The organism is Pseudomonas sp. RIT357 (genome assembly GCF_000632245.1).
Classification (GTDB): Bacteria; Pseudomonadota; Gammaproteobacteria; order Pseudomonadales; family Pseudomonadaceae; genus Aquipseudomonas; species Aquipseudomonas sivasensis.
The window spans coordinates 56,647-113,430 of sequence record NZ_JFYX01000004.1; the positions used below are offsets into that span (position 1 = coordinate 56,647).

Annotated in this window: 55 protein-coding genes (1 of these 55 only partly in view); 24 read left to right on the forward strand and 31 right to left on the reverse strand. The window is 59.7% G+C overall.

Features of this window, described 5'->3' with window-relative positions; genetic code table 11:
- Window positions 1-75: 75 nt before the first annotated feature.
- The gene (gene ctaD / locus BW43_RS21855; protein WP_032885076.1) at window positions 76-1,665 is read right to left on the reverse strand and encodes a cytochrome c oxidase subunit I; all 1,590 of its coding nucleotides are present in this window, start codon (window positions 1,663-1,665) and stop codon (window positions 76-78) included.
- A gap of 58 nt (window positions 1,666-1,723) precedes the next feature.
- Window positions 1,724-2,851, reverse strand: a complete 1,128-nt coding sequence (gene coxB, locus BW43_RS21850) for a cytochrome c oxidase subunit II (RefSeq protein ID WP_032885077.1) — start codon at window positions 2,849-2,851, stop codon at window positions 1,724-1,726.
- Window positions 2,852-3,219: 368 nt separating this feature from the next.
- Here coxB and BW43_RS21845 point away from each other — a divergent pair, with 368 nt between their 5' ends.
- Window positions 3,220-3,867 carry a hypothetical protein gene (locus tag BW43_RS21845; protein WP_032885079.1) on the forward strand — a complete coding sequence of 216 codons (648 nt, stop codon included), beginning with the start codon at window positions 3,220-3,222 and terminating at the stop codon, window positions 3,865-3,867.
- A gap of 129 nt (window positions 3,868-3,996) precedes the next feature.
- On the opposite strand, the gene BW43_RS21840 is transcribed toward BW43_RS21845, so the two are convergent.
- From BW43_RS21840 to prlC, 8 genes are all read right to left on the reverse strand, one after another.
- A complete protein-coding gene (locus tag BW43_RS21840) occupies window positions 3,997-5,544 on the reverse strand; it encodes a SulP family inorganic anion transporter (protein WP_032885081.1) in 1,548 nt (515 codons plus the stop codon).
- 85 nt (window positions 5,545-5,629) lie between these two features.
- Window positions 5,630-6,361: a carbonic anhydrase gene (locus BW43_RS21835; protein ID WP_032885083.1), complete on the reverse strand. Its 732-nt coding sequence runs from the start codon at window positions 6,359-6,361 to the stop codon at window positions 5,630-5,632.
- Between the two features lie 228 nt (window positions 6,362-6,589).
- On the reverse strand, window positions 6,590-7,648 hold the full coding sequence (locus BW43_RS21830) for a PA0069 family radical SAM protein (RefSeq protein ID WP_032885085.1): 1,059 nt from the start codon (window positions 7,646-7,648) through the stop codon (window positions 6,590-6,592).
- Window positions 7,649-7,718: 70 nt separating this feature from the next.
- Window positions 7,719-9,017 (reverse strand): cytochrome c, encoded by a 1,299-nt coding sequence (locus BW43_RS21825; protein WP_032885086.1) that lies wholly within the window; start codon window positions 9,015-9,017, stop codon window positions 7,719-7,721.
- 12 nt (window positions 9,018-9,029) lie between these two features.
- Window positions 9,030-10,814, reverse strand: coding sequence for a GMC family oxidoreductase (locus BW43_RS21820; RefSeq protein ID WP_032885087.1), 1,785 nt, complete (start codon window positions 10,812-10,814; stop codon window positions 9,030-9,032).
- 2 nt (window positions 10,815-10,816) lie between these two features.
- A complete protein-coding gene (locus tag BW43_RS21815; RefSeq protein ID WP_032885088.1) occupies window positions 10,817-11,569 on the reverse strand; it encodes a gluconate 2-dehydrogenase subunit 3 family protein in 753 nt (250 codons plus the stop codon).
- A gap of 261 nt (window positions 11,570-11,830) precedes the next feature.
- Window positions 11,831-12,106 (reverse strand): YheV family putative zinc ribbon protein, encoded by a 276-nt coding sequence (locus BW43_RS21810; protein WP_032885090.1) that lies wholly within the window; start codon window positions 12,104-12,106, stop codon window positions 11,831-11,833.
- The gene (gene prlC / locus BW43_RS21805; RefSeq protein ID WP_032885092.1) at window positions 12,103-14,154 is read right to left on the reverse strand and encodes an oligopeptidase A; all 2,052 of its coding nucleotides are present in this window, start codon (window positions 14,152-14,154) and stop codon (window positions 12,103-12,105) included. Before prlC ends, BW43_RS21810 begins: the two co-directional genes overlap by 4 nt.
- A 102-nt stretch (window positions 14,155-14,256) precedes the next feature.
- Between prlC and BW43_RS21800 the strand changes: the two genes are divergently transcribed.
- Together BW43_RS21800 and BW43_RS21795 are read left to right on the forward strand one after the other, a co-directional pair.
- Window positions 14,257-14,799 (forward strand): gamma carbonic anhydrase family protein, encoded by a 543-nt coding sequence (locus BW43_RS21800; protein ID WP_032885094.1) that lies wholly within the window; start codon window positions 14,257-14,259, stop codon window positions 14,797-14,799.
- Window positions 14,796-15,455: an HAD family hydrolase gene (locus BW43_RS21795; RefSeq protein WP_032885096.1), complete on the forward strand. Its 660-nt coding sequence runs from the start codon at window positions 14,796-14,798 to the stop codon at window positions 15,453-15,455. Before BW43_RS21800 ends, BW43_RS21795 begins: the two co-directional genes overlap by 4 nt.
- A 76-nt stretch (window positions 15,456-15,531) precedes the next feature.
- Here BW43_RS21795 and BW43_RS21790 read toward each other — a convergent pair whose 3' ends face one another.
- Window positions 15,532-16,569 carry an aminopeptidase gene (locus BW43_RS21790; protein ID WP_032885097.1) on the reverse strand — a complete coding sequence of 346 codons (1,038 nt, stop codon included), beginning with the start codon at window positions 16,567-16,569 and terminating at the stop codon, window positions 15,532-15,534.
- A gap of 74 nt (window positions 16,570-16,643) precedes the next feature.
- Between BW43_RS21790 and BW43_RS21785 the strand changes: the two genes are divergently transcribed.
- On the forward strand, window positions 16,644-17,066 hold the full coding sequence (locus tag BW43_RS21785; protein WP_032885099.1) for a lipoprotein: 423 nt from the start codon (window positions 16,644-16,646) through the stop codon (window positions 17,064-17,066).
- Here BW43_RS21785 and BW43_RS21780 read toward each other — a convergent pair whose 3' ends face one another.
- Both BW43_RS21780 and BW43_RS21775 read right to left on the reverse strand, forming a co-directional pair.
- Window positions 17,067-17,306: a DUF1161 domain-containing protein gene (locus BW43_RS21780; protein ID WP_032885100.1), complete on the reverse strand. Its 240-nt coding sequence runs from the start codon at window positions 17,304-17,306 to the stop codon at window positions 17,067-17,069.
- Between the two features lie 208 nt (window positions 17,307-17,514).
- A complete protein-coding gene (locus BW43_RS21775; RefSeq protein ID WP_010207768.1) occupies window positions 17,515-17,946 on the reverse strand; it encodes an OsmC family protein in 432 nt (143 codons plus the stop codon).
- Between the two features lie 218 nt (window positions 17,947-18,164).
- Between BW43_RS21775 and BW43_RS21770 the strand changes: the two genes are divergently transcribed.
- On the forward strand, window positions 18,165-19,166 hold the full coding sequence (locus BW43_RS21770; protein ID WP_032885102.1) for an LLM class flavin-dependent oxidoreductase: 1,002 nt from the start codon (window positions 18,165-18,167) through the stop codon (window positions 19,164-19,166).
- Window positions 19,167-19,225: 59 nt separating this feature from the next.
- On the opposite strand, the gene BW43_RS21765 is transcribed toward BW43_RS21770, so the two are convergent.
- Window positions 19,226-19,450: a DUF1161 domain-containing protein gene (locus tag BW43_RS21765; RefSeq protein ID WP_032885104.1), complete on the reverse strand. Its 225-nt coding sequence runs from the start codon at window positions 19,448-19,450 to the stop codon at window positions 19,226-19,228.
- A gap of 116 nt (window positions 19,451-19,566) precedes the next feature.
- Window positions 19,567-19,782: a dodecin gene (locus BW43_RS21760; protein WP_032885105.1), complete on the reverse strand. Its 216-nt coding sequence runs from the start codon at window positions 19,780-19,782 to the stop codon at window positions 19,567-19,569.
- A 156-nt stretch (window positions 19,783-19,938) separates the two neighbouring features.
- Between BW43_RS21760 and BW43_RS21755 the strand changes: the two genes are divergently transcribed.
- A complete protein-coding gene (locus tag BW43_RS21755) occupies window positions 19,939-20,265 on the forward strand; it encodes a YqjD family protein (protein WP_032885107.1) in 327 nt (108 codons plus the stop codon).
- Between the two features lie 8 nt (window positions 20,266-20,273).
- Here the strand turns inward: BW43_RS21755 and BW43_RS21750 are convergent, their stop codons facing one another.
- On the reverse strand, window positions 20,274-21,170 hold the full coding sequence (locus BW43_RS21750) for a LysR family transcriptional regulator (RefSeq protein ID WP_032885109.1): 897 nt from the start codon (window positions 21,168-21,170) through the stop codon (window positions 20,274-20,276).
- Between the two features lie 110 nt (window positions 21,171-21,280).
- Between BW43_RS21750 and trpB the strand changes: the two genes are divergently transcribed.
- The 4 genes from trpB to BW43_RS21730 all read left to right on the forward strand — a co-directional run bounded on the left by trpB (window position 21,281) and on the right by BW43_RS21730 (window position 25,725).
- Window positions 21,281-22,507 carry a tryptophan synthase subunit beta gene (gene trpB / locus BW43_RS21745; protein WP_032885111.1) on the forward strand — a complete coding sequence of 409 codons (1,227 nt, stop codon included), beginning with the start codon at window positions 21,281-21,283 and terminating at the stop codon, window positions 22,505-22,507.
- Entirely contained in the window at window positions 22,507-23,316 is an 810-nt protein-coding gene (trpA, locus tag BW43_RS21740; RefSeq protein WP_032885112.1) for a tryptophan synthase subunit alpha, read from the forward strand. Before trpB ends, trpA begins: the two co-directional genes overlap by 1 nt.
- A gap of 135 nt (window positions 23,317-23,451) precedes the next feature.
- A complete protein-coding gene (locus BW43_RS21735; protein WP_032885113.1) occupies window positions 23,452-23,892 on the forward strand; it encodes an anti-virulence regulator CigR family protein in 441 nt (146 codons plus the stop codon).
- A 180-nt stretch (window positions 23,893-24,072) separates the two neighbouring features.
- Complete coding sequence (locus BW43_RS21730; protein WP_032885114.1) at window positions 24,073-25,725, forward strand: FAD-binding protein; 1,653 nt, start codon at window positions 24,073-24,075, stop codon at window positions 25,723-25,725.
- Between the two features lie 36 nt (window positions 25,726-25,761).
- On the opposite strand, the gene BW43_RS21725 is transcribed toward BW43_RS21730, so the two are convergent.
- The 6 genes from BW43_RS21725 to BW43_RS21700 all read right to left on the reverse strand — a co-directional run bounded on the left by BW43_RS21725 (window position 25,762) and on the right by BW43_RS21700 (window position 31,529).
- On the reverse strand, window positions 25,762-27,072 hold the full coding sequence (locus tag BW43_RS21725) for an MFS transporter (protein ID WP_032885115.1): 1,311 nt from the start codon (window positions 27,070-27,072) through the stop codon (window positions 25,762-25,764).
- A gap of 187 nt (window positions 27,073-27,259) precedes the next feature.
- The gene (gene dgoD, locus BW43_RS21720) at window positions 27,260-28,408 is read right to left on the reverse strand and encodes a galactonate dehydratase (protein WP_003170741.1); all 1,149 of its coding nucleotides are present in this window, start codon (window positions 28,406-28,408) and stop codon (window positions 27,260-27,262) included.
- Between the two features lie 47 nt (window positions 28,409-28,455).
- Window positions 28,456-29,076, reverse strand: a complete 621-nt coding sequence (locus BW43_RS21715; RefSeq protein WP_032885116.1) for a 2-dehydro-3-deoxy-6-phosphogalactonate aldolase — start codon at window positions 29,074-29,076, stop codon at window positions 28,456-28,458.
- Between the two features lies 1 nt (window position 29,077).
- Window positions 29,078-30,043, reverse strand: a complete 966-nt coding sequence (locus BW43_RS21710; protein ID WP_032885118.1) for a 2-dehydro-3-deoxygalactonokinase — start codon at window positions 30,041-30,043, stop codon at window positions 29,078-29,080.
- A 177-nt stretch (window positions 30,044-30,220) separates the two neighbouring features.
- Complete coding sequence (locus BW43_RS21705; RefSeq protein ID WP_032885120.1) at window positions 30,221-30,547, reverse strand: DOPA 4,5-dioxygenase family protein; 327 nt, start codon at window positions 30,545-30,547, stop codon at window positions 30,221-30,223.
- A 31-nt stretch (window positions 30,548-30,578) separates the two neighbouring features.
- A complete protein-coding gene (locus BW43_RS21700; RefSeq protein WP_032885121.1) occupies window positions 30,579-31,529 on the reverse strand; it encodes a LysR family transcriptional regulator in 951 nt (316 codons plus the stop codon).
- Between the two features lie 103 nt (window positions 31,530-31,632).
- Between BW43_RS21700 and betC the strand changes: the two genes are divergently transcribed.
- The 3 genes from betC (at window position 31,633) to BW43_RS21685 (ending at window position 35,806) form a co-directional block, all read left to right on the forward strand.
- Window positions 31,633-33,147 carry a choline-sulfatase gene (gene betC / locus BW43_RS21695; protein ID WP_032885122.1) on the forward strand — a complete coding sequence of 505 codons (1,515 nt, stop codon included), beginning with the start codon at window positions 31,633-31,635 and terminating at the stop codon, window positions 33,145-33,147.
- Window positions 33,148-33,163: 16 nt separating this feature from the next.
- Window positions 33,164-34,078, forward strand: coding sequence for a choline ABC transporter substrate-binding protein (gene choX, locus BW43_RS21690; protein WP_032885123.1), 915 nt, complete (start codon window positions 33,164-33,166; stop codon window positions 34,076-34,078).
- Window positions 34,079-34,237: 159 nt separating this feature from the next.
- Window positions 34,238-35,806 carry a SulP family inorganic anion transporter gene (locus BW43_RS21685; protein ID WP_032885124.1) on the forward strand — a complete coding sequence of 523 codons (1,569 nt, stop codon included), beginning with the start codon at window positions 34,238-34,240 and terminating at the stop codon, window positions 35,804-35,806.
- On the opposite strand, the gene aroE is transcribed toward BW43_RS21685, so the two are convergent.
- Window positions 35,807-36,628, reverse strand: coding sequence for a shikimate dehydrogenase (gene aroE, locus BW43_RS21680; protein ID WP_032885125.1), 822 nt, complete (start codon window positions 36,626-36,628; stop codon window positions 35,807-35,809).
- Window positions 36,628-37,560 carry an oxygen-dependent coproporphyrinogen oxidase gene (gene hemF, locus BW43_RS21675; protein WP_032885127.1) on the reverse strand — a complete coding sequence of 311 codons (933 nt, stop codon included), beginning with the start codon at window positions 37,558-37,560 and terminating at the stop codon, window positions 36,628-36,630. Before hemF ends, aroE begins: the two co-directional genes overlap by 1 nt.
- 160 nt (window positions 37,561-37,720) lie before the next feature.
- Between hemF and BW43_RS21670 the strand changes: the two genes are divergently transcribed.
- On the forward strand, window positions 37,721-38,698 hold the full coding sequence (locus BW43_RS21670) for a quinone oxidoreductase (protein WP_032885128.1): 978 nt from the start codon (window positions 37,721-37,723) through the stop codon (window positions 38,696-38,698).
- An 80-nt stretch (window positions 38,699-38,778) separates the two neighbouring features.
- On the opposite strand, the gene BW43_RS21665 is transcribed toward BW43_RS21670, so the two are convergent.
- The 3 genes from BW43_RS21665 to BW43_RS21655 all read right to left on the reverse strand — a co-directional run bounded on the left by BW43_RS21665 (window position 38,779) and on the right by BW43_RS21655 (window position 41,346).
- Entirely contained in the window at window positions 38,779-39,336 is a 558-nt protein-coding gene (locus BW43_RS21665) for an L-threonylcarbamoyladenylate synthase (protein WP_032885130.1), read from the reverse strand.
- A 75-nt stretch (window positions 39,337-39,411) separates the two neighbouring features.
- Window positions 39,412-40,515, reverse strand: a complete 1,104-nt coding sequence (gene dprA / locus BW43_RS21660) for a DNA-processing protein DprA (protein WP_032885131.1) — start codon at window positions 40,513-40,515, stop codon at window positions 39,412-39,414.
- 63 nt (window positions 40,516-40,578) lie between these two features.
- Window positions 40,579-41,346, reverse strand: coding sequence for a hypothetical protein (locus BW43_RS21655; RefSeq protein WP_032885133.1), 768 nt, complete (start codon window positions 41,344-41,346; stop codon window positions 40,579-40,581).
- 135 nt (window positions 41,347-41,481) lie between these two features.
- Here BW43_RS21655 and def point away from each other — a divergent pair, with 135 nt between their 5' ends.
- The 5 genes from def (at window position 41,482) to BW43_RS21630 (ending at window position 46,045) form a co-directional block, all read left to right on the forward strand.
- Complete coding sequence (gene def, locus BW43_RS21650; protein WP_032885135.1) at window positions 41,482-41,988, forward strand: peptide deformylase; 507 nt, start codon at window positions 41,482-41,484, stop codon at window positions 41,986-41,988.
- Between the two features lie 69 nt (window positions 41,989-42,057).
- Window positions 42,058-43,011, forward strand: a complete 954-nt coding sequence (gene fmt, locus BW43_RS21645; protein WP_032885137.1) for a methionyl-tRNA formyltransferase — start codon at window positions 42,058-42,060, stop codon at window positions 43,009-43,011.
- The gene (gene rsmB / locus BW43_RS21640; RefSeq protein ID WP_032885139.1) at window positions 43,008-44,318 is read left to right on the forward strand and encodes a 16S rRNA (cytosine(967)-C(5))-methyltransferase RsmB; all 1,311 of its coding nucleotides are present in this window, start codon (window positions 43,008-43,010) and stop codon (window positions 44,316-44,318) included. Before fmt ends, rsmB begins: the two co-directional genes overlap by 4 nt.
- 23 nt (window positions 44,319-44,341) lie before the next feature.
- Complete coding sequence (trkA, locus tag BW43_RS21635; protein WP_032885140.1) at window positions 44,342-45,715, forward strand: Trk system potassium transporter TrkA; 1,374 nt, start codon at window positions 44,342-44,344, stop codon at window positions 45,713-45,715.
- Between the two features lie 18 nt (window positions 45,716-45,733).
- Entirely contained in the window at window positions 45,734-46,045 is a 312-nt protein-coding gene (locus tag BW43_RS21630) for a lipopolysaccharide assembly protein LapB (protein WP_032885141.1), read from the forward strand.
- A 77-nt stretch (window positions 46,046-46,122) separates the two neighbouring features.
- Here BW43_RS21630 and BW43_RS21625 read toward each other — a convergent pair whose 3' ends face one another.
- Together BW43_RS21625 and BW43_RS21620 are read right to left on the reverse strand one after the other, a co-directional pair.
- Window positions 46,123-47,010, reverse strand: coding sequence for a lysophospholipid acyltransferase (locus tag BW43_RS21625; RefSeq protein WP_032885142.1), 888 nt, complete (start codon window positions 47,008-47,010; stop codon window positions 46,123-46,125).
- Window positions 47,011-47,050: 40 nt separating this feature from the next.
- Window positions 47,051-47,608, reverse strand: coding sequence for a DNA-3-methyladenine glycosylase I (locus tag BW43_RS21620; protein ID WP_032885143.1), 558 nt, complete (start codon window positions 47,606-47,608; stop codon window positions 47,051-47,053).
- 81 nt (window positions 47,609-47,689) lie between these two features.
- Here BW43_RS21620 and glyQ point away from each other — a divergent pair, with 81 nt between their 5' ends.
- The 4 genes from glyQ (at window position 47,690) to BW43_RS21600 (ending at window position 52,086) form a co-directional block, all read left to right on the forward strand.
- Window positions 47,690-48,643 (forward strand): glycine--tRNA ligase subunit alpha, encoded by a 954-nt coding sequence (glyQ, locus tag BW43_RS21615; RefSeq protein WP_003213601.1) that lies wholly within the window; start codon window positions 47,690-47,692, stop codon window positions 48,641-48,643.
- Window positions 48,640-50,694, forward strand: a complete 2,055-nt coding sequence (gene glyS, locus BW43_RS21610) for a glycine--tRNA ligase subunit beta (RefSeq protein WP_032885144.1) — start codon at window positions 48,640-48,642, stop codon at window positions 50,692-50,694. The genes glyQ and glyS overlap by 4 nt, the downstream gene beginning before the upstream one ends.
- Window positions 50,695-50,696: 2 nt before the next feature.
- Entirely contained in the window at window positions 50,697-51,233 is a 537-nt protein-coding gene (gmhB, locus tag BW43_RS21605) for a D-glycero-beta-D-manno-heptose 1,7-bisphosphate 7-phosphatase (RefSeq protein WP_012721458.1), read from the forward strand.
- A gap of 82 nt (window positions 51,234-51,315) precedes the next feature.
- A complete protein-coding gene (locus BW43_RS21600; RefSeq protein ID WP_032885145.1) occupies window positions 51,316-52,086 on the forward strand; it encodes a 1-acyl-sn-glycerol-3-phosphate acyltransferase in 771 nt (256 codons plus the stop codon).
- Between the two features lie 178 nt (window positions 52,087-52,264).
- Here BW43_RS21600 and BW43_RS21595 read toward each other — a convergent pair whose 3' ends face one another.
- Window positions 52,265-54,547 (reverse strand): CHASE2 domain-containing protein, encoded by a 2,283-nt coding sequence (locus BW43_RS21595; protein ID WP_032885146.1) that lies wholly within the window; start codon window positions 54,545-54,547, stop codon window positions 52,265-52,267.
- A gap of 379 nt (window positions 54,548-54,926) precedes the next feature.
- Between BW43_RS21595 and BW43_RS21590 the strand changes: the two genes are divergently transcribed.
- Entirely contained in the window at window positions 54,927-55,649 is a 723-nt protein-coding gene (locus BW43_RS21590) for a response regulator transcription factor (RefSeq protein WP_032885147.1), read from the forward strand.
- Between the two features lie 103 nt (window positions 55,650-55,752).
- Here the strand turns inward: BW43_RS21590 and gyrB are convergent, their stop codons facing one another.
- Window positions 55,753-56,784 carry the 3' portion of a DNA topoisomerase (ATP-hydrolyzing) subunit B gene (gene gyrB / locus BW43_RS21585; protein WP_032885149.1) on the reverse strand. 1,386 nt of this gene lie beyond the right edge of the window, so only the last 1,032 of its 2,418 coding nucleotides appear in the window; the start codon falls outside the window, past its right edge — the gene reads right to left on this strand; its stop codon occupies window positions 55,753-55,755.

Sequence of the window (56,784 nt, forward strand, 5' to 3'; positions counted from 1 at the left end):
GACACACCCCTGAAGCGAATGCGATCAATGCGTGAGGGGGCTTGCCGCCCTCACCGTTGCTGTGTGGCAACCGGTTCATTTGACCTCCGGCGGCGTGGTGAACGTGTGGTACGGCGCAGGCGAAGGAATGCTCCACTCCAGGCCTTCAGCGCCATCCCACGGCTTGGCCGGAGCCGGCGGGCCACCTCTAATGCACTTGATCACGATGAACAAAAAGAAGATCTGCGTGGCGCCAAACATAAACGCGCCAATCGACGAGACCATGTTGAAGTCGGCGAACTGCAGGTTGTAGTCCGGCACCCGACGCGGCATACCGGCCAGCCCCACAAAGTGCATCGGGAAGAACGCCATGTTCATGCCCACGAAAGACAGCCAGAAGTGCAGCTTGCCCAGGGTTTCGTCGTACATGTGGCCGGTCCATTTCGGCAACCAGTAGTAGGCCGACGCGAAGATCCCAAAGATCGCGCCGGGCACCAGTACGTAATGGAAGTGCGCCACCACAAAGTAGGTGTCGTGGTACTGGAAGTCAGCCGGAGCAATCGCCAGCATCAACCCGGAGAAGCCGCCGATGGTGAACAGGATCACGAAGGCCACCGCAAACAACATCGGCGTCTCGAACGTCAGCGAGCCTTGCCACATGGTGCTGACCCAGTTGAACACCTTTACCCCGGTCGGCACGGCGATCAGCAACGTGGCGTACATGAAGAACAGTTCGCCCACCAGCGGGATACCGACCACGAACATGTGGTGCGCCCACACGATAAACGACAGGAACGCGATGCTTGCCGTGGCGTAGACCATCGAGGTGTAGCCGAACAGCGGCTTGCGCGAGAAGGTCGGAATGATCGAACTGACGGCGCCGAAGGCCGGCAGGATCATGATGTACACCTCCGGATGACCAAAGAACCAGAACACGTGCTGGAACAGCACCGGATCACCACCGCCAGCCGCACTAAAGAAGCTCGTGCCGAAGTGAATGTCCATCAGCATCATGGTCACGCAACCAGCCAGCACCGGCATCACCGCAATCAGCAGGAAAGCGGTAATCAGCCAGGTCCACACGAACAGCGGCATCTTCATCAACGTCATGCCCGGCGCGCGCAGGTTGAGGATGGTAGCGACCACGTTGATCGCGCCCATGATCGAACTGATGCCCATCAGGTGGATGGCGAAAATGAAGAACGTCACGCTTTCCGGCGCGTAGGTAGTGGAGAGCGGGGCGTAGAAGGTCCAGCCGAAGTTCGGTCCGCCGCCAGGGGTGAACAGCGTCGAGACCAGCAACAGGAAAGCCGCTGGCAACAGCCAGAAGCTGAAGTTGTTCATGCGCGGCAAGGCCATGTCGGGCGCGCCGATCATCAGCGGGATCATCCAGTTGGCCAGGCCGACAAATGCCGGCATCACCGCGCCGAACACCATGATCAGGCCGTGCATGGTGGTCATCTGGTTGAAAAATGCCGGTTCGACGATCTGCAACCCGGGCTGGAACAGTTCGGCACGGATCACCATGGCGAACGAACCGCCCAGCAGGAACATCGTGAAGGCGAACCACAGGTACATCGTGCCGATGTCTTTGTGGTTGGTGGTCAGCACCCAACGCATCAACCCCTTGGCGGGGCCGTGGGCATGGTCACTGGTGTGTCCATGGTCATCGATCACAGCGCTCATGGCCGTTCTCCTGCAAACGAATGGGCGGGGCGGGGCGGCGCAAATGTAATGAGGGCTGTCATTTGCTTTCCGCCTGTTTGATGGCCAGCACGTCTTTTGGCGTGACCATGTCGCCTTTGTTGTTGCCCCAGGCGTTGCGCTCGTAGGTCACCACGGCGGCGATATCCACTTCCGAGAGCTGCTTGCCGAACGCGGCCATCGCAGTGCCCGGCTTGCCGTGATAGACGATGCTCAGGTGGTCCGCGGCCGGTCCGGTAGCGATTTTCGAGCCCTTGAGCGCCGGGAACATCGGCGGCAGGCCCTGGCCCTCGGCCTGGTGACAGGCCACGCAGGTGGTGTGATAAACCTTGTCACCACGGGCCACCAACTCTTCAAGGGTCCACTCTTTGGAGGTCAGTTCCTTGAGCTTGGCGGCCTCGGCCTTGCGTTCACCCAGCCAGGTTTCGTAGTCAGCCTTGGATTTGACCTCGACGACGATAGGCATGAAACCGTGGTCTTTACCGCACAATTCGGCGCACTGCCCACGGTAGATGCCGGGCTTCTCGACCCGAGTCCAGGCCTCGTTGACGAAGCCGGGAATAGCGTCGCGCTTGACCGCAAAAGCCGGCACCCACCAAGAGTGGATCACGTCAGCGGCGGTAACCAGAAAGCGCACTTTGGCGCCCACCGGCAGCACCAACGGCTGGTCGACTTCCAGCAGATAGTGCTCGCCCTTTGTGGCCTGGTTATGGATCTGCTCGGCGGGTGTGGCCAGGTTGCTGAAGAACTCCACATCCTGGCCCAGGTATTTGTAATGCCACTTCCACTGGTAGCCAGTGACCTGGATATCGATATCCGACTCACTGCTGTCGTAGATGTTGATCAAGGTCTTGGTTGCGGGAATAGCCATCGCGATCAGGATCAGCAAGGGCACGACGGTCCAGAGGATTTCCACGGTGGTGCTCTCGTGGAACTTGGCTGCGACCTGGCCGGTGGAGCGCCGGTGGACCATCATCGACCAAAACATGGCGCCAAACACGATGATGCCGATCACCACACAGATCCAGAAAATGGTCATGTGTAGATCGAACACAGCGTGACTGACTTCTGTTGCACCTGGCGCCATATTCGTTGTCCAGGCGGCGTGCGCCTGGCCGAATACTGACCACAACAGGAGGCCCATCCAAACGTGTGGATGTCGCATCATTGCGGGTTCCCCTTATCGTTCTTGTTATCCCGCCGGTTTGCACCTGCGTCGAAGGGAGCGGCTTCCATACTGCTTACAACCGCTTAGCCTTGCCTGCTTATGCAGTCTGGCGTCATCAGCTAATCGCGTACAAATCCGAGTATAGACAGGGTATGCAACCCCGCAATGTGTAGGGACAAATGAGGCAAAATGGCACGGCCGAAGCCAATGAAACCGGGAGCGGAATCGATTTTCCGACGAACGATGGCAATTCAATATAACGCCTGCGCATAACCATGAAATAATTATGACAAATGCGTCTTAGGCGCTCGTATAAACGAGCTAACTTAACCTCTCCCTTTTCCTACGCCTGCATCACTGGAGCCTTCATGAACACCGCCGCATTGCGCGAGCAGATTTCCCGTGCCCATCAACACGAAGCCACTACGGGCCAGCTTGCCCAGCAACTGGAAAAACAATTGCCGCACCTGCATTCGGCCATTGCTCTGGCTGAAGGTGATCGCAACGTTGTCATGGCGCGTTTTGTCACCGCCTACATCGACTTGGTCCCGGATTTGCTCGACGCGGCCAATGAAGTTGCCCGCGAGGCCGGTATCGAAAGCCAGATCAAGCCGGTGCTGAAGATTGCCGAGCATTTCTTCCTGCAACCGCCAGCTATTCTGGCAGGCCACGAAGGCCTGGACGGGCTGCTGGACGAGGCCTACCTGGCTCATCGTCTGGTGGAGGAAGTAAACGATCTGTATATCAAGCACTTCGGTCGGCCGTTGATTCCGGCGGATACCACCGTGGCTAACTTGATTGCCCATCAGTTGATCGGCGAAGCGTTTGCCAACCGACTGGATGAAGCCGTCCACCTGGCGGTGGATGAGATGCTCAACGAAGACAGCTTTGCGCTGGAGTCCGTCGAGGCGTACCGCGAGCAGTTGAAAAGCCCTGACACAGACGCCGCGTGGAAGCGCTGGCCGTGCCTGTCTCGGCAACTGGGCGTTGAATTGGCGCTGGATCAACCCGCCTGAATCCTGAGGTAGACGCAGAAAAAATGCGGGAGGGGGCTTGCTCCCGATAGCGGTGGCTCAGTCACATATGCTTAGACTGACACTCTGCTATCGGGAGCAAGCCCCCTCCCACATTTTGATCCGGCTTCATCAGCCGATTGATGGCGCCGAGCCGATTCCCGTCGTCGTCCTAACCCGGCCTTCGAGCCGGCGCTTCAACCCGCGCGCCTCAATCACCAACTTCGAGCCCTTCGCCGCATTCGCCCGACCCCATTCTTCCAGTAACTCCAGGCAGGAATGGTCGATATAGGTGAGGTTGTTGAGCGGCACATGCACCGTGGTCCCCGCAGGTACCGTCGACAGCACTTGGGTCAGCGCAGGCACTTTGAGAAAGGTCGCCGCACCGGTCAGCCGTAGCTCCATCTCACCGTCCTGAGGCAGGTCAATCAGGCTGACTTTCAGCCGGGACGCCTTGAGCGCCAGTTTGACCAACGTGAGGCCAAAGCCCACCAGCACACCCGTCAGCAGGTCAGTAAAGATGATCGCCAAGGCCGTGGCCGCATAGGTGAACATCGGCATCCGCCCGTAGCGCCCCAAGGCCTTGAACGCCTTGACGTCTACCAGCTTGATCCCGGTGTACACCAACACACCGGCCAGGCTTGCCACTGGAATGCTTTGCAGCACGCTCGACAACAGCAACACGAAACCCAGCAACCACACGCCATGGAACATGGCAGACAGACGAGTGGTTGCACCCGCCTGGACGTTGGCTGAGCTGCGTACGATCACGCCGGTCATCGGCAAAGCACCGACCAGGCCGCAGAGCATGTTGCCGACACCTTGGGCGGACAGCTCTTTGTCGAAATCGGAACGCTGGCCATTATGCATGCGGTCGACAGCCGCGGCGGAAAGCAGGGTTTCGGCGCTGGCGATAAACGCCACTGCGAAGGCAGCGATCAGCAGTTGAGGATCGGCCAGGTTCAGCAGGTCGCTGGGGCGCAGCCAGTCGATGGCGTCAGCCAGGTTTTCCGGGACTTCCACGCGTTTGACCTGCAACGCCAGCACCAGGCTGGTGACCGTAGCCAGGCCGACGCCAAGCAAAGCGCCCGGCACAAACCGCAGCGGTTGCGGGCGGAATTTATCCCACAGGTACATCACCAGCATCGTCGACAGCCCAAGCAAACCCGCTTGCCAGCCAAGCCCGCCGCCAAGGGTCGGTATGGCTTCAGCCAGTGCAGCCGGGAAACCCGCCAGGTTGTCCAGCCCCGAAGGCTTGGGCGCACCATCGAGCATCACATGAATCTGCGACAGCACAATCAACACGCCAATGCCCGCCAGCATGCCGTACACCACTGCGGGCGCTGTCACGCGGAACCAGCAGCCCAGGCGCAAACGTCCGGCCACCAGTTGCAGAAAGCCCGCCAGCAGCAGGATCGGGCCCAGCATCAACATGCCGTGCTGGCGCACCAATTCAAACACCAGCACAGCCAGACCCGCCGCCGGACCGCTGACCTGCAGCGGCGACCCCGCCAGCCACCCCACCACCAGGCCACCGATAATCCCGGTGATCAGGCCCTTGGCCGGCGGCATGCCGGACGCAATCGCGATCCCCATGCACAGCGGCAGGGCGACCAGAAACACAACCACCGAGGCGAGCAGCTCCCGTGGCAATACAGCTTTCAATTGAGCAGCACGCATGATGACTCTCCCGAGGCATTCGCCGGGCGCGGTAAAGCCTGGCTGCATCCATGGCAGCCACCGCATTACCCGGCAGGGAAGTGTTTTAGAAGCGCGCTTTAGGCGTCGCTGAAGGGATCGGCCCGTCACCGCCCAACGGTCTGAACGCCGACTGGTCGGCATCGTAGGCGCGGATTTCGCTGGTCTCGATGTTGTAGATCCAACCGTGGATGAACAGCTGACCGTTAGCCATGCGCGAAGCCACGGAAGGGTGGGTGCGCAAATGTTGCAACTGGGCGATGACGTTTTCTTCGGTGAGCACCTTCATGCTCTCGCCTTCGCTGGCGCAATCGCAGTTGTCATGGACCATGGTCTTGGCGACCTCGGCATGCCGCAACCAGGCTTTTACCGTCGGCATTTTTTCCAGGCTGTCGGGGTTGAGTACCGCCCGCATGGCGCCGCAATCGGAGTGTCCGCACACGATGATGTGCTGCACACCGAGGGCAAGTACCGCGTACTCGATGGCCGTGGAAACACCACCGTTCATTTGGCCGTAGGGCGGCACTACGTTGCCTACGTTACGGGTCACGAACAGGTCGCCAGGCGAGCTTTGGGTGATCAGCTCGGGGACGATGCGCGAGTCGGCGCAGGTGATGAACATCGCTCGCGGGCTCTGGGCCGTGGCGAGTTTCTTGAAGAGTTCTTCCTGCTGGGGGAAGACGTCGTGATGGAAATGCAAAAAACCGTCAACGATGTGCTTTAGCGCTGCATCGGCGGACTCCGCCACTTGAGAGGCTGAAGCCGACGCAGCCAACGGCTGTTTATCCTTATCACTCATGATTCATCCTCTTGATTAGTGCAGGGGGCGTGTTCAGGACAGTTCGACGCCCGACCAATGGAATAGTTGTAAAACTCCAATAACCCGGGTGTCGACTCATCAGTCACTCGCTGAGCAAGGTAACCGCCGAAACTTAACTCAAACTGAATGAACCGCTCTAGATCGCGGGTTTCAGTGATGTCAAAACGCGACTATTCCTACAAGAAAGGTGCGTTCTTCCTGATAAGTCTACAACAATGCCATCTGTCTGCCCGGCGGACAGAACGCCGTGCAATCCAGATTGAATCCTTCACGGCGATTGAGCCCCAGGCGTTTGATTGCCTTGCTGAAACGCTGGGCCAACAAATCAGCAAAAGGTCCTTCGCCCCGCATACGCACACCGAAGCGGCTGTCATACACCTCGCCACCTCGCACCTGCCGCACCAGACTCATTACGTGGGCCGCACGCTGCGGGTAATGCGCCGTCAGCCACTCTTCGAACAACGGCGCCACTTCCAGGGGCAGGCGCAGCATCATGTACGCCGCGCTCTGCGCACCGGCGGCGTGCGCCTCGGTCAGCAGGCTCTCCAACTCACTGTCGTTGATCATCGGAATCATCGGCGAGCACAGCACACCCACGGGAATCCCCGCCTCTCGCATCACACGGATCGCTCGCAACCGCGCCTTAGGCGCTGCCGTGCGCGGCTCCAGGATGCGCTTGAGCTCGTCGTCCAGACTGGTGAGGCTGATCATCACCGCCACCAGACGCTGGCTGGCCAACTCGGTGAGCAGGTCGAGGTCACGCAGGATCAGCGAACCTTTGGTAATGATGGTCACCGGATGTCGGTAGCGCAGCAGCACTTCGAGGGTCTGTCGCGTGATCTTGTATTCACGCTCGATGGGCTGGTACGGATCGGTGTTGGAACCCAGGTTGATCGGCGCACACACATAGCCCGGCTTGGACAGCTGCTGCTCCAGCACGTCGGCCGCATTGCTCTTGGCGATCAGCTTGGTCTCAAAATCCAGCCCCGGTGACATGTCCCAATAGGCGTGGCTGGGCCGCGCATAGCAGTAGATGCAGCCATGCTCGCAACCGCGATACGGGTTGATCGAGCGATCAAACGGCAGGTCCGGTGAGTTGTTGCGGGTGATGATGGTTTTAGCCGTCTCAATACGCACCTCGGTGCCTTGGGTCGGCGGTACTTCCTGATACCAGCCATCGTCCTCGGCCACGCTGACCGAGGGCGCAAAGCGGTTGTGCAGGTTAGTGGCCGTGCCCCGGCCACGGGGCGGCAACGGAGTAGACATGAATACGCCTCGACACTGTTTTTATATACAGTATCGAGGCGCGACGTTTCTGACCAGTGCCGTTTGGCGGTCAGTGTTTTTGTGTGACCTGCCCCAGGTCATCGCCCGAGGTGGTGCGCATATCGTTTTTACGCATATCAGCCACGTCGCTGGCTTTCACCGGCGCACCTTTATTGCCCCAACTGCCACGGATGAAACTGACTACGTCCGCCACTTCCTGGTCCGACAGGCGCCAGGCAAATGCCGGCATGGTGAAGGTCGATGGCGCCGCGTGAGTGGCCGGCAAGGTGCCGCCGTTCAACACGATGTTGATCAGCGAGGTGGCATCCGCCGTCTGCAATACCGGGTTGCCCGCCAGCGCCGGGAACACGCGTGTATAGCCATGGCCGTCGGTGCGGTGGCAGGCCGCACAGTTGTCGATGTACACCGACGCACCCGGCTGGCTGTCATCGCCTTTCCACAGCGCCTGCGCTACCTGCTTGTCGTACACATGCGGCTGGTCCTTGAGATCGACTGCAGGCAGGCTCTTGAGGTAACGGGCGATAGCGGTCAAATCGTCTTCCGACATGTACTGCATGCTGTGGACTACAACGTCGCTCATACCACCAAACACCGCGCTGCGATCACTGCGACCGGTCTTGAGGAATTGCACCAGTTGCTCCTCGCTCCAACTGCCAAGGCCGTCCTTGTGGTCGCCGCGCAGGCTCTTGGCGATCCAACCTTCCAACGGCGCGCTGCCGGACAGGAAGGCATCGCCGTCTGTGGCACTCAGGGCTTTTTCCTGCATGGTCAACGCACGGGGGGTGTGGCACGCGCCGCAGTGACCGAGGCCTTCCACTAGGTAAGCGCCACGACTTGTCACCGGGTCGGCACCCGCTACCACTGGTGTGTCAGCCACTTCAGGGGCAAACATCCAACGCCACGCCGCCAACGGCCAACGCATGCTCAAGGGCCAGGGAATGTCGCTGTCCTTATTTGCTTGGGCGACGGGCTCCACGCCCTTCATGAAGTACGCGTACAACGCCTGCATATCGCTGTCGCTGACACGCGCGTAAGACGGGTACGGCATCGCTGGGTAAAGCGTACTACCGCTCTTGGCGACGCCATGGCGCACGGCCTTGTCGAAGTCTTCGAAGCTATAGTCGCCAAGGCCGGTCTTGTCCGGAGTGATGTTGGTGGAATAGATCACGCCAATCGGGGTTTCCATCGGCAGCCCGCCTGCGAAGGGTTTGCCGCCCTTGGCGGTGTGGCAAGCCACGCAGTCACCGGCGCGGGCCAGGTATTCGCCCTGTCTGATCAGGTCGGTTTCGGCGGCGCTTATCGAGCAACTGCTGAGCAGCGCAAACGTGGCGATAACAAGTGCTTTCATGGTCATCGCTCCTTATGCCTGAACCAGTGGGCCGGGGTTTTTCAGGTACTGCTCACGGATCGCCCGTGCCGACCAGTAGGTCAGCGCCGCCACCAGGCCGGTAGGGTTGTAGCCCAGGCCCTGTGGGAAAGCGGACGCGCCAGGGACAAACACGTTGTGTACGTCCCAGCTCTGCAGGTAACGGTTCAACGCACTGGTTTTCGGGTCGGTGCCCATGATCGCGCCACCATTGAGGTGGGTGGTCTGGTAAGACGCAGTGTTGAAATGCTCACCGACTTTTTTACCAAGTACAGCGATGGCCTTGGGGTTCATCGCTTCGGCAACCTTGCCCATTTTCTCGACCATGAAACGGTTCATCTTGATGTCGTTCTCCTGCCAATCGAACGTCATACGCAGCAGCGGCAGGCCGTAGGCATCGCGGTACACCGGGTCCAGATCGAGGTAGTTGCCTCGGTAAGATTGATGGGCACCGTGGGCGTCCATCGACACCTGATGGGTGTAGTAATCGGCAGTGGCGCGCTTCCACGCACTGCCCCAGGCCGGGGTGCCGGGCGGGTTGGACGTACCCGCAATCGGCCGACTGCCGGCCTGGTTGACCCACATCGGCGAGCCGCCCACAAAGCCGTGTGGGCCGTGGTCGAAGTTGTCCGCATTGAAGTCGTCCATCGCCACGCCATTACCGCCCGCGCCGATGAAGTTGTTGGTGTGGGTGTCCTTATCGAAGAAGGCCTTGATGGTTGCCATGTTCTGGTAAGCGAAGTTCCGGCCCACCACGCCTTCATTGGTAATCGGGTCGTACGGCTTGCCGATGCCCGACAGCAGCATCAGGCGCACGTTGTGAAACTGGAACGCGCCGAGGATTACCAAGTCCGCCGGCTGCTCGATTTCACGGCCCTGGGCGTCGATATAGGTCACGCCGGTGGCTTTCTTCTTGGTGCTGTCTAGGTTGACCTTGAGCACGTGGGAATTGGGGCGCAGTTCGAAATTCGGCACCTGACGCAGCGCCGGCAGGATGTTCACATTCGGCGAGGCCTTGGAGTACATGTAGCACACGTAGCCACTGCAAAAGCCGCAGAAGTTGCACGGGCCCATCTGCGCGCCATAGGGGTTGGTGTAAGGCCCCGAGGTGTTGGCGGATGGCAAGTTGTAGGGTTTGTAACCCACATCGGCAGCCGCTTTCTGAAACAGCTGTGCGGAGACCGTATTTTTCTGCGCTTCCAACGGAAACGGGTTGGAACGATCCGGCGCGTAAGGGTTGCCGCCACGGCCTTCACCCACCAACTGACCTTTAACGGTCCAAGCTTGGCCGGAGGTGCCGAAGACTTTTTCCGCATAGTCGAAGAACGGCTCCAGTTCTTCATAGCTGACGCCGAAGTCCTGGATAGTCATGTCCTTGGGGATGAAGTTTTTCCCGTAGCGTTCTTCGTAGTGGCTGCGCATGCGCAACTCGATTGGGTCGACACGAAAGTGCACACCGGACCAGTGCAGGCCCGCGCCACCCACGCCATTGCCCGGCAAAAAAGCGCCGAGCTGACGGTTAGGTAGGGCGACATCATTCACGCTATGGCGAATGGTCACCGTCTCTTTGGAAATGTCCTGGAAGAGTTTCTTACGCACGCTGTAGGTCAATTCGTCGATGACCTGGGGATAGTTGCCGTCAGGGTACGTGTCCTGCATCGGGCCGCGCTCCAGCGCCAGCACGTTGAGGCCCGCTTCTGTCAGCTCCTTTGCCATGATCGCGCCGGTCCAGCCGAAGCCGACGATCACTGCATCCACTTTCTTCATGATGGTCGCCACGTTTATGCCCTCTCGCCACGGATGGAAACAGCCGGGAAGGGGTATTGCTCGTTGCGTTCCACCCAATCCATAAAGTCGGCGCGCGCGCCGGGGAAGCCGATCATGGTCCAGCCGACCATGCCCTTATTGCCACCGTGAATCGGGTCGCAGAAGAAGCCTTCCTTGGTGTTTTGCAGTAACAGGTTGAAGAAGATTTTCGGCGGTACGGCGTCGAAATGCGCCGCCACTTCGCCGCCACCAGCCTCCAGACGGCGCAGCATATCGTCTCGGGTAGCGCTGTCTTGCGCAGCAAAAGCTTTACCGTTGAAGGCTTTCGACCACGCATCCGTCGCAGCAATGCCCAGGCGATAAATTTCTTTGGGGACCAACTTGCTCTGCCAGCCCATCTCCGGCGGGGCGTCCGCGTTGAACGGACCTTGCATGTACCACAGCGCGCCGCTGGCGTACGGCGTGTTCATCTGACGGTCGATGTATTCCGGCACGCCGGCTTCCAGGGCTCCTGGGCCTTGAGCATCTGCGGGGATCAAACGCTCGACGGCGGCGTTGATGAACGCCCATTCCTCAGCGGTGAAATAGCTCGGCTCGTAGGCCTTGTCGTTCTTCGCAGGTTTGGCCGGCGCGGCGTGTGCAGGCTCAGGCGTGGCCATCAGTATCGAGCCACCAAGGCCGGTACTCGCAACCGTGACCACCGGGATCAAGGTCAAGGATTTGCGCAAAAAATCACGCCGGGGGTTGTCTTGATCTTGATCAGACATGGGTGCACCTCATCATGTGGTCACGGGTTTATTCGGCCACTTCTGGGGAGCGGCTCGTCGGTATTTGGGCAATCAATAGTTACAAATGATAGCAGGCTAAGGATGTAGATTATGGATTCAGCGACCTAAGTCGAATAATTGCAGGCAAAAAAATGTGGGAGGGGACTTGCTCCCGATAGCGGCGGGTCAGCCAATCCAGAGGCTGGCTGACCTTGCGCTATCGGGGGCAAGCCCCCTCCCACATTGGCCCGGGTAGGGCCGTTAGTCTTTTTTCAATTTCGGATTCGGGAAGAATTGCACTGCCTGAACCTTGGGATCGGCTGGCGCTTTAAGCGCAGACGTATTCACACGCGTACCCAACTCCTTGGGCACCGACAGCCCTTGGTCATTGAGCGTATCGGTATACCCGCAGGCCACGCACTCGCGGTGCGGTACGTTGTCCTCGGTCCACATTTTCAGCTTGTCCGGCTCGCTGCACGCCGGGCAGACAGCCCCGGCGATGAATTGTTTTTTGGTGATCACAGGCCCGTCATTCATGCTGCCGCGTCCTCACTCAGGCCGCTGTGGCGCAAGAGCGCGTCAATCGACGGCTCGCGTCCGCGGAAGTCGACGAACAGCACCATCGGCGCCTGGGAACCACCACGCGCCAGGATCGCCTCGCGGAATGCGCGACCGGTCTCAGCGTTAAGTACGCCGTCCTCTTCGAACTTGGAGAAGGCATCCGCCGACAGCACTTCAGCCCACTTATAGCTGTAATAACCCGCCGCATAACCGCCCGCGAAGATGTGCGCAAAACTGTTAGGGAAGCGGTTGTAGGCTGGCGGACGCATGACCGACACCTCGTCGCGTACGCCTTCCAACACCTGCGCCACGCTGCGGCCATCACCGTGGGTGGCGTGCATCTCAAAGTCAAACAGCGAGAATTCCAACTGGCGGACCATCATCAAGCCGGATTGGAAATTCTTCGCCGCGAGCATTTTTTGCAGCAAATCCTGAGGCAGCGGCTCACCGCTTTCATAGTGGCCGGAGATCAGCGCCAGGCCTTCGGGCTCCCAGCACCAGTTCTCCATAAACTGGCTCGGTAACTCCACCGCATCCCAGGCGACACCGTTGATGCCGGACACGCCAGCGTGCTCGACGCGGGTCAACAGGTGATGCAGGCCGTGGCCGAATTCGTGGAACAACGTGGTGACTTCATCGTGGGTCAGCAGGGCAGGCTTGCCACTGTCAGCCGGGGTGAAGTTGCACACCAGGTTGGCCACCGGGCTTTGCAGCACGCCGTCAGCGGTGCGGCGACGGTCACGGGCGCCGTCCATCCAGGCACCGCCACGCTTGTTGGCGCGGGCGTAGAGGTCGAAAAAGAAGCGGCCGACGTGCTGGCCGTTTTCCTTGATCTCAAACAGGCGAACATCCGGGTGCCAGGTGTCGAAGCCTTTCTGCTCGGCAATCTCGATGCCATACAGGCGCTGCACGATGGCAAACAGGCCGCCCAACACTTTATCGATGGGGAAGTAAGCGCGCAGGGCTTCCTGGGACACGCTGTAGCGCTGCTCGCGCAGTTTTTCGCCGTAGAAACCGCTGTCCCAGCTTTGCAGGTCGACGCAGCCTTGTTCGGCGGCATAGGCCTTGAGTTGCTGCAGATCCTGGGCGGCAAACGGCTTGCTGCGTTTGGCCAGGTCGCGCAGGAAACTCAGGACCTGATCGCTGGATTCAGCCATTTTGGTGGCCAGGCTCAGTTCGGAGAACGATGCAAAACCGAGCAGTTGCGCCAATTCCTGACGCAGGTCGAGGATCTGTTCCATCACCGGGCCGTTATCGTTCTGACCGGCATTCGGGCCTTGGTCCGACGCGCGGGTGCAGTAGGCCGCGTAAATTTCCTCACGCAGGGCGCGGTCGTGGGCGTAGGTCATCACCGCGTAGTAGCTGGGGAATTCCAGGGTGATCAGCCAGCCGTCGAGGCCTTTGGCTTGGGCAGCCGCTGCCATTTGCGCCTTGGCCGAGTCGGTCAGGCCAGCGAGAGTTGCCTCGTCGGTGACGTGTTTGGTCCAAGCCTGGGTCGCGTCCAACAGTTGGTTGGAGAACTTGCTGCCCAGCTCGGAGAGTTTGCTCTGCACTTCGGCATAACGCTTCTGCTGCTCGGGCGGCAGGTCGATACCCGACAGACGGAAGTCACGCAGAGAGTGCTCAAGGATGGTTTTTTGCGCCACGTCGAAGCCGGCGGCTTCAGGGCTGTTGGCCAGGGCTTCGAAGGCCTGGAACAGTTCGCGGTTCTGGCCCATCTCCGTGGAGTAGGCACTCAATGCCGGCAGGCAGCTTTCATAGGCCTCACGCAATTCGGCGCTGTTGCACACGGCGTTGAGGTGGCTAACGGGGCTCCAGGCGGCGCCCAGTCGGTCATTCAGTTCGTCCATGGCCAGCACCAGCCCGGCCCATGTCGGATTTTTACCCTGGCTTTGCAGGATGCCTTCGATGGCAACGCGGTTATCGGCGAGGATCTGTTCGATGGCCGGCTGCACGTGTTCGGCACGGATCGCCGAGAACGGCGGCAGGTCGTAGGACTGCAGAAGAGGGTTGTTCGCGCTCACGGTTGGCACCTTGGCTGAAGAAACATGTAAGAACAAAGATGGGGCCATCTTAATTACAATCAACGCCCACCGCAGCTATCAGCAGAAGAGAGAGAGGCTATCGTGACCCTTCGCACCTATCAGAACCACACGCCAACCCTGGGCGCCGGGGCTTTTGTCGATATTTCGGCGGTGGTGATCGGCGATGTCGAAATCGGCACCGACAGCTCGGTTTGGCCGCTGACCGTGATTCGCGGCGACATGCACCGCATCCGCATCGGTGCGCGCACCAGCGTGCAGGATGGCTGCGTGCTGCACATCACCCACGCAGGCCCCTTCAACCCGGACGGTTTCCCACTGCTGATCGGCGACGACGTGACCATCGCTCACAAAGTCATGCTGCACGGCTGCACCTTGGGCAACCGCATCCTGATCGGCATGGGCAGCATCGTGATGGACGGCGCCGTGGTGGAAGACGACGTGATTATCGGCGCCGGCAGCCTGGTGCCACCGGGCAAGAAACTCGACAGCGGCTTCTTGTATGTCGGCAGTCCGGTTAAACAAATCCGCGCGCTGACTGACAAGGAGCGCGCATTTTTCACCTACAGCGCCGCGAACTACGTGAAGCTCAAAGACCTGCACTTGGCTGAAGGATTTGACCAATGAGCCTGCATTACCAAACCGTTTTGTTCGACCTGGACGGCACCCTCACCGATCCACGCGAGGGCATTACCCGCTCGATCCAATACGCCCTCGGCAAACTGGGCATTGATGAACCGGACCTGACCAAACTCGAACACTTCATCGGCCCGCCGTTGCTGCAAGCATTCATGCAGTTCTACGACTTCGATGAAGCCAAGGCGTGGGAGGCGGTGAATTTCTATCGCGAGCGCTTCAAGGTCACGGGGCTTTATGAAAACCGCGTGTTCGACGGCGTGATGCCGCTGCTGGAAGACTTGAACAGCCAAGGTCGCCAGCTGTATGTAGCCACCTCAAAGCCGTGGGAATTCGCCCGTGAAATCGCCAGGCATTTCGACTTTGCCAAGCACTTCAAGATGATCTACGGCAGCGAACTTGATGGGACGCGGACCAACAAGGTCGAGCTGATCGCCCATCTGATGCGCGAGGAAGGCCTAGAACCGGCGAACACCTTGATGATTGGTGATCGCAAGCACGACCTGATCGGCGCGCGTAGCAACGGGCTGGATTCGGCAGCCGTCGGTTATGGGTTTGGTAGTTTCGAAGAGTTGAACGCCGAGGCGCCGACCTGGCACTTCGAGACGTTGGCGCAGATGCATCAGGCGTTTTTGCAGCGCCCTTGAAGCCGCCATTGGGGGCAAGCGTCTTCCCGCATGTTGAAAAACTGTGGGGGACTTGCCCCCGATGAGTCCCAAGAGCTCAACCTCCCTCCAACTGCCTCAACGCAGCCTTGCGCTGCACTACAGGCAACCCACCCAACTTCTCCACCGCAGCATAGAACTTCAGCCAATCCCCACCTTCCTGCCGGAACAACGCCGCAAATGCCGGCACCCACTGGTCATACAGCCCGAACGGTAGCAACCGCGCGTTGTTCATCGGCTGGTTCATCCAAGCGTCATAGCGCTTGTCCCCACCCCATTGGTTGTCGCGCATCTTCCCGTACTCACGGCGCAAGTACTCGAATTCGGCCGCCTTGGCCTGGCGCATCTGCGCGGCGGCCAAAGGCTGGGCGTAGAGCTTTTCCAGGCGCTTTCGAGTATCGAGGATCAGTTGGATAAATTGGTCACGCTGCTTTAACGTCGCATCGCTCAGCGGCGCCAGGCCACGGGCGGCGCGCCATTGGCGGGTGCCTTCCTGCTCGACAAAGTTGGCAAATGACTCGTTGAACTCGGTGTCGTCCTTCACATAAAAACGCTGATGCGCCAACTCATGGAAGATCAGCGTGGCCAGGCGTTCATCGCCCCAGTTCATCATTGAACTGATGATCGGGTCATTAAACCAACCCAGCGTGGAATAGGCTTCAACCCCGCCGATCGACACATCCATGCCTCGCTCGCGCAACAACGCAGCCTCACCCCGCGCGGCACCTTGGCTGTAATAGCCGCGATAAGCCACGCAACCGGCGATGGGGAAGCAGTGGTTTTCGGGAGACAGGGAAAATTCCTGCGTGGCGAACACATTCCAGACTACATAAGGCCGACCAATATCGGCGTACAGCCGGTAACTCTGATTGTCAGGCAGGTGCAGGTGTTCACTGGCGAAGGTTCGCGCTTTCTGGGACTGCGCCAAATGGTCACGTAGCTGCTGCGGGCGGGAGGAGTCAGCGACGACCGCTGAAACCGGCTGCCGAGCCTGCAAAAGCTGCCATTGGCCACCCGCCAGTTGGCCGTAATAGCTAATGCTGGAACAACCGCTGAGCAGCACAACCATCAACCCCGGAAGAAAACGCCTGACCATGCCCTCACTGCTCCTGGGTGATAGGTTCGTGTTTATACTGACCGCGATACCCGTCCTATCACCGAGTGCCTGTCATGCGTCAGCTCTTGCTTTGTGTCGCCGCCGTGTTCATCAGCGCCTGTACGTCGACCCCGATGCCTGCCGCCGATCCGCAACAAGCCTGGATTGATTTTGCCACGCCGACGCCGGGTGCCAAGCTGGTGATGGCGCAGCGCCTGGACGGCAAAAACCTTAACGATGGACGTTACTTCCAATTCCCGCCTGGCAGCCACGAGTTGATGGTTCGTTTCGATTTTGAAGTGCCTACGGGCGGAAATTTCAGCAGCTTTGGCCAAACGACCGAGCGAACCTGCTTCATAACCCTGCAGTACGACCATTTCGAAGCTGGCCAACGCTATCGCCTGGAAGGGCGCTCACTGGGCTACACGCCGAATATCCGCCTGTATAACGCTGCCCGCCAATTACTGGCTGAAGAACGCAGCGTGAACTGCCTCTGATCAGTCGTTGTTTTTTTGGTAAACGATTGCTTTGGTGCCGTTCTCACAACTGCCGACGACCATGGCCACGTCGTGCTTCTCAGCTTCTTCCTTGCTAACGATCTCAAGCGTGTAGGACGGCACAGCGTTAGCCTGGATCTTGACCTCGATCTCTTTCCTAAGCTCTTCACAATCTTTCGGCGCGGCCACGGCCGAAGTGGCCAACACACCGCAGATGATCGCCAAGGCAAAACGTTTCATGTGTGAAGCTCCCTGAATACAGTGCGCACGGGTGTGCGCCTAGGCTGCATATGGCTATTCGACCACAGTTTGGAAACCCGAGTTCTGATTTAACTCAGAATTGAACGTGAAAGGGGGCTTGCTCCCGATAGCGGCGCATCAGTCAACATTTCTGTAACTGACCGACCGCTATCGGGAGCAAACCCCCTCCCACAGTGGACCTGCTGTGTTAGTTAACCAGCGTGGCATCCAGGCTGATTTTCGCATTCAGCACTTTGGACACCGGGCAGCCTTCTTTCGCCTTCTTGCTCAGCTCATCAAACTGCGCCTGGCTCGCACCGGGAATTTTGGCCTTGAGGATCAGATGCACCGCAGTGATCGCGAAGCCGCCATCCACTTGGTCCAACGTCACTTCGGCCTGGGTGTCGATGCTGTCAGCCTTAAGCCCCGCATCGCCCAGAATCATGGAAAACGCCATGGAGAAGCAGCCGGCATGGGCCGCGCCGATCAGTTCTTCTGGGTTGGTACCCTTGCCACCCTCGAAACGGGCCTTGAAGCCGTAAGGCGCTTCGCGCAGCACGCCGGTTTCCGTGGAGATGGAACCCAGGCCAGTCTTAAGGTCGCCTTCCCAATGCGCGGATGCTTTTTTAACGATACTCATAGCTTTCTCCTCGAACGGTGGTTTTGCGTCAGTAAGGGTTCTGAGGATAGTCAGCATGGCAAAGTTCATCTTGTCGGAGAAACCTAGCAATTCAGTAGGAAATTTCCACCCTCGCTATTGAATCTCGGGTATATGCCCTCATTGCATAGAACATGCACATGAAGCGGCAGGTTTTGGATCGTCTAAAAAGCCTGCGCCCCAATTGGAGAAGCAGGCTTATGAAATCGCTGTCCGACGTGAAGTTCTCGACCCTCGACCTAGTGCCCGTGCGGGCCAACGGCAGTGTCGCGCAGTCGTTGCGCAATTCCCTGGATTTGGCCCAGCACGTGGAAAAGTTTGGCTACAACCGTTTTTGGGTGGCTGAACACCACAACATGGACGGCATCGCCAGCTCGGCCACCTCGGTATTGCTGGGTTACCTGGCCGGCGGCACGTCGACTATCCGCGTCGGCTCCGGCGGCGTGATGCTGCCCAACCACGCGCCGCTGGTGATCGCCGAACAGTTCGGCACCCTGGAAAGCCTCTACCCCGGACGTATCGACCTGGGCCTTGGCCGCGCGCCAGGTTCCGACCAGATGACCGCCCGTGCCCTGCGCCGTGAGCGCTCCGGCAGCGCGGATGACTTCCCGCAAGACGTGGCCGAACTGATGGCCTACTTGGGCCCACGCACGCCGGACCAACGGGTGATCGCCGTACCCGGCACCGGCACCAACGTGCCGGTCTGGTTGCTCGGTTCCAGCCTGTTCAGCGCACAACTGGCAGGCGAACGCGGTTTGCCCTACGCCTTCGCCTCGCATTTCGCACCGCGTCTGATGCACGAGGCGATTCGCGTCTACCGCAATCACTTCAAGCCGTCGGCTGTGCTGGACAAGCCCTACGTGATGCTCGGCATTCCGCTGGTGGCGGCCGACACCGACGAACAGGCCGACTACCTGGCCACCTCGGTTTACCAACGCATCCTTGCGCTAATGCGCGGGCAAAGCCTGGTGCAGCGACCGCCGGTCGATACCATGGATGGCCTGTGGCTGCCCCATGAAAAAGACGCTGTGGGCAGCTTCCTCGGCCTGGCGATGGTGGGTAGCCCGGCGAAGATCCGCGCCAAGCTGGAGGTGTTGGTCGAGCAGACCGGCGCCGATGAGTTGATCTTCACCAGCGACCTGTACGAACACGCCGACCGGATTCATTCCTACGAGCTGCTGGCTCAAGTGATGAAGGGCTAACACCCAGGCGAAAAAAAACCGACGCACCTGCGTCGGTTTTTTATGTCTGCAACACAGGATTAACCGCGCTTGTAGACAATTTCCTTGGTGCCACCTTCACAGCTACCGACCACTTTAGCGTCGGTTGAGGCGCCTTTATCCACCACTTCCAGCGAATAACCCGAAGCGCCCTTGGCGTCGATTTTCGCTGCAATTTCGCTTTTCAGTTCGTCACAAGGCTTGCCCGCCGCCAGGGCTGTGCCCGCAATGCTCAACAAACCTACCGCTAACAGGAACTTCTTCATCCGTTACTTTCCTTGCGCTGATCGAAAAGAGCGTGCCGACGCTCATCACGTCGGCACCCATTGTTTGTAGCGCAGGTTATGGCAATCGGCCAGCCAGCAAAGTTCAACTCGCCCTATCAACTACTGGCAATTCGGAACCCCACCTTGAGGGTGACCTGGTAGTGGGCGACCTTGCCATTTTCGATATGCCCACGAGTTTCAGTCACCTCAAACCACTCCAAGTGCTTGATGCTTTTGTTGGCTTCAGCAATGGCGTTGTTGATGGCGTCTTCGATGCTCGTGGTCGACGAGCCAACCAATTCGACTTTCTTGTAGGTGTGATGATCACTCATGGCGTTTCTCCTAGGGGTCGTCAATCAAGACTAGCAGTGAATATTCGTACTGCTTCTGGCGGTCATTCCCACTCGAAAGTTCAGATTTACTGCACTTTCTGAAACCGCTGGAGTCGGTATCTACACACGCCACTCAATCACTTCAGGAGAGTCCAAATGGCCAACACTTCTTTACGTAAAGCGTCGCTGGAAAGCATGGAAGCCGAGATTTCGAGCCTGCTCAAGTCCCTTGAAAGCCTCAAGGACGATGCGTCCGATGAGTCGCGCAAAACGTTGAAGGCCCTGAAAAGTAACGCCGAGAATGCTCTCAAGCACTCCCGCCACCTGATCAGCGACGCCTATGAAGAAAGCAAAGTCAAAATCCGCGAAACCAGCGTTGCTACCCGCGACTACGCCCAAGAGCACCCATGGACTACAGCCGGTGTGGCGGTAGGCGCATTGGGCCTGCTGGCGGCGTACCTGCTCTGCAAACGCGGTGACTGATTGACCGGCTAAACAGGCTGGCGCATCAGCTCAGCTTTGAGCCACTGCGCCAGTTGCCCGGCGCGCCCGTCTGCGGCGCGCTTGGGTAGCCACAATGCCAGGTGCGCCGGGGTTTCACTGAAACCCCACGGCGCCACCAGGCGACCTGCACGCAAGTCCTCCGCCACCAACGGCTCCGGAGCGATCGCTACACCCAGCCCGGCCACCGCCGCTTCCAGCAAATAATACAAATGCTCAAAACCCTGGCCGTGTTTCAACGCGCCGGACGCGATGCCGTATTGCTGCGCCCAACTGGGCCAAGCTTGCGGACGCGATGTGGTGTGCAGCAGCGCTTCGCCACATAAAGCCGAGGCGGGCGCGAGCCGCAGACGCTCGTAACCGATAAAGCGCGGGCTCATCACCGGGCCGATGCGTTCGCTGGCCAGCTCATACACCTGCATGTCCGCCGGCCAAGGTGGCTCGGCGAATAGCAGCAGGGCATCGAGACCGGGACGCCGAGGATCAAGGTCGCCGTCACCCGCCGACAAGTGCAGGCGCAAGTCCGGCAAGTCTGAGTTCAGACGCCCCAAGCGCGGGATCAACCAACGCGCCAGCAAACTCCCCGAGCAGCCGAGCACGAAGGGCGCATCGGCGCTGGCCTGAGTCAGTTCGGCGCAGACATCCCTTAAACGTTCGAACGCCTCGAAACTGGCATCCCGAAGTCGAACGCCGGAATCTGTGAGTTTAAGGCCGCGCCCATCTTTGGCGAAAAGGCTCACCCCCAGGTGCTCCTCTAGCACCTTCAACTGCCGGCTGACTGCACCGTGGGTCACATGTAATTGCTCAGCAGCTTGGCTGACGCTATTAAGCCGAGCGGTGGCTTCAAAGGCGCGCAGGGCATTGAGGGGCGGAAGGTCTCGACTCATCTGTGAGTTTTCCTGACAGGTTGCGGCAATCTTATCGGTTTTCAGCCTGGGGCGTGAGGGGTAGAGTGGCCCTCATTGTTTCTTACACATCTTCTTTCCTGGAGCGTCCCATGACTCAGTCCCAGACCGATCTGCGCAACGGCCCTGACGCCAGCGGCTTGTTTGGCGCGTTCGGCGGACGCTACGTCGCCGAAACCCTGATGCCGTTGATCCTCGACTTGGCCCGCGAATACGAAGCGGCCAAGATTGATCCGGCGTTCAATGAAGAATTGGCCTACTTCCAGCGCGACTACGTCGGCCGCCCAAGCCCACTCTATTTCGCCGAACGCCTGACCGAGTTCTGCGGTGGCGCCAAGATCTACCTCAAGCGTGAAGAGCTGAACCACACCGGCGCGCACAAGATCAACAACTGCATCGGCCAGATCCTGCTGGCACGGCGCATGGGCAAAAAACGCATCATCGCCGAGACCGGCGCCGGCATGCACGGTGTGGCCACTGCCACCGTCGCAGCGCGTTTCGGCCTGCAATGCGTGATCTACATGGGCACTACCGACATCGAGCGCCAGCAGGCCAACGTATTCCGCATGAAACTGTTGGGCGCTGAAGTAATCCCCGTGGTCGCCGGCACCGGCACCCTGAAAGACGCCATGAACGAAGCCCTGCGTGACTGGGTAACCAACGTCGACGACACCTTCTACCTGATCGGCACCGTGGCCGGCCCACACCCGTACCCGGCGATGGTGCGCGACTTCCAAGCCGTGATAGGCAAGGAAACCCGCACTCAGCTGCAAGCCCAGGAAGGCCGCCTGCCGGACAGCCTGGTGGCGTGCATCGGCGGCGGGTCTAACGCCATGGGCCTGTTCCACCCCTTCCTGGATGACACCAGCGTCGAGATCATCGGCGTTGAAGCCGCCGGCCATGGCATCGAAACCGGCAAGCACGCCGCCAGCCTCAACGGCGGCGTACCGGGCGTGCTGCACGGCAACCGTACCTTCCTGCTGCAGGACGACGATGGCCAGATCATCGATGCCCACTCGATTTCCGCCGGTCTCGACTACCCCGGCATCGGCCCGGAACACGCCTGGTTGCACGATATCGGCCGCGTCCAGTACACCTCGGTGACTGACCACGAAGCCCTTGAGGCCTTCCACAAATGCTGCCGCCTGGAAGGGATCATTCCTGCCCTGGAAAGCGCCCACGCGCTGGCCGAAGTGTTCAAGCGCGCACCGTCCTTGCCGAAGGATCACCTGATGGTGGTCAACTTGTCCGGACGTGGCGACAAAGACATGCAGACCGTCATGCATCACATGGAAACCGCCCAGCAGGAGAAACACTGATGAGCCGCCTGCAAACCCGCTTTGCGCAACTGAAAGAACAAAACCGCGCCGCCTTGGTGACCTTCGTCACTGCCGGTGACCCCGGTTATGACACCTCGCTGGCGATCCTCAAAGGCTTGCCTGCTGCTGGCGCCGATGTGATCGAACTGGGCATGCCCTTCACCGATCCGATGGCCGACGGTCCAGCCATCCAACTGGCAAACATCCGCGCCCTGGAAGCCAAGCAGAACCTGCTGAAAACCCTGCAGATGGTTCGCGAGTTCCGTAAAGACAACAACGACACTCCGCTGGTGTTGATGGGTTACTTCAACCCGATCCACAAATACGGCGTGCCTAAGTTCATCGCCGACGCCAAAGAGGCCGGTGTAGATGGCCTGATCGTGGTCGACATGCCACCTGAGCATAACGGCGAGCTGTGCGACCCGGCGCAAGCGGCGGGTATCGACTTTATCCGCCTGACCACGCCGACCACCGACGACGTGCGTCTGCCAACCGTCCTCAACGGCAGCTCAGGCTTTGTGTACTACGTTTCGGTAGCCGGCGTGACCGGTGCCGGTGCCGCCACTCTGGAGCATGTCGAAGAGGCCGTGACCCGCCTGCGTCGCCATACTGACCTGCCGATCAGCATCGGTTTTGGTATCCGCACGCCGGAACAAGCCGCCGCTATCGCGCGCTTGGCGGACGGTGTGGTGGTGGGGTCGGCGTTGATCGATCACATCGCCAATGCCAGCAACGACCAACAAGCCATCGACGGGGTGTTAAGCCATTGCGCGGCGCTGTCGGAAGGTGTGCGTAACGCCCGTAAGTAAGCGCCATGTAGCGAGAGGTAAAGTTCCTGATACAGAGGAATCAACTCGCAGCTTCACGGCCTAAACAGCAAGACCAAGGGATTTCGAACCTCGTTCGAAATCCCTTTTTTGTTTGTGTGCCCTGAGGAATACCCGATGAAAATGCCCAAATCCGTGATTGCAGGTCTAGGCGTACTGGTGCTTGGCGCCAGCGCCCTGGTGCAAGCCGCACCGCCTGACCAGCGAGGTGATGACCGTGGCGGCCCGCAGGGTCAGCACGAGCAACGTGGCGACGACCATCGCGGTCCGCAGGCCAACCGTCGCGGCGGCCCACCTCAGGACTTCGGCCCGGTGCGCCAGATCATCCACGATAACCACGGCCAGTTCTCCCGTGGCGCGCCGCCGCCGCCGAATGTGCGCCTGGTACGCGGCCAGCCGCTACCGCGCGGTTACTACGGCGAACGCCTGGACAACCGCGCCCTCGCACGCTTGCCGGTGTACCCAGGTTATGAATGGCGCCGGTCGGGCCCGGATGTAGTGTTGATCGCGGTGGGCACCGGTATCGTCTACGAGATTCTGGACGGCGTGCTGAACTGACCGTCTCACCCTGACGCCTTCTTTTTTACGCTAGGCTTGAGGGGGTGGGCACACCGCCCCTCCCTCAACGCACTTCGTGCCTATTGCCGTCTAACCACCTACGCAAGCCACATAGTGCTTGCCCACCCGGTCGTTAAGTTAGCCGCATCAGAAGTCATCCTTGGCTCTTAGGAGTACATCATGGCATTTGATCTCATCACCGCTTCAGACCACCGTCACTCAACCTTGCAAAAGGGTTTCAACCTGCGCTGGCCATTGGGTAACGTCCAGGGACAGTCCTCGCCCAATGGCGCCAACCTGATTTACCTCTGCCGCAGCCCGCAAGACATTATCGACGCCGCCGCCGAGGCCCTGGCTGTGCCCAATGGCCGTATCACGGTACGCAGTGGCGGGCATTGTTACGAAGGGTTTGTCTCCAACAAAATGCCGAATGCCCCAGGCGAGGTCTTGTCGATTCTGGATATCGGGCAAATGAACCAACTGGCCTACGACCCCAACGGGCAGATCGGCTCAGTGCTGGTACCGGGTGCACCCCATCAATACACCTTCCGCCTGGAACCTGGCTGCCAGAACTGGGACACCAGCGTCGCGTTGTACAAACTGGCGGGCAAAACCCTGCCGAGCGGCTCTTGCTATTCAGTAGGACTGGGCGGGCATATCTGCGGTGGCGGCTATGGGCTGCTGTCGCGTAAATACGGGCTGGTCTGCGATTGGCTGGACGGCGTCGACTTGCTGGTCGCCAATGCCTCCGGCTCGGGTCTTGAACCGATTCACGTGTCCCGCAACAGCATCGATGCCGACGAACTGGATCTGTTCGCCGCCTGTTGCGGTGCCGGTGGCGGGCAGTTCGGCATCATCACCGGTTACTACTTCAAGACGCTGCCGCAAGCCCCGAAAGAAGTGCTCTGGCTGTCCTTGGAGTGGGATTGGTCAGATCTCACACGCGCCGCCCTCGAACGCTTGCTGCACGCCTATCAAAAATGGTTCGTGGACCATCAGGCCGACTCGGCAACCTGGGGCCTGGCAACCAAACTGGAAATGCGTCATCTGAACACCGGCAATGTGACACTTGGCATTCACTACGTTGACAAGGATGGGCAGCTCGACGACCTGGCGCCGTTCAATGACTTTGTCTGCAGCATGCAGGAGGCCGTGGGCGTCAGTGCGACGGAGTCACTCCTACCGTTCTACGTCGTGCATCAGCCACGCAGCCGGCAAAAGGGCCGCCGCATCGACTCTCTGCAAGCCGCCCATGAGGCCGCCAGGCGTTTGGACTGGTTGTACGCGACCCAATCGCTCAACGGTTCCGGCGACAATCAGCGCGGGCGTTATAAATCGGCGTATCAAAAAGGCGGGTTTACGCAGCGCGTGCTGGACGCGATCTGGACGACGCTGACCTTGCCGGACGATCAGCAACACCTGACCCAGAGCCTGATTCAGATCCAGTCGTTCGGCGGGCGCATCAACCAGATGGACGGCCCGATCCTGGCGCAGACGTCAGCCGCGCAACGCTCCTCGTACCTCAAATGGCAACCGCAGTGTTACTGGCACGCAGACGATGACGCCATCGACCGCGCCCATGCCGACTGGATCCGAGGACTCTATTACGCTGCATTCACCAACGGCGTTCCCAATGACCCGGAGTTCGAGGGCTGCTACATCAACTACCCCGACCTGGACATGACCCACCTCGGTGGCAATCCCGCGAACGCCAAGAACCCCCTGTGGTATGGAGTTTTCTTCCCCAACACAATCATCGAAAACCGTCTGCGCCGAACCAAGCAACGTTGGGATCCGCTAAACGTGTTCCGCAACGAAATGTCGGTGCCCTAAGCCCAGCAAACGGGCGGCCCGCAGGCCGCCCACTGCTTACAACTCGATCCGCTCGACCTTGCCCACCAACAGCACGTAGGACAGTGCGCCCAACAGCGCCAGCACGGCGATGTAAGTGATCGCCGGCGCAAACGAATCGCCGCTGGCCAGGAAACCGATGACGATTGGCGTGGTAATCGCCGCCAGGTTGCCGATGAAGTTGAACACACCGCCGGTCAGTCCCAGCAGACGTGCAGGGGCAAGGGTCGAAACCAGCGACCACGTGATTGAGGCCAGACCGTTGCCGAAGAACGCCAAAGCCAGGAAGGCGATGACCAACGGTGTCGATTCGACGAAGTTGGCGCCAATGATCGCCGTAGATATCAGCAGGCCGCTGATGATCGGCAGCTTGCGGGCGAACCCCACCGAGGCACCGCGACGGATCAGCCAGTCGGAAAACAACCCCGAGCACAACACGCCAACGAAGGCCGCGAGGAAGGGCAGTGATGCGAGCATGCCGGACTTGATGAAGTCCATGCCGCGGTATTTCACCAGGTAGGTCGGGAACCACGTCAGGAAGAACCACAACGTGGAGTTCAGGCAGAACTGCCCCAGGTAGATGCCCCACAACTTGCGCTTGCTGAGGACAATGCCCAGGTCGACCCAGCTGAATGGCGCCTTGGTCTTGCCCGCTTGTGCGCTGAGGTCCACCAACCCGCCACCTTCGCGGATCAACTCGATTTCGGCTGCGTTGACGCCTTTGAAGTCCCGGGGCTCGCGATACACGGCATACCAGATCGCCGCCCACAGAATGCCCACTCCGCCAGTGACAATAAACACCATGTGCCAGCCGTAGTGATGCTGCAACCAGGCCAGGACCGGCGTCAGGAACGCCAGCCCGACAAACTGCCCGGAGGTGTAAAAGCCAATGGCAGTGGCGCGCTCACGCTCGGGAAACCAGCTGGTGACAACGCGGCTGTTGATGGGGTAGGCCGGTGCTTCCAAGGCGCCTACCGCCATGCGCAGCACGAACAGCGCAATAAAGCTGGCGGCGAAACCGAGCATCACGGTGGCGATGGACCAAAGCAGCAGGGCGACGGTGTAGAGGATACGCGGCGGCACTCGATCCACCAGCCAACCGCCGGGGATCTGCATGGCGGCATAGGTCCAGCCGAACGCCGAGAAAATCAGCCCGACATGTACCGGGTCGATGCCAAGCTCGCTGGTCAACGCCGGGGCGGCAATCGACAGGTTGCTGCGGTCGAGGTAGTTGATCACCACGGTGATAAACAACAGCACCATGATGAAGAAGCGCTTTCGGGTAGGCGTGACTAAAGAAGCCTGCCCGGTGAAGGATTCAGGGTGCATGGGGGTTGCCTCTTCTTATGTTTGTTGAGGACTGAAACTGAGCTGACTTAAGAAATCGGATCACCATGTGGGAGGGGGCTTGCCCCCGATTGCAGTCTGCCTGCTATGGATGTGCTAGCTGACACACCACTATCGGGGGCAAGCCCCCTCCCACATTTTTTGACCGCATTGATTCAGTCAGAGGCTATTACCACTCGGCAAAGCTGCCATCAGCATGACGCCAGATCGGGTTGCGCCAGCGGTGGCCAATGGCGGCGCGTTCGATCACGTATTCCTCGTTGATCTCAATGCCCAGGCCCGGCCCGTTAGGGATCTTCACGAAACCCTGGTCATAGTCGAACACGCCCGGATCACGCACATAGTCGAGCAGGTCGTTGCTCTCGTTGTAGTGAATGCCCAGGCTTTGCTCCTGGATAAACGCGTTGTAGCAAACCGCGTCCAGCTGAAGGCAAGCCGCCAGGGCGATCGGGCCCAGCGGGCAGTGCAGGGCCAGGGCCACGTCGTAGGCTTCGGCCATGTTGGCGATCTTGCGGGTTTCGGTGATGCCGCCGGCGTGGGAGGCATCCGGCTGGATGATGTCGACGTAGCCTTCACTGAGCACGCGCTTGAAGTCCCAACGCGAGAACAGGCGCTCGCCCAGGGCAATCGGCGTGCTGGTCAGCGGTGCCAGTTCCTTGAGCGCTTCGTAGTTTTCGCTGAGCACCGGCTCTTCGATAAACATCAGTTTGTACGGGTCCAGCTCTTTCATCAGTACCTTGGCCATGGGCTTGTGCACCCGGCCATGGAAGTCGACGCCGATGCCCACGTTAGGGCCGACCGCATCACGCACGGCAGCCACGTTGGCCAGGGCCAGGTCGACTTTTTCGAAGCTGTCGACGAACTGCAATTCTTCGGTGCCGTTCATTTTCACGGCGGTAAAACCGCGAGCCACGGCCTCTTTGGCAGCGCGGGCGGTGTCGGCCGGGCGGTCGCCGCCGATCCACGAGTACACGCGAATCTTGTCGCGCACCTGGCCACCCAACAGGTCGCTGACGGACACACCGAGGGCCTTGCCCTTGATGTCCCACAGCGCCTGATCGATACCCGCGAGGGCGCTCATGTGAACAGCGCCGCCACGGTAGAAGCCGCCGCGGTAGAGCACGGTCCAGATGTCTTCGATATTGCGTGGGTCTTTGCCGATCAGGTAGTCGGACAGTTCCTCGACGGCAGCGGCCACAGTGTGAGCGCGGCCTTCGACTACGGGCTCACCCCAACCGGTCACGCCCTGGTCGGTTTCAACCTTGAGGAAGCACCAGCGCGGCGGGACGATAAAGGTCGTCAGTTTGGTGATTTTCATCTGTTATCTCTCTTATAGATGCAGCGCCAGGGGCGCGGAACTTGATATCAGCTCAGGGCTTTCCATGCGGTGACATACGCTTGGGCGCGGCTCGCTACCTGATCCACTGTCATACCCGGTTTGAACAACCCGGAACCCAGCCCGAACCCTTTGGCGCCGGCATCGGTAAACACCTGCATGTTGTCCGGGGTGATGCCGCCCACCGGCAGCAACAGCGTGCCGGCTGGCAATACTGCAAGCCACGCCTTGATCACCGCCGGGCCCATTTGCTCGGCCGGGAACAGCTTCAACACATCGGCGCCTTCGTCCAGTGCGGCGAACGCTTCGGTGGGCGTGGCCACCCCCGGCGACAGGTACAGGCCTGCGGCTTTCGCGGCGCGCAAGACCTTGGCATCGCTGTGGGGCATAACGATCACCTGGCCGCCAGCGGCTTTGACCTGCTCGACCTGCTCCGGCGTCAACACCGTCCCGGCACCGATCAGGCAATCGGCGGGCAGGCTGTCGCGCAGGGTGCGGATGCTGGCGTAAGGGTCCGGCGAATTCAGCGGGACTTCGATCACACGAAAACCGGCGTCGTACAGCACCTGGCCGACCGCCTGGGCCTCGTCAGGGCGCAGGCCGCGCAGGATCGCGATCAAACCGTTTTGTGCGAGTGCTTGCTTGAGCATGTCAGGCCTCCGTTGCAGGTTGAGTGAGCCCGGCGGCCACTGCCAGTTGCCACAGGCCGCGCTCGGTCGCTTCCTGCGCCAAGCTGACGTGGGCGAAGCCGCAGAGGGCGAGGGCGCGTTGGTAGCGCACGCACAGCGGGCCGGCGCCTACCAGGATGATGGGGATGTGCCGTGCACTGGCTGGCAAGCCGGCCAGTTCATGACCGATCAGCAGGCCGGATAAGTAATCGGGCTGCTGCTCAGGGGTGAGTTCGGCGGTCAGGCCCAGGGTGCGCGCACTGAACAAGGTCGACAGCACGCCGCGCTGGCCATCTTTTGACAGCGCCACTTGAACGCCGCGGTCGAAAGCCTCGGCCTGGAACTGCTCGGATACCTTTTGCGTACGCCCCAAGAGGCTGTGCTTGCTCAGCACCGCGAACAGTTCACCGGTCATGAAGGTATCGAAGTGGGTGATGCAACCTTCCACCACCTCGACCCATTTGGAATGACTGCCGGGCAGGCCGATCAGCAATTCACCAGCAACCGACAGGCTTTGCAGCACACCCAGCACCTGGGTTTCTTCGCCGCGCATCACGTTGGGCAAGCCGACCTGCTCGATCACGCCGGGCACGATATGCACATCGACACCGCGCAGGCTGCGTACCGTGTGCAACGCCTTGCCCAGGCTGGCGACGTCGACCGGCGTACTGCGATACGCCGCTTCGCTCCAGCCTTGGGCGCTGCCGACCATGCCGCAGGCAATCACCGCAAGATTGGGTTGGGCGTCGAGCCAATCGCCGCACGCCGTATCGAACGCCAACTCGAAGCCATCGCTGCAGCGCACACCGGCGATGTCCCGGGGCTCGCTGGGCAAATGCATGATGCCCGACGCCAGCGAGCGCTGTTCCAGCACTACGCCCGCGGGGCCGAGTTTATAAGCACGAAGGGAGCTGGTCCCCCAATCGAGCGCGATCAATTGCGCCTGCATCGCTTCACCTGAAATGAGTGGGTGCTGAAAAAAGCAGATGGGCGAATATAAACCTATGGCCGGATATATCTCAATATATAAATAACAGTCCCATATAGTGAGACGAAACAAGATAAATCCTATAACTTCCTCGGCTTTTACTGCGGGAAGGAACGGGTTTCATCTGATAAAGAGAGGTTAAAAAACCGACAGGTCCAGCTCGCGCATCGCACCCATCCAGATCGCGTAGTCGGTGTGATCCTTCAAGTCATCACCGGTATCAGGGTGCAGGAACACCACCAAACCGTTGCGATGGATCACCAGCCACGGCAGCACCACGCCGATGTATTCGGGGTCGAACGCCAACTGGCAGCTCCAGTCCGGGTGTGGGCCTACGGGTTTTTCGTGCACACGTCCCATACGCAGTGGGAAGAGTTTGGCGGCGTCTTCGCACAGGGTGCGCGCCTGCTCAATGGTGCTTGCGTCAAAGTAGATATGGGCGTGGTAACCCTTGATACGTTGCATGACGGACTCCGGATCCAATGTGCGGCAAATCCTAGACCGCAATCGACGGCAGGGCCAGTCCGGTCAGGGACTGCGCGCTGCTGGCCTGTTCTGCCTGCAACCAGTCGACGAAACGTTCGACCAACTGTCCACGCCGCTTGCGCTGGGGCTGCACCACGTAATAGCCAAAGCGCGAAATCACCGTGTTGCCGATCGGTCGGCACAACCAGTTCTGTTCCAGCAGGTTATCCACCAAATGGCGCCAGCCGATCGCCACCCCTTGGCCGGCAATCGCTGCCTGGATCAGCAAGGTGTAGTTGTCGAAGCGAAGCTGGCCGGGAGTGGGTGCAGCGCTGATGCCCAGCTCGCGGAATACGCCACTCCAGTCGAACCACTGGCTGTTGTTTTCCTGGCGCAAGTGCAGCAAAGGCACATCGTGCAGATTCTGTAACGTCAGCGGCGCGGATTGGTCCTTGAGCCACTGCGGGCTGCACACCGGGAATACCTCCTCGTTGAACAACCACAGGCTGTCGCCCTGCTTGAAGCGGCCATCGCCAAACAGCACCGCCACGTCGATATCGCTGCGCAAGGTGGCGTGATTACGCTCGCTGGTCACCAAGCTCACATCGACCTGAGGGTTGGCCTGATGGAAACGGTGCAGGCGCGGCATCAGCCAGTAAGCCGCGAAGGCGAAGTCGGTGGCCACTTGCAGGACTTCGTGCTGATCCTGCTGGGTGATGGCGCTGAGGCCCTGATTAATGGTTTGCAGGCCACCTTGCACATGCTCGAACAGCAAGGCGCCGGCGTCCGTCAGTTCGATGCCGCGGTAGATGCGATCAAACAGGCGGACCGCCAACTGTTCTTCCAGGCGCTTGATCTGCTGGCTGATCGCTGGTTGAGTGGTGCCCAGCTCCATCGCGGCGGCGGTAAAGCTGCGATGACGTGCCGCCGCTTCAAACGCGCGCAGCAGGTCGAGGGACAGGTCACCAAGGGATTCATACATAAGCTGTGCTTATCCTAGACATTGCTTTTCATGGGCTTTACCCCATTTTCCATGGGCCGCATGCTCAATCGCATAAACACCGCCTATGGAATGCCGAGAACCCATGAAGCGCAAGAACATTCTTTTCATCATGGCCGATCAAATGGCCGCGCCGATGCTGCCGTTCTACGGTTCCTCCCCGATCAAGCTGCCCAATCTGAGCCGCCTCGCCGAGCAAGGCGTGGTGTTCGACGCCGCCTATTGCAACAGCCCGCTGTGCGCGCCGTCGCGCTTTACCTTGGTCAGCGGCCAATTGCCGAGCAAGATTGGCGCCTACGACAACGCGGCTGATTTCCCCGCCGATGTACCGACCTACGCTCACTACCTGCGTCGTCTCGGTTACCGCACTGCGCTGTCGGGCAAGATGCATTTCTGCGGCCCCGACCAACTGCACGGCTACGAGGAACGCCTGACCAGCGACATCTACCCCGCCGACTACGGCTGGGCAGTGAACTGGGACGAGCCGGACGTGCGCCCCAGCTGGTACCACAACATGTCCTCGGTGCTGCAAGCCGGTCCTTGCGTGCGCACCAATCAGCTGGATTTTGACGAAGAGGTGGTGTTCAAGGCCCAGCAGTACCTGTTCGACCATATTCGTGAGGACGGCGACCAGCCGTTCTGCCTGACCGTATCCATGACCCATCCCCACGACCCGTACACCATTCCCAAGCCGTTCTGGGATCTGTACGACGACAACGACATTCCTTTGCCTGCAACGCCCGCGCAAAGTGATCTCGACCCGCATTCCCAGCGCCTGCTCAAGGTCTATGACCTGTGGGACAAGCCGCTGCCTGTGGATAAGATCCGCGATGCGCGCCGGGCTTACTTTGGCGCCTGCAGTTACATCGACAGCAATGTCGGCAAGCTGCTGCAAACCCTGGAAGACACCGGCCTGGCCGACGACACGGTTATCGTGTTCTCCGGCGACCACGGCGACATGCTCGGCGAGCGCGGCCTCTGGTACAAAATGCACTGGTTTGAAATGGCAGCCCGCGTGCCGCTGCTGATCTGCGCTCCGGGGCAGTTTGCGGCGGGCCGCGTGCCCAACGCAGTGTCCACCGCCGACCTGCTGCCGACCCTGGTGGAACTGGCCGGCGGCCAACTCGACCCACAACTGCCACTCGATGGCCGCTCGCTGATCCCGCACTTGCAAGGGCAGGGCGGGCACGACGAAGTGTTCGGCGAATACATGGCCGAAGGCACCATCAGCCCGCTGATGATGATTCGCCGTGGCGCCTACAAATTCATCTACAGCGAAGACGACCCTTGTCTATTGTTCGATGTGCACAACGACCCGCACGAGCGGGAAGAGCTCAGCCAGTCACCGGAACACCGGCCACTGTTCGAGGCGTTTTTGAATGAAGCGCGGGCCAAATGGGACATCCCGGCGATCCACCAGCAGGTGCTCGCCAGCCAACGCCGTCGACGCCTGGTGTTTGAGGCGCTGACCCAAGGCAAGCTGAAGAGCTGGGATCACCAGCCCCTGGTCGACGCCAGTCAGCAATACATGCGCAACCATATCGACCTCGATGACCTGGAGCGCAAGGCACGTTATCCACAACCCTGCCAAAACCAATAAATACAGAGGGAAGGCCATGCAAAAGTTATCTGTGATAGTGGGCATGCTGGTGCTGGGCAGCGCCAATGTGTATGCAGACACCAGCTGTGAAACCGTAAAAATGGCCGATCCGGGCTGGAGCGATATCGCGGCCACCAATGCCATCACCGGTTTTCTGCTGACGGGCATGGGCTACAAACCCAAGGTCGACACCCTGGCGGTGCCGATTACCTTTGGCGGGCTCAAAGACGGCCAGGTGGATGTGTTCCTCGGCAACTGGATGCCCGCGCAGCAGGGTTTTTACGACAAGTTCGTGGCCAATGGCGATGTGGTGCAACTGGCGAAAAACCTCGACGGCACCGAGTTCACCCTCGCCGTGCCGGACTACGTGTGGGACGCGGGTGTGCATGACTTCGCCGACCTGAACAAATTTGCCGACAAGTTCGACAAGAAGATCTACGGCATCGGCTCCGGCGCGCCGGCGAATATCTCGTTGCAGGAGATCATCAAGAAGAATGACTTTGATCTGGGCCAATGGAAGCTGGTCGAGTCCAGCGAACAAGCGATGCTCGCGGAAGTGTCGCGGGCAGTGAAGAAACAGCGCTTCGTCACCTTCCTCGGTTGGACCCCGCATCCGATGAACGTGCAGTTGAAAATGCACTACCTCAAAGGTGGGGAAAAGTATTTTGGTGACACCGGCAGCGTTTATACCTTGACCCGCAAAGGTTATGCACAAGCCTGCCCGAACGTAGGAAAACTGCTGACCAACCTGAGTTTCACCCAGGAGATGGAGAACAGCATCATGGCCGAAGTGGCCAACAACAAGGTCAGCAACGCCGATGCGGCGAAGGCATGGATCAAGGCCAATCCGGCAGTATTGGATAAGTGGCTGGATGGGGTGAAAACCGTGGATGGCAAAGATGCGTTGCCGGCGGTAAAAGCCAAACTCTAGGGCCTTGCGCTATTCCAATGTGGGAGGGGGCTTGCTCCCGATAGCGGAGTGCCAGTCAGAGAGATTTAGACGGGTCCACCTATATCGGGAGCAAGCCCCCTCCCACAAGGACCAGTGTGTACTGATACCCTGAGTCAAACCTTTTCAGCCGAGTTATAAATGCCCCGGCCCAACCGCCATACACTCTTCCCCTTCCTCAGCTGGCTCCCGCGTCAAACCCGAGCCACTGTGGGCCGGGACGCGCTGGTCGGCCTCAGCGGCGCCGTGCTCGCGCTGCCCCAATCGATTGCCTACGCGCTGATCGCCGGTCTTCCACCGGAGTACGGTCTGTACGCCGCCATCATCCCGGTGCTGATCGCGTGCCTGTGGGGTTCATCCTGGCACCTGATCTGTGGCCCCACGGCGGCGATTTCCATCGTGCTCTATGCCAGCGTGAGCCCATTGGCCGTGCCGGGGTCGCAGGACTACATCACCTTGATCCTGTTGCTCACCTTTCTCGCCGGCGTATTCCAGTGGCTGCTGGGCATGCTGCGCTTTGGCGCACTGGTGAACTTTGTCTCCCATTCGGTGGTGTTGGGTTTCACCTTGGGCGCCGCCGTGGTGATTGCCCTGGGGCAGTTGCCGAACCTGTTGGGGCTGGATTTGCCGAGCCAGGCCACCGCAATCAATAGCCTGCTGGCGCTGATCCACCATGCTGGCGAGTGGGACCACGCGTCCCTTGTCCTGGGGATCGGGACGTTGCTGGTGGGTGCTTTGCTCAAATACCTCGTGCCTCGCTGGCCAACGCTACTGATCGCACTGACCCTGGGTAGCCTGGCAACGTGGCTATGGCCGGCGATGTTCGGGCATGTGGCGTTGGTCAGTTCGTTTATCGGCAAACTGCCGCCGTTCAGCCCGTTACCGTTGGACCTGGACATGATCCTGCGCCTGCTGCCCAGTGCCGTGGCGGTGGGCATGCTGGGACTGGTGACCAGCCTGTCGATTGCCCGCTCGCTGTCGGCTCGTTCCCAACAGTTGCTCGACGCGAATCAGGAAGTTCGCGCGCAGGGTTTATCCAATATCGTCGGCGGATTTTTCTCCGGCTATCTGTCGGCCGGTTCCTTTACCCGCTCAGGCCTCAGCTACGAGGCAGGTGCCTGCTCGCCTTTGGCCGGGGTGTTTTCCGCGTTATGGGTGGCGCTGTTTGCGTTATTTGGTGCGGCATTGATCGCGCATATTCCAATTCCGAGCATGGCGGCGAGCATCCTGCTGATTTGCTGGAGCTTGGTGGATCATCGTGCTATTCGCGCGCTGTTTCGCGTCAGCCGTGCAGAGTTTGTGGTGATGAGCCTGACCTGTGTCGCCACGTTATTACTGGAGCTGCAAACGGCGATCTATGCGGGGGTGCTGGCGTCGCTGTTTTTCTATCTCAAACGCACGTCGCAGCCACGGGTTCAACAATGGCGAGACGGTGACGAAGATATATTGCGAGTCGGCGGCTCGATCTTTTTTGGCGCCAGCCATTACCTGCAAGTGCGCCTGCAAAGTTTGCAGGGCAAGCGGGTGGTGATCGAGGCGCAGCAGATCAATTTTATCGACTATTCCGGGGTAGAGATGCTGCACCAGGAGGCCCGGAGATTGAAGGGGTTGGGGCGTAGCCTGACATTGCGCGAGGCACGGCCGCAGGTGGTTGAAGAGCTGAAGAAACTGGAAGGGGCCGATAACTGCCCCATCCAGTTTGAAGATTGATTACTGCGCCAACTGACGGCGCAGTTCAGCCAACACCGGCGCCGAATCCGGGCGCACACCGCGCCATAGAAAGAACGCTTCAGCGGCCTGTTCAACCAGCATGCCCAGGCCATCCATTGCCACAGCTGCACCTTGCTCAGCCGCCCAGCGGCAAAACGCGGTCGGCTCCTTGGCATACATCATGTCGTAGCAAAAGGTCTTGCCCGGTTCTATCAAGCTGCCGGCAATCGGCGGTAAATCGCCTGACAGGCTGGCAGACGTGGCATTGATGATTACGTCCACCGGCTCACGCAGCCAGTCGAAACCACTGGCCGACACCGGGCCCAAGTCGTCGAACAACTCGGCGAGCAATTCAGCCTTTTCCACAGTGCGATTGGCGATGATCAATGAAGCAGGACGCTCAGCCAGCAACGGTTCCAACGCCCCGCGTACCGCGCCACCGGCACCCAGCAACAGGATGCGTTTGCCTTGCAGGCTCAACCCGGCGTTTACCGTCAGGTCGCGCACCAGGCCCGCGCCGTCGGTGTTATCACCCAGCAGCGTGCCATCGGCCAACTTGCTCAGGGTGTTCACCGCACCGGCGCGTTGGGCGCGCTCGGTGAGGCTATTGGCCAGACGGTAAGCGTCTTCCTTGAACGGTACGGTGACGTTAGCGCCACGGCCTTGCTGGAAAAACTCACGGGCACAACCGGTGAAATCCTCCAAGGGCGCAAGCAAAGTGCTGTAGTCCAATTGTTCGCCGGTCTGCTCGGCGAACATGCGGTGAATCAGCGGCGACTTGCTGTGACCGATGGGGTTGCCGAAGACAACATAACGATCCATCAGACCGCCGCCTTAGGCGCGACAACGCCAAGCCAGTCGCGGTCTTGCAGGAAGTAATCAGTGAGCCGCGCCTCTTCGCTGCCGGCCTCGGCCTTCCAGTCATAGCTCCAGCGCACTTGCGGCGGCAGCGACATCAGGATCGATTCGGTACGCCCGCCCGATTGCAGACCAAACAGGGTGCCACGGTCGTAGACCAGGTTGAATTCAACATAGCGGCCGCGACGGAATTCCTGAAACTGGCGCTGCTGCTCGGTATAGGCCATGGCTTTGCGACGCTGCACGATCGGCAGGTAGGCATCGATATAGGCATCGCCGATGGCGCGGATGAAGGCGAAGCAGGTGTCGAAGTCCCACTCGTTCAAGTCATCGAAAAACAGGCCGCCGATACCACGGGGTTCGTTGCGATGCTTGATATGGAAGTAGGTGTCACACCAGGCCTTGTAGCGCGAGTACACGTCCGGGCCAAAAGGTGCGCAGGCCTGCTCGGCCACACGGTGCCAGTGGATGCAGTCTTCTTCGTTGCCGTAATACGGAGTGAGGTCAAAGCCACCACCGAACCACCACACCGGCTCTTCGCCTTCTTTTTCAGCGATGAAAAAACGCACGTTGGCATGGGACGTCGGCACATGAGGGTTGTGCGGGTGGATCACCAGCGACACGCCGAGGGCTTCAAAGCCACGACCGGCCAGCTCTGGGCGGTGTGCGCTGGCGGACGGTGGCAAACCGCTGCCGAATACGTGAGAAAAGTTAACGCCGCCTTTTTCGATCACCGAACCGTTTTCGATCACACGGGTGCGACCGCCACCGCCGGCAGGCCGGGTCCAGGCGTCTTCGATAAAGCGAGTGTCCGTCTCAAAGGTTTCCAGGGCGCTGCAAATGCGGTCTTGCAGGTCAAGCAGGTAGGCCTTTACAGCCTCGGTGCGGGTAGTCATGGCATCACCTTGAATCGGGCAAAGCTACGCGAGGCCATTGGGCGTCGGCGGCAAATGGGCGCACAGGATACCACTGCACCCTATGCCGTCGCAGTTGACGAAGATCAAGCTTAGGAGTCCGATAGGGGGCTACGCGAATTCGACCCAAGGAGAAGTGCAGATGGCCAAACGTATCCAGTTCAGCGCCCATGGCGGCCCCGATGTACTTGAATATGTGGACTACACGCCGGCGGAGCCGGGCCCGCAGCAGGTTCGTGTGCGTAACGAGGCCATTGGCCTGAACTTCATCGACACCTATTTCCGCAGCGGCCTATACGCACCACCGGCCTTGCCGTCCGGTCTGGGCGCAGAAGGCGCCGGCGTAGTTGACGCGGTTGGCAGCGAAGTCACCCAATTCAAGGTCGGCGACCGCGTGGCCTACGGCAGCGGCCCGCTCGGCGCGTACAGCGAACTGCACGTACTGCCCGCCGCTAACCTGGTGCACCTGCCGGACGACATCAGCTTCGAACAAGCCGCCGGTGCCATGCTCAAGGGCCTGACCGTGCAGTACCTGTTGCGCCAGACCTATGAACTGAAGGGCGGCGAGACCATCCTGTTCCACGCTGCGGCCGGTGGCGTGGGCTCCCTGGCCTGCCAATGGGCCAAGGCGCTCGGCGTGAAGTTGATCGGTACCGTGAGTTCGCCAGAGAAAGCCGCTTTGGCCAAATCCCTCGGTGCCTGGGAAACCATCGACTACAGCAAGGAAAACGTCGCACAGCGAGTGCTGGAATTGACCGACGGCAAAAAGGTCCCGGTGGTGTACGACGGTGTCGGCAAGGACACGTGGCTGACTTCCCTGGACAGCGTGGCGCCCCGTGGGTTGGTGGTGAGCTTTGGCAATGCCTCGGGCGCGGTGGATGGGGTGAACTTGGGGATACTCTCGGCCAAGGGCTCGCTGTACGTGACCCGACCGACCCTGGCGACCTACGCCAACAACCCGGCGAACTTGCAGGCGATGGCGGATGATCTGTTTTCGATGATCCAGAGCGGCAAGGTGCGCATTGATATCAACCAGCGGTATTCGCTGGCGGACGCGGCGAAGGCACAGACGGAGTTGTCGGGGCGGCGCACCACCGGGTCGACCATCCTGTTGCCGTAAGGCTTAAGAACGCTATCGCCGGCAATAGCACGCAATCCTCTGTAGAAGGTGCCTTGCCGGCGATCAGCCACACCTCAGTATTACGACGGTCGCACCACCTCACCGGTTGCCAGATTACGAATCAGGCTTGGATTCTTGCGACCGCCGAGGGCACCGCCCAGTACCAAGTCGACCTGACCACGGAAATACTGCTCCACGCGAATCCGCGAGCGCGCAGCCGGGCGGCCTTGAGGGTTGGCCGACGTGGAAATCAACGGCCCGACCAGCGAACACAAATCCCGCACAAGCGGATGGTCAGTAACCCGTAGCGCGACCGTGTCGTGCACACCGGTCACCCATGCCGGCAGCAAGTCCTGATGGGGCACCAGCCAAGTGTTCGGCCCTGGCCAGGTGCTGGCCATACGGTCGATCCAGTCTTGGGGGAAATCTTCGAAGAGAAAATCAAACTGACGAATGTTGTCGGCCACCAGGATCAGGCCCTTGTCCACCGAGCGATTCTTGATGGCGAGCAAACGGTCGACTGCTTCTTCATTCCACGGGTCGCAGCCCAAGCCCCATACCGCCTCGGTTGGATAGGCAATCACCGCGCCTGCGCGAATTTCTCGTGCGGTTTCCAACACACGCCACCTGTTGACCATTGCTCATTCTCCGGACTAAAGCTCTGGGCAGTTTACCGATCTTCTTTACAAAACCTAGTTCCAAAAAACCGGCAGCTATAAAAGCTGACCACGCGCCAGCCAGCGACCGCTTTCGCAAATCACCTGGCCTTCAAGCTCCAGCTCCGTGAGGGTCGCCAACACTTGGGACAAAGGCCGACCGCTGGCAATCGCCAGGGCTTCGCTGGTGTGGGGCGCCGCGTGCAGCAACGCCACCAGCGGATGGATCACCGGCATCGGCGCCGGGCGCGACAAGGCCTGCCAGCCCCGCAAGCCTTCGAGGATGTGCTCAATGGTTTCCACCAGCATTGCACCATCGCGGATCAACTGATGACAGCCTTTGGCCCCAGGGTGATGGATGGAGCCCGGGATGGCATACACCTCCCGGCCTTGCTCGGCAGCCAGCTTCGCGGTGATCAGCGAGCCACTGGCCACACTGGCTTCCACCACCAGCACGCCCAGCGACAGACCACTGATGATTCGATTGCGCCGCGGAAAGTTGCTCGCCTGAGGCCCAGCGTCCAGTGGGAACTCGGAAATCACTGCGCTGCCCTGGGCAATCATCGCCTCTGCGAGCCGTCGATGGCGCTGTGGATAAACATTTTCCAGGCCGGTGCCAAGCACGCCGATGGTGTGTCCACCCACATCCAATGCCGCCTGATGCGCCGCGCCATCGATACCCAGTGCGAGGCCACTGGTGATGACAAAACCGGCGCCGGCCAAACTACGGGAAAAAGCGGCAGCGGTGTCCATGCCAGGGCGCGACGCGCGCCGGCTGCCGACCATCGCCAGTTGAGGTTTTTCGAGGATTGAAGGGTTGCCAGCGACGAATAACAGCGGTGGCGCATCGTCGATCTGGGCTAGTAATGCCGGATACTCAGGCTGGTCCCACATCAGCAAATGCTGGGCCGGACGACTCAACCACGCCAATGCCTCACTGGCGCCATCTCGGATTTCGGGACTGCGGCGAGCGTCTGCGCTGATGGGTGGCAAGCCCAGTGCACGCCAGGCACTGGCAGGCGCGCTGATGGCCTTTGAAGCGCTGCCGAACGCTTCGATCAACAACCTAAAACGCTTCGGGCCTACTTCTGGCAGCCTGTGCAAGCGTAGTCGGGCCTCCAGTTCTGAAGGGGAAATTTCACTGCTGTTTATCGGAAACATCTGATCATCCTTGACCGGAAAAAGCTGTGGATAACTCTGTTGGTAACTTATTTAGCAGGCTATTTATTGCGTTTGCGCAGCAGTCTCGAAACGATCCATGACTGCCAACGGGCGTGAGGCGCTGAGAACCAGGCCATAACTGAGTTTTTCGTAGGTGCGGAACACCAGCAGAGTGCCGGCGCGCTCATCGGGTAGCTTCGTGGGAACACCGGTGAGCGGGTCGCGGACGGTGGCGCCGGTTTTAATGACGGTCAGCAGTTGACCCTCCATCAGACCGTCGCGCCGGCCTTTACTCAGGGTGACGGCGTCCAGCACGCCAATCTGGGTGACGCCCCTTGGGATATCGATGATTTTTCCTTCGATGAAAGGCGCTGACTTTACGGGCTCCATCGCCGTAGGCAATTGCGCGCGGAGCAGGCGGTCGCCAGGGCGTACCTCCTGAGTTACCCGTTGCACAGCGAGGGTAGTGAGGTCGCCCGCCATCACAAAGCGCGCGGTACCGATGTCATCGGCGTTGATACCCAGCAATTCCTCCGTTTGGGGGTCGGCGTAGACCTTGCCTCGGCGAAAGATCCCATAGCTTGGCTGGGCCGGATCCAGGTCGCCTCTGGCGTGCACACGTTCGCCATTGGCCCCCAGCACGCGCCCGCCGTCGGTCGCGACAATGTAAGGCGCATTGTCCAGATCCTGAGGCGTATCAAGAATACGGTTATGCAATAAAAACCGCTGAATGGCCTGTTGCGTCGGTTGATCCAGACGCGAGCCAGGTTGGGGAAGCAGGGCTGCGGCGAACGGGGCCCATAGCAGCAAGACGAGTAGCGATTTCCTCATGGGGTGAATCTCCTTTATTATGTGCGTTCGCGTGAAATGCCAGAGCCTTCGCGGCTTTCGAACCTTTCACACCGGCCGTATGGGTCCATCCCACCGCCGATTTGCCTTTACCTCACATGTGCAGCAATTACGCTTATGGCTATTTTGAACATCCTCGAATTCCCCGACTCGCGCCTGCGCACGATCGCCAAACCGGTGGCCGTAGTGGACGACAAGGTTCGTCAGTTGGTCGATGACATGTTTGAAACAATGTATGAAGCCCCGGGCATTGGCCTCGCCGCCACCCAGGTCAACGTGCATCAGCGCGTCGTGGTCATGGACCTGTCGGAAGACCGTAGCGAGCCGATGGTGTACATCAACCCTGAGTTCGAACCACTGACCGAAGAGATGGGCGAATATCAGGAAGGCTGCCTGTCGGTGCCGGAGTTCTACGAGAACGTCGAGCGCCCGCTGCGCGTGAAGATCAAAGCCTTGGACCGTGACGGTAAGCCGTTCGAGCTGATTGCCGAAGGCCTGCTGGCAGTGTGCATCCAGCACGAATGCGACCACCTCAACGGCAAACTATTTGTCGATTACCTGTCCACGCTCAAGCGCGACAGGATCAAGAAGAAGCTGGAAAAAAAGCATCGCCAGCAAGCTTGATGCCCTCCTTCCAAAGGCTTGCTGCGGCAAGCCTTTTTCTTTTGTGACTGTTTTTAACCGAGACTTCCCATGACCGAGCCATTGCGCATTGTTTTTGCCGGCACCCCTGAATTCGCCGCCGAACACCTCAAGGCGCTGCTTGCCAGCCCTCACGATGTCATTGCGGTGTATACCCAGCCGGATCGCCCGGCCGGTCGCGGGCAAAAACTGATGCCGAGCCCGGTCAAGCAGTTGGCGCTTGAGCACAACATTCCTGTACTGCAGCCGCCTACCCTGCGCAACGCCGAGGCCCAGGCCGAGCTGGCTGCGCTCAATCCTGACCTACTGGTGGTGGTGGCTTACGGCTTGATCCTGCCGCAAGTGGTGCTGGATATCCCGCGCCTGGGTTGCATCAACAGCCATGCGTCGCTGCTGCCACGCTGGCGCGGTGCGGCGCCGATCCAGCGCGCGGTGGAAGCCGGTGATGCGCAAAGCGGTGTGACCGTGATGCGCATGGAGGCAGGTTTGGACACCGGCCCGATGCTGCTCAAAGTGGTTACGCCGATCACCGCCGAAGACACTGGCGGCAGCCTGCACGACCGCCTGGCCGAAATGGGCCCAACTGCCGTCATCCATGCCATCGCCGGCCTCGCCGAAGGCACCTTGGAAGGCGAAGTGCAGGACGATAGCCTGGCCACCTACGCCCACAAATTGAACAAAGACGAAGCACGCATCGACTGGAGCCGCCCGGCGGTGGAGCTGGAACGGCTGGTGCGTGCCTTCAACCCGTGGCCGGTCTGCCACAGCACCCTCAACGGCGAAGCCTTGAAAGTGCTGGCTGCCCATTTGGCGGACGGCAAAGGCGCCCCCGGCGAGATAATCGGCGCCAGCAAGGAAGGCCTGTTGGTCGCCTGCGGTGAACAGGCGCTGTGCCTGACGCGCCTGCAATTACCCGGCGGCAAGGCGCTGAATTTCAGCGACTTGTTCAACAGCCGTCGTGAGAAATTTTCCCTGGGCACTGTACTTGGGGTGGCCGCGCAATGAACCCACGTCTGGCCGCCGCCAAGGCTCTCGCCGCCGTACTCAACGGCAAGGCTTCGCTGAACAGTTCACTGCCCACGCAGTTGGATAAAGTCGAAGACCGTGACCGCGGCTTCACCCAGGACCTGGCCTTTGGCACCGCCCGTTGGCAACCTCGTTTGTCGGCGCTGGCGGCCAAGCTGCTGCAAAAGCCATTCAAGGCGGCCGATGCTGACGTCGAGGCGCTGCTGCTGGTAGGGCTTTATCAGTTGCTCTACACCCGCGTGCCGGCCCACGCCGCCATCGGTGAAACCGTCGGATGCGCCGACAAGCTGAAAAAACCTTGGGCCAAGGCCCTGCTCAACGCTGTGCTGCGCCGTGCCCAACGCGAAAGCGAGGCGCTGCTGGCGGAGCTGGAACATGACCCGGTAGTGCGCACCGCCCACCCGCGCTGGCTGCAAAAATCCCTCAAGGCGTTCTGGCCCGAGCAGTGGGAAGCCATTTGCGCGGCGAACAATGCGCACCCGCCGATGATCCTGCGGGTCAACCGTCGCCATCACAGCCGTGACGCGTACCTGCAATTGCTGACGGCCGCAGGCATCAACGCGACGCCGTGCGTGTACAGCACCGACGGCATCGTGCTGGAGGCCGCCGCCGATGTACGCAGCCTGCCGGGCTTTGCCGAGGGTTGGATCAGTGTGCAGGACGAAGCCGCGCAACTGGCCGCCGACCTGCTCGATCTGGCACCGGGCCAGCGCGTGCTGGACGCTTGTTGTGCGCCAGGCGGTAAGACATGTCACATCCTGGAAGTCGAAAAAGGCTTGGCCGGTGTCGTCGCTGTTGACCTGGAAGCCAAGCGCCTCGTGCGTGTAAGGGAAAACCTCGCACGCCTGGGCCTGAGCGCCGAACTGATCGCCGCCGACGGCCGTGACACCGCCGCATGGTGGGACGGCAAACCGTTCCAGCGCATTCTGCTGGACGCGCCTTGCTCCGCGACCGGTGTGATCCGCCGCCACCCGGACATCAAGCTCACACGCCAACCCGACGACATCGCCGCCCTGGCCGCGCTGCAAGGTGAACTGTTGGACGCGATGTGGCCGACCCTCGAAGTCGGCGGCATCCTGCTCTACGCCACCTGCTCGACATTGCCCACCGAAAACACTGAGGTGATCGAAGCCTTCCTCGCTCGCACCAGCGGCGCCCGTGAGCTGGATCTCGCCACGACGGCCGGTATCAAGCAGCCTCACGGTCGCCAACTGCTCGCGCAAGAAGGCGGACACGATGGCTTCTACTACGCCAAACTGATCAAGATCGCCGCCGCGCGTGGCTGAATGGTTATTGAGGGAGTGACCGGATGAAAATCATCATCCTTGGGGCAGGGCAGGTCGGCGGCACACTGGCCGAACATTTGGCCAGTGAAGCCAACGACATTACCGTGGTCGACACCGATAGCGAACGCCTGCGCGACTTGGGCGACCGCCTGGATATCCGCACCGTACAAGGTCGTGCATCGTTTCCTACGGTGCTGCGTCAGGCCGGGGCCGACGATGCCGACATGCTCGTGGCCGTGACCAACAGCGACGAGACCAATATGGTCGCCTGCCAAGTCGCCCATACCCTGTTCCACACCCCGACCAAGATCGCCCGGGTCCGCGAAGCCGCCTACCTGACCCGCGCCGGCCTGTTCGATAACGACGCCATTCCTGTAGATGTGCTCATCAGTCCTGAGCAAGTGGTGACCCACTACATCAAGCGCCTGATCGAAATCCCGGGCGCCTTGCAGGTGATCGACTTCGCCGGTGGCAAAGCCCAATTGGTCGCAGTGAAGGCCTATTACGGCGGTCCACTGGTCGGCCAACAACTGCGCCAACTGCGTGAACACATGCCCAATGTGGAAACCCGCGTAGCGGCGATTTTTCGGCGTGACCGGCCGATCCTGCCGCAGGGCGATACAGTGATCGAAGCCGACGACGAGGTGTTTTTCATCGCGGCCAAAGCGAATATTCGCGCCGTCATGAGCGAAATGCGCCGGCTCGACGAGAACTACAAGCGCATCGTTATCGCCGGCGGCGGCCAGATCGGCGAGCGGCTGGCCGAGGCCATCGAGAGTCGTTACCAAGTGAAGATCATCGAGATGAATCCGGCGCGCTGCCGGCATTTGTCCGACACCCTCGACAGCACCGTCGTCCTGCAAGGCAGCGCCTCGGACCGCGACCTGTTGATGGAAGAGAACATCGCCGACGCCGACATCTTCCTGGCCCTGACCAACGATGACGAAGCCAACATCATGTCGTCGCTGCTGGCCAAGCGGCTGGGGGCGAAGAAGGTGATGACGATCATCAACAACCCGGCCTATGTCGACCTGATCCAGGGCGGCGATATCGACATCGCCATCAGCCCGCAACTGGCGACCATCGGCACCTTGCTGGCCCACGTACGCCGTGGCGATATCGTCAGCGTGCACTCCCTGCGGCGCGGCGCGGCGGAAGCCATTGAGGCGATCGCCCATGGGGATTCGAAGTCGAGCAAAGTGATCGGCAAAGCCATCCGCGATATCGGCCTGCCGCCGGGCACAACCATTGGCGCGATCATTCGTGACGAAGAGGTGATCATTGCCCACGACGATACGATGATCGCCACGGGTGACCACGTGATCCTGTTCCTGGTGGATAAAAAACATATCCGCGATGTGGAGAAGTTGTTCCACGTGGGATTGAGCTTTTTCTGATCAACCGGAGTGACCGACATGCTCGAATCCCTGGAAAAAATGCTCGCCAAGGGTGTGGATAACTCGCTGCTGCGCTTTGGACTGGGCAAGGGTTATTTGGATCTGAAGGACAACGCCAAGGCGGCGGAGCATTTGCAGAAATGCGTCGAGTTCGATCCGAAGTATTCGGCGGCGTGGAAGTTGTTGGGCAAGGCACAGTTAGGCCAGGGTGATAACTCCGCAGCGCGACAGGCGTGGGAGAAGGGCGTTGAAGCGGCCCAGGCCCATGGCGACAAGCAGGCCGAGAAAGAGATGACGGTGTTCCTGAAGAAACTCGACCGCCAAAGCTAAGCAGATCGAAAATGTGGGAGGGGCAAGTCGAATCGTCGCACCGCCCCTCCCACATTTGGTTTTGTATTGTCTTTGGGTCAATACCACCGCTCTTCACCCGGCGGGCGTTTCTTGAAGCGCTTCATGCTCCACATGTACTGGCTCGGGTAGGCGCCGACATAACGCTCAACGACCTTGCTCATCGCGGCGCAAGACGTGGCTGTGTCTGTGCTGTACATGTCTTCCGGCGCAGCTTCCAGGATCACTTTGTAGCCCGAACCATCCGGCAGTCGCAGGGCATGCAGGAATACACCGACCGCCTTATGGCCCGCGAGCATATTCGGCACGAACTTGCTGGTGAGCGCCTGGGTTGCAAAGAATGGCACGAAGATCCCCGCCGATTCCGCCGGCTCCGGGTCAGCGGGAATACCCACTTGGCCACCTTTACGCACTTCCTTGATCACACTGAGGATGCCTTCCTTGGTGGAAGCCGCCACACGGTTGCCCAACTGCACGCGCTGCTTGCGCAGCAACTCATCCACTGCCTTGAGCTTGGGCGGGCGGTAAAAAATGATCGGTTTGCACTGGTTGCAGTAAAAGTGGTTCAACACTTCCCAGTTGCCCAGGTGGCTGGTGATGCCGACTACGCCTTTGCCCGAGGCCAGAGCTTCGTGCAGCACCTCCAGGCCTTCGACTTCACGCACTAGGTCGATGGAACGCTGGGCCGGCCAGATCCAGGCGCAGGCGCTTTCAGTCAGGGACTTGCCGATGTCCATCAGGCTTTGGCCGACCAGGCGCTCCCGGGCGGCGGGGTCCATGTCCGGAAAGCATTTTGAGAGGTTGATCCGCACCGTTTCGCGGGATCGATTGGGGGTTTTCCACATGATCCAGCCGATGGCCGAACCCACGGCTTGCACTGCGCGCCATGGCAGCAGGGCAAACAACCGAAGAGCGCCTACCAGCAAGGCGCCTTTAAACTTTTCCACAGGTCACTCCTGATCGTGTGTGGTGCGCAAAGCGCGCATTCTAACCGGCGTTGACCAAGTCCGCGTAACGGTCGCAGTCCTGAGTGTGGTCCATGACCATGCCAGAGGCCTGCATGAACGCGTAACAGATGGTCGGGCCAACAAAGGTGAAACCGGCTTTCTTGAGTGCTTTGCTCATGGCTTCAGCCTCCGGCGTAATCGCGGGCACTTCGCTGCGGTCCTTGAAATGGTTGACCTTGGGCACCCCGCCGACAAACGACCAGAGCAACCCCACCGGGTCCTCCAGCGCCAGCCAAGCCGCAGCGTTGCGCCGGGTGGCGTTGAGCTTGAGGCGGTTGCGCACGATACCTGGGTCGAGCATCAGCGCTTCGATCTCGTCATCGCCCAATTGCGCCAACCGCTGCGGATCAAAACCGAACAAGACCTTTCGATAATGCTCGCGTTTGCGTAAAACGGTGATCCAGGAAAGGCCCGCCTGGAACCCTTCGAGTAAAAGCAACTCGAACAAACCCTGCGCATCGCGTAGCGGCGTTCCCCACTCCTGATCGTGATATGCCATGTACAGCGGATCTTCAGAACACCAAAAGCAGCGTGGCATAAGGCTCCAGGGGATGGTGGCGCGGCCGAATCGGGTATACTCCCGCTCTTTAAATCGCAGCCCAAGTAACAGGTGAATTTCGTGAGCCAGCCTACGCCAGCCGTGCGTACCTTCCAAGACTTGATCCTCGCCCTCCAGCAATACTGGGCCGAGCAAGGTTGTGTGGTACTTCAGCCCTACGATATGGAAGTAGGCGCCGGCACTTTCCACACCGCTACCTTCCTGCGGGCCATTGGCCCGGAAACCTGGAACGCCGCTTATGTGCAGCCCAGTCGTCGCCCGACTGACGGCCGCTACGGCGAAAACCCGAACCGTCTGCAGCACTACTACCAGTTCCAGGTGGTATTGAAGCCGAACCCGGACAATTTCCAGGAACTGTACCTGGGCTCGCTCAAGCATGTTGGCCTGGATCCGCTGGTCCACGATATCCGCTTCGTCGAAGACAACTGGGAGTCGCCGACCCTGGGCGCCTGGGGCTTGGGCTGGGAAGTCTGGCTCAACGGCATGGAAGTAACGCAGTTCACTTACTTCCAGCAAGCCGGTGGCATCGAGTGCTACCCGGTGACCGGCGAAATCACCTACGGCCTTGAGCGCTTGGCCATGTACCTGCAAGGCGTGGACTCGGTCTACGACTTGGTGTGGGCTGACGGCCCGTTCGGCAAAGTGACCTACGGCGATGTGTTCCACCAGAACGAAGTGGAGCAATCCACCTACAACTTCGAACACGCCAACGTCGAGAAGCTGTTCGAACTGTTCGACTTCTACGAAAGCGAAGCCAAGCGTCTGATCGAACTCGATCAGCCGCTGCCGCTGCCAAGCTATGAAATGGTGTTGAAGGCGTCCCATACCTTCAACCTGCTGGACGCCCGCCGTGCCATCTCGGTAACCGCGCGCCAGCAATACATCCTGCGTGTACGCACCCTGGCGCGTTCCGTCGCCCAAGCCTACCTGCTGGCTCGCGCCAAGCTGGGCTTCCCGATGGCAACCCCGGACCTGCGTGATGAAGTGTTGGCTAAGCTGGAGGCTGCACAATGAGTGCTCAAGATTTCCTGGTTGAACTGGGCACCGAAGAGCTGCCACCGAAGGCACTCAACACCCTGGCCGATGCGTTCCTGGCCGGGATCGAAAAAGGCCTGCAAAGCGCTGGCCTGAAGTTTGAAGCCAAGAAAGTCTACGCCGCGCCACGTCGCCTGGCCGTGTTGCTGACCGCGCTGGAAACCCAGCAACCGGACCGCAGCATTAACCTCGACGGCCCGCCGCGCCAGGCGGCTTTCGACGCTGAAGGCAATCCGACCCAGGCTGCCCTTGGTTTTGCCAAGAAGTGTGGCGTGGAACTGAGTGAGATCGACCAGAGTGGTCCGAAACTGCGTTTCAGCCAGGTCATCACCGGTAAGCCGACTGCCAGCCTGCTGCCGACCATCGTTGAAGACTCCCTGAACGACCTGCCGATCCCCAAGCGCATGCGCTGGGGTGCACGCAAAGAAGAATTCGTCCGCCCAACCCAATGGCTGGTGATGCTGCTCGGTGACCAGGTCATCGACTGCACCATCCTCGCCCAACGGGCCGGCCGAGATTCCCGCGGTCACCGCTTCCACCATCCAGAAGCCGTACGCATCACCTCGCCGGCGAACTATGCCGCCGATCTGCGTGCAGCCTATGTGCTGGCCGACGCCAACGAGCGTCGCGAGCTGATCAGCAAGCGCACCGAAGAACTGGCCCGCCTGCAGGAAGGCACCGCCATCGTGCCGCCAAGCCTGCTCGACGAAGTGACCGCGCTGGTTGAATGGCCTGTGCCGCTGGTGTGCTCGTTCGAAGAGCGCTTCCTCGATGTGCCGCAAGAAGCACTGATCACCACCATGCAGGACAACCAGAAGTACTTCTGCCTGCTGGACGTGGACGGTAAGTTGCTGCCGCGCTTTATCACCGTAGCCAACATTGAAAGCAAAGACCCGCAGCAGATCATCGCCGGTAACGAGAAAGTCGTTCGCCCGCGACTGACTGACGCTGAGTTCTTCTTCAAGCAAGACAAGAAGCAGAAGCTCGAAGACTTCAACCTGCGCCTGCAAAACGTGGTGTTCCAGGAAAAACTCGGTAGCGTCTACGACAAGGCTGTGCGTGTTTCCAAACTCGCTGCCTACATCGCACCACGCATCGGCGGCGATGCGGCCTCGGCCGCCCGCGCTGGTTTGCTGTCCAAGTGCGACCTGGCGACCGAGATGGTCGGCGAATTCCCAGAGATGCAAGGTGTTGCCGGCTACTACTACGCCCTCAACGATGGCGAGGCCGAAGACGTCGCCCTGGCGCTGAACGAGCAGTACATGCCACGCGGTGCTGGTGCAGAACTGCCAACTACCTTGACCGGTGCGGCCGTGGCCATCGCCGACAAGCTGGATACCCTAGTGGGCATCTTCGGTATCGGCATGCTGCCTACCGGTAGCAAAGACCCGTACGCCCTGCGCCGTGCGGCATTGGGCGTGCTGCGTATCCTGATCGACAAGAAGCTCGACCTGGACCTGACACAGGCCATCGTGTTCGCGGTGGGTCAGTTCGGTACCAAGGTCAAGCAAGCGGGTCTGGCCGAGCAAGTGCTGGAGTTCGTGTTCGACCGCCTGCGTGCGCGTTACGAAGACGAAGGCGTGGACGTTTCCGTCTACCTGTCGGTTCGCGCCCTGCAGCCGGGTTCGGCGCTGGACTTCGATCAGCGCGTACAAGCCGTACAGGCCTTCCGTAAGTTGCCGGAAGCCGATGCCCTGGCCGCTGTGAACAAGCGTGTGTCGAACCTGCTGAGCAAGGCCGAAGGCCTGGGCAATGGCGACGTCGACCCTGGCCTGTTTGCCGATGCCAAAGAGTTCTCGCTGAATTCGGCCATCGCCAAGGCAGAAAACGCCGTCAAGCCGCTGATCGCCGAGCGTAACTACGCCGAAGCGCTGGCGCGCCTGGCCACCCTGCGTGAACCGGTGGATGCGTTCTTCGAAGCCGTGATGATCAATGCCGAAGATGCCGGCGTGCGGAAAAACCGTTACGCCATGCTGGCGCGTCTGCGCGGCTTGTTCGTCAACATCGCTGACATTTCGACACTGAGTTGACCATGTTGAAACTGCTGATTCTCGATCGGGACGGGGTGATCAACTACGACTCCGACGCTTACATCAAGTCGGTGGCGGAATGGATTCCACTCCCCGGTTCGATCGAGGCCATCGCGCAGTTGAGCAAAGCCGGCTGGACGGTGGCCATCGCCACCAACCAGTCCGGCATTGCCCGTGGCTATTACGACATCGCTACCCTGGACGCCATGCACGCGCGCTTGCGCACGCTGGTGGCGGAGCAGGGCGGTGAGGTGGGGCTGGTGGTTTACTGCCCTCACGGGCCGGATGAGGGCTGCGATTGCCGCAAACCCAAACCTGGCATGTTGAAAACCATTGCAGAACATTACAAGGTGCCCTTGGCTGGGATATGGTTCGTCGGGGACAGCCTCGGTGACCTAGAGGCGGCCAAAGCCGTCGACTCTCAGCCAGTTTTGGTAAAGACCGGGAAAGGCGAAAAGACCCAGGCGAAAAACCTGCCGGTAGGCACCTTGATTTTTGACGATCTGGCGGCGGTTGCCGCAGAACTTATCAACAACTAGCCGCCCTCGACTTCCTGACCAAGGACTGTTCGGGAGTGCGCTTTTAACAGGCGGGCCCTGTCCCGCAACGGTAAATGCCGCCATGTCGATTTTGCAGGCCATCAGAACCTTTTTCTTTTACCTGCTGCTGGGCACCAGTTCGTTTCTCTGGTGCACCCTGAGCTTTTTTATTGCGCCGTTCCTGCCGTTCAAGGCGCGCTATCGCTTTATCAACGTCTATTGGTGCCGCTGCGCGTTGTGGCTGACCAAGGTGTTCCTGAACATTCGTTTCGAGGTCAAGGGCGCGGAAAACGTACCGGACCAGCCGTGCGTGATTTTGTCGAATCACCAGAGCACCTGGGAGACCTTCTTTCTCTCGGCTTACTTCTCGCCATTGAGCCAAGTGCTCAAGCGTGAGCTGCTGTACGTGCCGTTCTTCGGCTGGGCCATGGCCATGTTGCGCCCGATTGCTATCGACCGTGACAACCCCAAGGCAGCGCTCAAGCATGTCGCCAAGAAGGGCGATGAGCTGCTCAAAGACGGCGTGTGGGTGCTGATCTTTCCGGAAGGAACACGAGTCCCCTTTGGGACCGTAGGCAAGTTCTCCCGTGGCGGTACAGCATTGGCGGTCAACGCCAACCTGCCAGTGTTGCCGATTGCACATAACGCCGGCAGGTTCTGGCCGAAGACCGGTTGGGCAAAACGCGAGGGCACCATCACGGTGGTGATTGGCGAGCCAATGTACGCAGAAGGCGAAGGCCCACGCGCTATTGCAGCGCTGAATGAGCGCGCCCAGGCGTGGAATGAGGCACAGCAGCGGGCCATGGGTTCTCTACCGCCGGAGCCAGTTGTTGTGGATACGCCGATGATATGAGGATCTGTGGATAACCTGTGTACGGTTTGTTGGCGAATCAGCTTTTTTGAGTCATAAGAAGCTGATTTACTTACATATTTCCAGAGCCGATAAAATCTCGAAAAACGTGCATAAGTTTTTTCCGCATAAAAAACCGGTCCTTGTGACCGGTTTTTTATGCACAGCAGAAAAGGACGTTTTAACAGTCTTCCAGCAAGGGCAATTGCAGTCTGAATGTGGTGCCTTTGCCTAGGGTGCTTTCACATTCGATACGTCCTCCATGGCGCTCCACGACTGCCTTGACCATGGTGAGCCCTAGCCCCAACCCTTCGCTGCCTTGGGCTGAATCAAAGCGTTTGTACTGACTGAACAGCTCCGGTAAATCCTTGGAGGCTATCCCGGGGCCCTGGTCGCTGATAAGGCATTCCAACCAACCTTGTTCGCTGCTGTGTCTCAACCGGACGGTGGTGCCGGATGGCGAGTACTTGATCGCGTTCTCCAGCACATTGAATAACGCGCGAGTGAGTAGGGACTGATCGGCTGACACCATCCCTTCATCCGCCTCTTCAAGATCGTGGACCAGGTGAATACCTTTGAGCTGGGCGATCAGTGCTACCTGGTCAAAAGCATCCATTACCAGCATGGCAAACAGCGTCGGTTGGAAGTGGTAACCATCGGCCTCCGCTTTCGCCAACTGGACGAAGGATTCAGTCAGGCTCAAGGCTCGGCGTACTTGCTGCTCAATCTGAGAAAATACTGGCGACTCGGCGTTGTGCACGTCGAGCAGCGCGAGGATCGCCGAGTGCGGTGCACGCAGGTCATGGGAAAGGAAACGCAGCATGGTTTCCCGGTGCTGCTGGGCCTCGCGCTCTTTGCTCAGGTCTGTGAGGCTTAGCAACCAACCCAGCGCCACATCCCCTTCGGCAGGTAGTAAAGGAGCAAGCTCCATGCGCAGGCTGCGTTGGTGAATATCACGGAACTCAACAAGCTCCAACGCCGAAAGGGCAGGGCGCACGCCGTTGTGCAGGGGTGGATAACCCAGATCAACCAATTGGTCCAATAGGTTTTGGTTGACCAGATCGCTGCCGAACACGTCGCGGGCAATGCGATTGGCCAGCAGGATATTGCCTTGTGTGTCTGTGATCAGCGTCGCCACCGGCAGGCACTCCAGACCATCGGCCATAAAGCGTCGTGTGTCCCTTGTACGGCTTACCGCTTGCTCTAGGGCAAAGATGCGCCCCTGCAACACATCACCTTTGCTGGCAGGCGCACGTCGGCGCTCAGGCAGAACTTTGGGTTCGTCATCCAATCGGGCCAACTCCCAGCCAAAGTACGCCAGGATTACGCTGAGACGTCGCCAGTTCCAGATCAGGTAGCTGAGCAGCAATCCGATCAGGCAGGCCGCAGGCGACCACCAGTAGCCGATACGCAATAGGGCAAATGAGCCGAGCAAAGCCGTGAACATACAACCAAGGGTCATCCACAGTGCAAAGCGTGGGCGGTAGAGCAGCAGCCCCAGTAGTGCCGCCACCAGGGATGTTGCCATCAGGGCTGCCACCCAGTCGGGCAAGTCCACAATGCTGCGACCTTGCAGCAATCCATTGAGAACGTTGGCCTGAATCTCCACGCCCGCCGTGGTTCCCACCATGGGTGAGAGCGGCGTGACATAGCGATCACCCATTCCCGATGCTGGCGCTCCTACCAGAATCAGACGATTGCGCAGCCGCTCGGGGGAGACTTCGCCACGTAATACGCTGACATAAGACACGCTTGGAAAATGGCTGTCGGGGGCGATATACGGGATGCGAACTGCATACTCTCGATGCCAATCCTGGGAATTCGAATCCACAGGCTCACCTGGCATCTCTGAAGGCTGGCCGCTCATCGTGAACGCCAACCACGCCAACTGAGGTGCCGTCGCATTGGGTGGGCCCTCACGTAAATAAAGGCTGCGCACCACGCCATCGCTGTCAGCCTCCACGTTGATATGCCCAACCCCCTTGGCACATTTGAGCAGCGGCCGCATTTGTACTCTGGGTGGGCTATAACTGGCAGAGTCGTCACGCCCCAAGGGCAACAGTACGTTGCCGGCGTTGCACACCGCATCTGCCAAACGTTTTTCTTGGAGGGGATCGGCGGGATCGCTGAAGATTACATCCAACAGAATGCTGGCGGGTTGTGCAGCGCTCAGACGATCGACCAGGTCGGCGTGCAAACTAGGGGGCCAAGGCCACTGGCCGAGCTTCTTCAGGCTGGCGTCATCGATAGTAACCAGCAGGATACGAGGATCCACCGGCAGCGGTGTTAGACGGCGAAGGCTGTCATACAGCGGGTTGTTCAAAGCCAGGCCAGTACTCATTGAGAGGTAGGCTGTGATCGGCAACAACAGCAAACCGATCCACAACCACTCACGAACCAGACCGTGGAACAGCCGTTGGGCATGGGTGGGTTGACGTTTTTCGGCCTTGCCCCAGAGCATCATTGATCAGCGTGTCCCTGTTGTTGGCATGCGGTAGAAGGTGGCATAGCGCCCAGTGAAGCTCATTTTCGACGCGGTGGAAAAGTTTTACTGCTTGCGACTCGTAAAGGTGGGAATTCCAAAGGGCATCCACTATCAGGGCACAGGAGTTTACGACAGCGCACGCGTCGGCTGATCCTTTTCCTTAAGGCTTGGAGCCGGTATCTTTCCCACGTAGGTACCGAGGACTTTAACTGGGTTAATCACTTATTGATCCCAGCGTACCGAGAGATCCAAGGGGCCGACGAATCTGCGCACAATTCTTCAGATTCGACGGCCGGCATCTGTGCAGTACGTGCCTTCACTACGGCTGCAGTACTCTTCGAGAAGAAAGGACCCACCCATGCGTGTCGCAATACTGGATGACGAACCCGCTGAATTGAGACGGGTGGAACAGACACTGCGACAAATCCCCAGCACCGCCGAACAGCCCTGGACCCTTCATTGCTTCGAGCGTGGCGAAGACCTGCTGCGCCAATTGCGTCGCGAAACCTTTGACCTGCTGATACTCGACTGGCAACTGCCCGATATCACTGGCATCGCATTGCTGCGCTGGACCCGTGAACACATGGAGTCCCCACCCGCCGTGATCATGCTCACTAGCCGCGATGCTGAAAGCGATATCGTCACCGCGTTGAACAGTGGCGCCGATGATTACGTCAGCAAACCCTTTCGCCCCAATGAACTGAAGGCTCGGGTGACCGCCGTTCTACGTCGCCATGGCCTGCAGAAGCCGGCGACCCAGGAAGTACAGAGCTTCAATGATCTGACCTTTGACGACGCCGAATTGACCGTCACTCGTGCGGGAAAACCGATCAACCTCACCGAGCGGGAATACCGCTTGGCGAGCTGCTTGTTCGCCAACCTGGCCCGGCCACTGTCCCGCGAGTACCTCTATGAGCGGTTCTGGACCCATGAAGAAATGGTGTCATCGAGACCCTTGGATACGCATATCTATCGGTTGCGTAACAAGCTGGGGCTTACTGCTGACAGGGGTTGGCAGCTGTTGACGATCTATGGGTATGGGTACCGTTTGGAGAGTGTGGCGACAGCTTCCCATGGGTGAAAACGGTGATGTTCCACGTGGAGCATTTTAGAAAAACTGATTTTCACGTAATAAAAAAGGCCAACGCATAGCGTTGGCCTTTTTTCTGCGGGTCTCGCCTGGATCAGAAATCCAGGTTAGACACTGCCAGAGCATTACTCTCGATGAAGTCACGGCGAGGCTCGACCGCATCACCCATCAGGGTGTTGAAGATCTGGTCTGCCCCAATGGCGTCTTCGATGGTCACGCGCAGCATGCGACGCTGAGCAGGGTCCATGGTGGTTTCCCACAATTGATCAGGGTTCATCTCACCCAGACCTTTGTATCGCTGGATGGTGTGGCGCTTGGTGCTTTCTGCCATCAGCCAGTCCAGGGCCTCTTTGAACTCCTTGACTGCTTTCTTACGCTCGCCACGCTGAATGTAGGCGCCGTCGTCCAGCAGGGTGCTTAGTTGCGCGCCCAAGGTGACCACAGTTTTGTAGTCATTGCTGCCGAAGAAGTCGCGGTTGAAGGTGACGTAGTTCGACAGACCATGGGAGATCAGTTCGACCTCTGGCAGCCATACATTACGTTCACGGTCTTCACGCAGACTGGCTTTGTACACCAGGCCAGATTTCTCCACAGTGCGCAGACGTACTTCGTACTGGGCCAGCCACTCCTGCATCGCTGCATGATCGCCCAACTGCTCCAGGCTCACGGCCGGCAGATAGATGAAGTGTTCGGTCAGTTCCTGTGGGTATAGGCGCGACAGCCGCTTGAGGGTCTTCATCACCATGCGGAAATCGTTAACCAGACGCTCCAACGCCTCACCGGAAATACCCGGTGCTTCGTCGTTCAAGTGCAGGCTCGCATCTTCCAGGGCCGACTGCGTCATGTACTCTTCCATGGCGTCGTCGTCTTTGATGTATTGCTCTTGCTTACCCTTTTTCACTTTGTACAAAGGTGGCTGGGCGATGTAGATGTAGCCACGCTCGATCAGCTCCGGCAACTGACGGAAGAAGAAAGTCAGCAGCAGAGTACGGATGTGAGAGCCGTCGACGTCAGCATCGGTCATGATGATGATGTTGTGATAGCGCAGCTTATCGATGTTGTACTCGTCGCGACCGATACCGCAGCCCAACGCCGTGATCAAGGTGCCAACTTCCTGGGAAGAAAT

Bases quoted from the DNA above. Each gene is read 5' to 3' on its own strand.
- BW43_RS21670 (WP_032885128.1), top strand. From the start codon at position 37,721: ATGGCCAAACGTATCCAGTTCAGCGCCCATGGCGGCCCCGATGTACTT.
- gmhB (WP_012721458.1), top strand. From the start codon at position 50,697: ATGTTGAAACTGCTGATTCTCGATCGGGACGGGGTGATCAACTACGAC.
- BW43_RS21835 (WP_032885083.1), bottom strand. From the start codon at position 6,361: ATGAGTGATAAGGATAAACAGCCGTTGGCTGCGTCGGCTTCAGCCTCT.
- BW43_RS21705 (WP_032885120.1), bottom strand. From the start codon at position 30,547: ATGCAACGTATCAAGGGTTACCACGCCCATATCTACTTTGACGCAAGC.
- BW43_RS21825 (WP_032885086.1), bottom strand. From the start codon at position 9,017: ATGAAAGCACTTGTTATCGCCACGTTTGCGCTGCTCAGCAGTTGCTCG.
- BW43_RS21730 (WP_032885114.1), top strand. From the start codon at position 24,073: ATGGCATTTGATCTCATCACCGCTTCAGACCACCGTCACTCAACCTTG.
- trpB (WP_032885111.1), top strand. From the start codon at position 21,281: ATGACTCAGTCCCAGACCGATCTGCGCAACGGCCCTGACGCCAGCGGC.
- dgoD (WP_003170741.1), bottom strand. From the start codon at position 28,408: ATGAAAATCACCAAACTGACGACCTTTATCGTCCCGCCGCGCTGGTGC.
- BW43_RS21845 (WP_032885079.1), top strand. From the start codon at position 3,220: ATGAACACCGCCGCATTGCGCGAGCAGATTTCCCGTGCCCATCAACAC.
- trkA (WP_032885140.1), top strand. From the start codon at position 44,342: ATGAAAATCATCATCCTTGGGGCAGGGCAGGTCGGCGGCACACTGGCC.
- rsmB (WP_032885139.1), top strand. From the start codon at position 43,008: ATGAACCCACGTCTGGCCGCCGCCAAGGCTCTCGCCGCCGTACTCAAC.
- BW43_RS21750 (WP_032885109.1), bottom strand. From the start codon at position 21,170: ATGAGTCGAGACCTTCCGCCCCTCAATGCCCTGCGCGCCTTTGAAGCC.
- BW43_RS21715 (WP_032885116.1), bottom strand. From the start codon at position 29,076: ATGCTCAAGCAAGCACTCGCACAAAACGGTTTGATCGCGATCCTGCGC.
- BW43_RS21790 (WP_032885097.1), bottom strand. From the start codon at position 16,569: ATGGTCAGGCGTTTTCTTCCGGGGTTGATGGTTGTGCTGCTCAGCGGT.
- aroE (WP_032885125.1), bottom strand. From the start codon at position 36,628: ATGGATCGTTATGTTGTCTTCGGCAACCCCATCGGTCACAGCAAGTCG.
- coxB (WP_032885077.1), bottom strand. From the start codon at position 2,851: ATGATGCGACATCCACACGTTTGGATGGGCCTCCTGTTGTGGTCAGTA.
- BW43_RS21765 (WP_032885104.1), bottom strand. From the start codon at position 19,450: ATGAAGAAGTTCCTGTTAGCGGTAGGTTTGTTGAGCATTGCGGGCACA.
- dprA (WP_032885131.1), bottom strand. From the start codon at position 40,515: ATGTTTCCGATAAACAGCAGTGAAATTTCCCCTTCAGAACTGGAGGCC.
- BW43_RS21840 (WP_032885081.1), bottom strand. From the start codon at position 5,544: ATGCGTGCTGCTCAATTGAAAGCTGTATTGCCACGGGAGCTGCTCGCC.
- BW43_RS21755 (WP_032885107.1), top strand. From the start codon at position 19,939: ATGGCCAACACTTCTTTACGTAAAGCGTCGCTGGAAAGCATGGAAGCC.
- BW43_RS21710 (WP_032885118.1), bottom strand. From the start codon at position 30,043: ATGCAGGCGCAATTGATCGCGCTCGATTGGGGGACCAGCTCCCTTCGT.
- BW43_RS21630 (WP_032885141.1), top strand. From the start codon at position 45,734: ATGCTCGAATCCCTGGAAAAAATGCTCGCCAAGGGTGTGGATAACTCG.
- BW43_RS21595 (WP_032885146.1), bottom strand. From the start codon at position 54,547: ATGATGCTCTGGGGCAAGGCCGAAAAACGTCAACCCACCCATGCCCAA.
- BW43_RS21770 (WP_032885102.1), top strand. From the start codon at position 18,165: ATGAAATCGCTGTCCGACGTGAAGTTCTCGACCCTCGACCTAGTGCCC.
- glyS (WP_032885144.1), top strand. From the start codon at position 48,640: ATGAGTGCTCAAGATTTCCTGGTTGAACTGGGCACCGAAGAGCTGCCA.
- def (WP_032885135.1), top strand. From the start codon at position 41,482: ATGGCTATTTTGAACATCCTCGAATTCCCCGACTCGCGCCTGCGCACG.
- BW43_RS21725 (WP_032885115.1), bottom strand. From the start codon at position 27,072: ATGCACCCTGAATCCTTCACCGGGCAGGCTTCTTTAGTCACGCCTACC.
- trpA (WP_032885112.1), top strand. From the start codon at position 22,507: ATGAGCCGCCTGCAAACCCGCTTTGCGCAACTGAAAGAACAAAACCGC.
- hemF (WP_032885127.1), bottom strand. From the start codon at position 37,560: ATGACTACCCGCACCGAGGCTGTAAAGGCCTACCTGCTTGACCTGCAA.
- BW43_RS21620 (WP_032885143.1), bottom strand. From the start codon at position 47,608: ATGCCACGCTGCTTTTGGTGTTCTGAAGATCCGCTGTACATGGCATAT.
- choX (WP_032885123.1), top strand. From the start codon at position 33,164: ATGCAAAAGTTATCTGTGATAGTGGGCATGCTGGTGCTGGGCAGCGCC.
- ctaD (WP_032885076.1), bottom strand. From the start codon at position 1,665: ATGAGCGCTGTGATCGATGACCATGGACACACCAGTGACCATGCCCAC.
- BW43_RS21775 (WP_010207768.1), bottom strand. From the start codon at position 17,946: ATGAGTATCGTTAAAAAAGCATCCGCGCATTGGGAAGGCGACCTTAAG.
- BW43_RS21700 (WP_032885121.1), bottom strand. From the start codon at position 31,529: ATGTATGAATCCCTTGGTGACCTGTCCCTCGACCTGCTGCGCGCGTTT.
- BW43_RS21590 (WP_032885147.1), top strand. From the start codon at position 54,927: ATGCGTGTCGCAATACTGGATGACGAACCCGCTGAATTGAGACGGGTG.
- BW43_RS21760 (WP_032885105.1), bottom strand. From the start codon at position 19,782: ATGAGTGATCATCACACCTACAAGAAAGTCGAATTGGTTGGCTCGTCG.
- BW43_RS21785 (WP_032885099.1), top strand. From the start codon at position 16,644: ATGCGTCAGCTCTTGCTTTGTGTCGCCGCCGTGTTCATCAGCGCCTGT.
- betC (WP_032885122.1), top strand. From the start codon at position 31,633: ATGAAGCGCAAGAACATTCTTTTCATCATGGCCGATCAAATGGCCGCG.
- fmt (WP_032885137.1), top strand. From the start codon at position 42,058: ATGACCGAGCCATTGCGCATTGTTTTTGCCGGCACCCCTGAATTCGCC.
- BW43_RS21665 (WP_032885130.1), bottom strand. From the start codon at position 39,336: ATGGTCAACAGGTGGCGTGTGTTGGAAACCGCACGAGAAATTCGCGCA.
- BW43_RS21655 (WP_032885133.1), bottom strand. From the start codon at position 41,346: ATGAGGAAATCGCTACTCGTCTTGCTGCTATGGGCCCCGTTCGCCGCA.
- BW43_RS21780 (WP_032885100.1), bottom strand. From the start codon at position 17,306: ATGAAACGTTTTGCCTTGGCGATCATCTGCGGTGTGTTGGCCACTTCG.
- BW43_RS21735 (WP_032885113.1), top strand. From the start codon at position 23,452: ATGAAAATGCCCAAATCCGTGATTGCAGGTCTAGGCGTACTGGTGCTT.
- BW43_RS21815 (WP_032885088.1), bottom strand. From the start codon at position 11,569: ATGTCTGATCAAGATCAAGACAACCCCCGGCGTGATTTTTTGCGCAAA.
- BW43_RS21810 (WP_032885090.1), bottom strand. From the start codon at position 12,106: ATGAATGACGGGCCTGTGATCACCAAAAAACAATTCATCGCCGGGGCT.
- BW43_RS21830 (WP_032885085.1), bottom strand. From the start codon at position 7,648: ATGTCTACTCCGTTGCCGCCCCGTGGCCGGGGCACGGCCACTAACCTG.
- BW43_RS21600 (WP_032885145.1), top strand. From the start codon at position 51,316: ATGTCGATTTTGCAGGCCATCAGAACCTTTTTCTTTTACCTGCTGCTG.
- BW43_RS21795 (WP_032885096.1), top strand. From the start codon at position 14,796: ATGAGCCTGCATTACCAAACCGTTTTGTTCGACCTGGACGGCACCCTC.
- BW43_RS21685 (WP_032885124.1), top strand. From the start codon at position 34,238: ATGCCCCGGCCCAACCGCCATACACTCTTCCCCTTCCTCAGCTGGCTC.